The organism is Leisingera thetidis, from assembly GCF_025857195.1.
In the GTDB taxonomy this organism is placed as follows: Bacteria; Pseudomonadota; Alphaproteobacteria; order Rhodobacterales; family Rhodobacteraceae; genus Leisingera; species Leisingera thetidis.
The window spans coordinates 1-57,061 of sequence record NZ_CP109791.1 but is presented as its reverse complement, the minus strand read 5'-3'; the positions used below and the strand labels follow the sequence as shown (position 1 = coordinate 57,061).

Genomic DNA, 57,061 nt, shown 5'->3' with positions numbered 1-57,061 from the left:
CGTGAACGGCATGGCTGCCGCTTCCTTGACCCGCGGGCTGCCGTCAATAAGGCGCCTGCACGTCATTCATCGCGACATAGACCGTCTTCTGCTCGCTGTAGTGGCTGATCGCAAGCTTGGAGTTTTCGCGCCCGACGCCGGACATCTTGGTGCCCCCAAAGGGGGCCTCGACCGGAGAGAGATTGTAGGTGTTTATGTAACAGGTCCCTGCCTCAAAGCCCGCGGCAACGCGATGCGCGCGGCTCAGGTCGCGGGTGAAGACGCCCGCAGCCAGGCCGAACCCGGTGGCATTGGCCCGCGTCATCACCTCGTCTTCGCTCTCAAAATCCAGCACCGACATGACAGGGCCGAAGATCTCCTCGCGCGCGATGGTCATCCCGTCCGTCACGTCCGCAAACACCGTCGGCTGCAGATAGTAACCGGGCCGGTCCAACTGGTCCCCGCCGTGAACGAGACGCGCCCCCTCGGCCTTGCCCCTGGCGATGTAGTTCGTGACGATTTCCAGCTGCTGTGCGCTGGCCACGGGGCCGAAGTTCACAAGGGCATCCATCGGATCGCCGATCCTGGCCAGTGCCAGCCGCTCCGAAAGCCGCTGTAAAAATGCGTCTTTGATTCCCTTTTGCACAAAAACCCGGGTGCCATTGGAACAGATCTGGCCGGAGGAATAGAAATTGCCGAGGATCGCGCCCGACACCGCATTCTCAAGGTCTGCGTCGTCAAAGACAATCAGCGGCGACTTGCCCCCAAGCTCCATCGTGACATGTTTCATGCCGTCCGCTGCGGCAGCATAGACCTTGCGGCCGGTGTTTACAGACCCGGTCAGCGAAACCTTGGCAACGCGCGGATCCGTCACCAGCGTCGCGCCCACCCCGCCATAGCCCTGCACCACATTGAAGACGCCTTTTGGCGCTCCGGCCTCGACGAAAATCTCGGCCATCTTCAAGGCTGAGAGCGGCGTCGTCTCGGAAGGTTTGAAGATCATCACATTGCCGCAGGCGAGTGCCGGTGCCGCTTTCCAGCAGGCGATCTGGGTCGGGTAGTTCCAGGCCCCGATCCCGACGCAGACACCAAGCGCCTCGCGAATCGTGTACACAAAATCGCCGCCCGCGAGCTGGATATGCTCACCGGTCAGGCTGCCCGCCAGCCCGCCGAAATATTCCAGCGCATCTGCGCCGGAGCTCGCGTCCGCGACGGTGGTCTCCTGGATCGGCTTGCCGGTGTCATGCGTCTCGATCACCGAAAGTTCGAAGTTCCGCGCGCGTATGATGTCCGCGGCCCGGCGCAGAACGCGGCCGCGCTCCGTGCCGGTCCTTGCGGCCCAGTCCCTTTGCGCCGCCCGGGCCGAGGACAAGGCCTTTTCAATGACCGCCGGCGTGGCCGAATGAAGCCGCGCAATCACCTCGCCGGTGGCCGGATAGAGGACCTCGATCGGTGCCCCGGCGGCATCCTCGGCATATTCGCCGTCAATGAAATGGCTGGCATTCGGTTGGAATTTCACGTCACTCCTCCTTCACGGCGCTTACTCCGCTGTCTCAGATCGTTTCTGCAAGAGCCCCGTCAGCCAGTCCGGATCCATTTCCGGCACCGAAGACAGAAGAAGCCCGGTATAGGGGGCGTGCGGCGGCTGGAACATCTTGTCCTTCGGGCCCTGCTCGACCACCCCGCCGCTTTGCATCACCACCACGTCGTCAGCGATGGCGCGCACGGTGGCGAGGTCATGAGTAATGAACAAATAGGCCAGGCCGAACTCGGACTGCAGCCGGTCGAGCAGGTTCAGGATGCCCTCGGCCACCAGCTGATCGAGCGCCGAGGTCACCTCATCGCAGATGATAAACTTCGGCTCGGCAGCCAGCGCCCGTGCAATGCCGACGCGCTGTTTCTGCCCGCCAGAAAGCTCCGGCGGCACCCGGTCGATGAACGTGTCCGGATCAAGCTCGATCAGGTTGAGAAGGTCCCGGACCCGTTCGGTCAGCGCCTTGCCCCTGAGCCCGAGATACATCTGGGCCGGCCTGCCGATCAGTTCCCTGAGCCGCAGCTTCGGGTTCAGTGCGGTATCGGCCATCTGATAGATCATCTGCATCTGCCGCAGCTGTTCGCGCGAACGGTTGCGGTAGCCGGGCGGCAGCGGCTTGCCTTCAAACACCACTTCTCCCTGCCGCGCGGGCAGAAGCCCGGTGATCACCCGTGCCGCCGTTGATTTGCCTGAACCGCTTTCGCCAACCACGGCGACCGTGCGCCCCTTGTGGATGTCAAAGCTGATGTCCTTCAGCACATCAACCGCACCGTAGCCCGCCGTCACCGACTTGACCGAGAGGAGCGGCGTGGCGCCTTTCCCGACCGGCGGCTGTGCGGCCCGCGGATGGTTCCGCACCGCCCAGAGCGATTTTGTATACTCCTCTTTCGGCTGCGCCAGCATGGTGCGCGTATCGGCCTCTTCGACCTCCTCGCCCTTGAGCAGGACCTTGATCCTGTCAGCCATCTGCGCCACCACTGCGAGGTCATGGGTGATGTAGATCGCCGCCGTGCCGAACTGCGCGACGATGTCCCTGATCGCCGACAGGACGTCGATCTGGGTCGTTACATCCAGGGCGGTGGTTGGCTCGTCAAAGATGATCAGATCGGGCCGGCAGGACATCGCCATGGCGGTCATCGCCCGCTGCAGCTGTCCGCCCGACACCTGATGCGGATACCGGAAACCGATCTCATTCGGGTTCGGAAGCCGCATGCGGCAATAAAGCTCCATGGCGTCGCTTTCAGCGCGGGCCCGCTCCATGACCCCATGCTGCACCGGCGCCTCGCTGTGCTGATCAATGAGCCGGTGTGCCGGGTTGAAGCTCGCGGCGGCTGACTGGGCGACATACGCAATCTTTTTGCCCCGCAGCTTCCGGCGCTCCCGCTCGGTGGCTGTTCTGAGGTCGATGCCGTCGAAATCAATCGTGCCGCCCGAGATCCGGCAGCCGTCGCGGGTGAACCCCATCGCCGCCAGTCCGAGGGTCGACTTGCCGGCCCCGCTTTCGCCAATCAGACCCAGCACTTCGCCCCTGTGCAGCGTGAGGCCGGCCCCCTTGATGATCGGTGACCAGGTCTCGTCCGAACGGCCCTCGATCCGGACGTCCCGCATGGACAGAAGTACGGGCTTGCCGGTTGCGTCGTTCATCACGGTCACTCCTTCAATCCGCTGGCCCGGTGCAGCATCCAGTCGACGACAAAATTCACCGCCACGGTCAAAAGCGCGATCGCGCCCGCCGGCAGCAAGGGTGTGATATCGCCAAAGGTGATGAGCGCCGCAGTCTCGCGCACCATCGACCCCCAGTCCGCCGTCGGTGGCTGGATGCCGACGCCGAGGAACGACAGCGCCGAGATCATCAGGAAGACAAAGCAGAACCGGAGCCCGAATTCAGCGACCAGCGGCGCCATCGCGTTGGGGAGGATTTCCCGGGTGACCAGCCGCCACAGCCCCTCTCCACGCAGCCGCGCCGCTTCGATATAGTCCATGGCCACGATGTTCTGCGCCACCGAGCGGGCAAGCCGGAACACCCGTGTAGAGTCGATGGTTGCGATCACCAGAACCAGGGTGGTGACCGAGGTTCCAAAGATCGTCAGCAGCAACAGCGAGAAGATCAGCGAGGGTATCGCCATCAGGATGTCGGCGGTACGGCTCAGCACCTGGTCGGTCCAGCCGCCGACAGCCGCCGCCGACAGCCCGAGGACGGCGCCGCCGAGAAACGCCAGTGCCGTGGTGGCAAAAGCGATGCCGACGGTATTGCGCGCGCCGTAAACCAGCCGCGAGAACACATCGCGGCCGAGATTGTCGGTCCCGAAGAAATGTGCCGCGCCCCAGGGCAGAAACTGCGCACCGACGATCTCCCGCTCGGCAAAGGGGGCAATCAGCGGCGCGAAGGCCGCCACAACAATGTAGATCAGGATCACGAACATGCCGAAGCCCGCCGAAACCGAGGCGCTGCGCAGCGCGCGCGCGGCAGGCCCGCGCGCCATCCCGGTGGCCATTGCCCGAAAGATCCAGCCTGCTCCCGCCGCAAGGGCAACGGCGGCGGTGATCCAGCAGAGGGTGATCAGAAGTGACATAGGGCGCCCTCCTCAATGGTTACTTGCGATGGATCAGACGCGGGTTCGAGCGTGTCGAGAGCATGTCCGCGGCAAGGTTCAGGAGCACATAGGCAGCGGCAAAGATCAGGGCCGTGGCCTGCGCCACCGGAAAATCCCGCTTGGCCACCGAGTCGACCATCAGCTGGCCGAGGCCGGGATAGACAAAGACCACCTCGACAATGACGACGCCGGTGATCAGATAGGCAAGGTTCAACGCCACGACGGTGATGATCGGCGCCAGCGCATTGGGCAGCGCGTGGCGCAGGATCACCCGCATAGGATGGATGCCCTTCAGCCGCGCCATCTCGATATAGGGCGAAGCCAGGAGGTTGATGATCGCAGCCCGCGTCATCCGCATCATATGCGCAGTCACAACAAGCGTCAGCGTGAGTGCTGGCAGGAAAGCGCGGTAGATCATTTCCCCGAAAGCCGTATTGGCATCGATCTGCGTCATCGAGGGGAAGACGCCGGACTGGGCAAGAAAATAGATCAGAATGTAGGCGGCAAAAAACTCCGGGAAGGAGATAAAGGTCAGCGCCAGCGCATTTGTGCCGCGGTCAAAGAATGAGTTGCGCATCAGGGCCGCAAGAATGCCAAGCGCCAGGGACAGCGGCACCGCAATCGCGGCGGCATAGAGCGCAAGAAAGAGCGTATTGCCAAGCCGCGTGGCGATGAGGTCCGCAACCGGCCGTCTGCTTGCCAGCGAGGTGCCGAAATCGCCCTGGACAGCCCCCGCCAGCCAGCTCGCATAGCGCTCATGCGCGGGCCGGTCGAGGCCCAGCTCCCGTCTGAGCGCCTCCACCGCCTCATCCGTTGCAGACTGCCCGAGTACCGCCTGCGCCACGTCGCCCGGCAGCATCTCGGTGGCCGAGAAGACGATGACCGAAATGACAAAAAGCGTCAGAAGCCCAAGCCCGGCCCGCTGGAGAAATATCCTGTTCATTGCATACATGCCGCCCGCACCGCGTAGAAGGAATTAATCGGCCAGAAACATCATGAAGGACTTCTTCATGTGCCCGGGCTGCCGCCAGACCCCGCGAAAGCCCATCGGCATGAAAAAGATGTCTCCCTCGCTGAAGACTTCCTCATGGCCGGCCGCGTCGGTGATGACGCAGCTGCCTTCCAGCACCACCATGAGCTCGTCAGCCGAATAGCCGTCGATTTCCTCGACACAGGCACTCCCTTCCCAAATGCCCGCACGTGTCCTGCCCTTCAGCTCCCGGGGCGCATCGTACAGATTCAGGAAACGCTCCTTTGACTTGCCTGATGCGGCGTCTTGCCAGGGGCCGAATGCAGCCCCATTGCCATCAGGCGTCAGGCGGATGACAGGTATGTTCTCGGTGTTCATGTCGGTTCCTTGGTCAGTTGGACCGGGCTGTTCGCCGGCGCTTCAGGTTCGGACAATCCCCGCAGTCATTCGGGGCGGGTGACAGATGACCAGATCGAGTCCTGGCGCAGGAACGGTGTCTCCGCCACGTCCTCATCCAGTTCCCGCGCATAGCGGTGCCCGCTGTAGACTGCGGCGGCGATCAGATGCGGTGCCAGGCAGTCGCCAATACGGTCGACCGATTTGATGCCCGCACGGCTCAGGGCCTCCGGGTCCGCAACCAAATCCCGATAGAGCCCGTCATTTGGAACCCGCGAAGCAACCAGCACGAGGGTGCCGCAGGGCAGCGCCTGCTTCGCACCGGACCAGGCATGCTGGACGGTCACTTCGCCAGAAGCGATCGACAGGATTTTGCGGTCGGTCAGAACGCCGCTGCAGACCTCATGCATTCGGGCAGTGATCCGCGCCTGCTCCATGGTCAATGCCGTCCAGGCGGCAATTTCCGACCCGGGCGAGACCAGCGTGACGGCATGGCCGTCGCCTGCAAGCTTCTCGGCAATGACGCTGCCGATATAGGCGCTTTCGCTGTCATAGACGACAACCGGCCCTTTGACCTCAGCCCCCCGCATAATGTCGTCCGGGGTAAGCACGCCGTCACAGCCGCTGCCGGGGATCGGTGCCGAGTGATGGCGGCCGATGCCTTCGCGATGCCACCGTGCGCCGGTGGCGACAGCGACCCGGTCGAAGCCGAATTCAAGCACCTGCTCGGCATCCAGAGCGCTGTCCAGGTAGATGTCGACATTCGGCATCTGCTGGAGCTGGAAGACGCGGTAGTCCCGCACCCTTGCCCATTCCGACAGCCCCGGCATCGCGCTTTCCAGCGTCACCCTGCCCCCCAGTCCGGTGCCGGCCTCAGCCAGCGTCACCGCATAGCCGCGCCGTCCTGCCGCCAGCGCGCATTCAAGTCCCGCCGGACCGCCGCCGACAATCAGCAGCGAATTCTCGGACGTCTTGCGGGCAATCCGTTCAGGGTGCCAATCCCGCCGCCACTCTTCCAGGATCGTCGGGTTCTGCGTGCAGCGCATGGGTGAATAGCTCCACTCGCCAGAGACGCACACATTGCATCCGATGCATTCGCGGATGTCCTCGACCCGCCCCTCGTCGATCTTGCGGGGCAGCCACGGATCGGCGATCGAGGGGCGCGCGGCACCGATGAAATCCGTGACCCCGCGCTTGATCTGGCTGACCATCGTATCGGGCGAGGTGAACCGCCCGACCGAAACAACCGGTTTGTCCGTGACCTGTTTGACGAAGGAGACAAAATCCTCCTGAAACCCCTCCTTGCTGAAGCGGGACGTTGCCGAGTCATGCGACCAGTCACTGACATTGACGTCCCACAGATCGGGGAGATCGGCGAGCATCTCGACCAGCTCACGGCCTTCGCCGTCGAACTGCGGCCCGCCTTCAAAGGTCGAGTCATGCACCGCAAAGCGCAGCGCGACGGCGCAGCTGCCGCCCACAGCTTCCTTTGTATCCTCAAGCACCTCGCGCAGCAGCCGGGCGCGGTTCTCCAGGCTGCCGCCGTATTCATCCGTGCGCGTATTGATGCTGGTGTAGAGAAACTGCGCCAGCAAGGTCAGCGCGTGCGAGGCGTAGACATAGATGATGTCATAGCCTGCTTTCTGTGCCCGGATGGCAGCGTTCCGGTGCCAGCGGCGGAATTCGCGAATGTCTGCCTTGTCCATCGCCTTGGCGTGAAAGGGTTCAATCGATTCAAAGGCCGGCACAGCCGAGGGGCCCAGCAGCGGCGCCCGTGTCCACCGGTTGCCCGCGGCAATCCCGAAATGGCCAAGCTCGATGCCGGCCAGTGCCCCATGCCGGTGCACCGCCTCGGGCATCAACGCCATTTCGGCGATGTCGCTGTCATCCCAGAGCAAAAGCGACGGGAAAGGATGCAGCTCGGTCGAGTGATGAATTTCAACCGTTTCGGTGCAGACCACCCCCCAGCCGCCCTCGGCCTTGGCCTCGCGCATCGCGGCGACGGTGCGGGGCGCCCACCGGCCAGTGCCGTTGCAATGCGGCACTTGAAAGAAGCGGTTGGGCGCTGTCACCGGACCGATCTTCACCGGCTCAAACAGGATGTCGTATCTGGGGTCTCGCTGGTTTGGCATTGTGTCACTCAGTCCTGCACCTATTTGAGCGTGGCTTTCTCTTCGGTCAGCTGCCAGGGTTCCTTGAAGCTGCGCTGGTAGAAGCGCCAGGGATCGTTGTTGATGGCGTAATCCCAGACCGGCGCATTGCCCTGCTCATAGGTTTCGTAAACGAGAATCCGCTGCTTGCGGCTCTTCTCGACCTCCTTCTGCCAGTGCGCCATGTCCCATTTCCGCGCGGCTTCCTCCTCAAAGGCGCGAAGCAAGCTCGCGTATTCCAGGTCCGTGGCGAGATTGACCAGTTCCTCGGGATCGCTGGCCAGGTCGAACAGAAGGGGCGGATCGGACAGGCTGTGAATGAACTTGTGGGTGCCGCGCTTTATCATGGCGCAGGGCGATCTGCTGCCCTCGGCGGAGAGCTCGGCATAAACCGCGTCCCCGCGGTCCGTCTCGGTCCCATCGGCAAGCGGCACCAGGCTCTTGCCGTCAACCGGGGTTGCCAGCTCAGGCGGCTGCCCGTCCGACGCAAGGTCAAGCAGCGTCGGAAGAAGATCGACCAGCGAGACATTGGCATCGACCCGGCGCGGCGCAAACCGTTCCTGTGCGTGCATGATGAAGGGAACCCGCATCGACCATTCAAAGAAGTTCAGAATGCCCCACAGCCCGCGCTCGCCCATCATCGAGCCGTGATCCGCGGTGACGATGACAACCGTGTCGTCGGCAAGCCCAGCCGCCTCAAGCGCCGACAGTACCTCGCCGATCTTGTCGTCCACGAAGCTCAGCATGGAGTAATAGCCGTGCCGGGCGCGGATGATCTGCGCCTCGGTCAATGAGTCCGCCTTGAGCCCCATGGCGTCATACAGCCGGCGGCTGTGGGCATCCCACTGGCTTTCGTCCGGGAGCAGCACCGACGGCAGCGGGATCTCGTCGTCCCTGTAGCGGTCCCAGCGCTCCTGCGTGGTCCGGTAGGGCTCGTGCGGCTCGATATAGGAAACGGTGAGCAGAAACGGCTGCTGGTCCGGATCCCGCGCGAAATCATAGATCCGCCGCACTGCGCGCTGGGTCACTTCCTCGTCAAAGTCTATGCCCAGCGTGCGTGTCACCACACCGGCCTCGCGTATCGGTTCAAGACTCGGCCATTCCACAAGGTCGCTTTCCCGCCAGGGCGGCATCCAGCCGAAATCGGCCGGGACCAGATCGCAGGTCAGCCGTTCGTCGAACCCATGCAACTGGTCCGGCCCGACAAAATGCATCTTCCCCGACAGTTCGCAGCGATAGCCGAGACGGCGCAAATAATGTGCAAATGTCGGGACGCTGGCGGCAAACTCGGCGCCGTTGTCAAAGACGCCGATCTCTGAGGGCAGCACGCCTGACATCAGCGACGCCCGCGAGGGTGCGCAGAGCGGAAAGTTGCAATACGCATTCTCGAAGACCACGCCCTCCTCGCCCAAACGGTCGAGATGCGGCGTCTTGGCAATCCGGTTGCCGTAGGCGGGCAGCGATAGCGCCCCCATGAAATCCGCCATCAAGATCAGAAAGTTCGGCCCCTTGTCCTGCATGCAATTTCTCCCGGTTGGCACGCCTGCATGGCCGTGCCCTGATCAATGTGGTTACTGTGCTTGTTTCCGGTCAGAAGAGGCGTGGATGCGCCGTCATTCTAGCCAAACCACCACCGTTCCGGCGCCTTGAAGCCATCGAGATCCCAGTTGGCTGCAAGGGTCTCTTCGTGTTGCAGCTTCTCCGACGACGCAAAGACGTAGTTGGCAAAAACCGGAACGACATAGCCGCCTTCATCGCGGACAATAAGCTGCATTTCCCGGTACAGTTCGCGCCGCCTTGCCTCGTCGAGCTCGACCCTTGCCTCCTGAAGCAGGGCATTGAAGCGCTCGTGGTTCCACTGCGTGTCATTCCATGGCGCCCCGCCTGCAAGCGACGTGGAGAACATCCAGTCGGCCGTCGCGCGGCCGCTCGAATACGAGGCGATGAAGGGTTTCCTGAGCCAGATATTGGACCAGTAGCCGTCGGTCGGCACGCGGGCGACATCGATATCGATCCCGGCCTTCGAGGCGTGTTCGCTGAACAGGGTTGCGGAGTCCACGGCCCCGTCGAAAATCTCGCCTGCGTGAAGCTGGACCTTCAGGCGATCCATCCCCGCCTGCTTCAAATGCCACTTCGCCTTCTCGGGATCGTACAGCCGCTGGGGAATATCCGCGGCGTAGAACCGGTTCGCAGCACCGATCGGATGGTCGTTGCCAATGGCGCCATGGCCCCGCAGCAGCAGCTTCAGCATGGCCTCGCGGTCGACCGCAAGCTTCAGCGCCATGCGGATGTGATTGCTGGTGAAGGGATCGGTTTGCGTCAGCAGCGGATAATAGAAGTGCCTGGTGCCGGTGGCCTCCTTGATCGCGACGCCCTCCCTGCGCTCAAGCAGGTTGAGCGTCTTCAGATCACACCGGTTGATCAGATCGACCGCCTCGGTGATAAGAGCGTTGGTGCGGGCGGTGGTGTCATTGATGCCGATGATCTCGACCTCGTCGAAATGCGCCCGGCCTGCCTTCCAATAGTTCGGATTTCGCGCCGTCAGCATCCTGATGCCCGGCTCGAACTCGGCAACCCTGTATCCACCGGTTCCGATCCCTGCGCGCGGGTCAGCCAGCCGGTCGCCATCGGCCGGCAGGATTGCCAGGTGATAATCGGACAGCAGGTAGGGAAAATCCGCACTGCCTTCCGATAATTCGAAGACGACAGTGTGATTGCCGTCGGCGCTGATGGTCTTGATTGGCGCAACCAGCGGCCGGGCGGCGGATTTCGAGTCATCAGCGCGGTGATGGTTGATCGACGCGATCACGTCATTGGCATCAAGCGTCTTGCCGTTGTGGAACTCGACATCCTGACGCAGCCGGAAGACCCAGGTCCTGGCATCCCCCGCGCTTTCCCAGCTCTCCGCGAGTTCCGGGACGAGGCTGCCGCTACCGTCGATCTCAGTCAGGCAATTGTAAATGCAGCCAAGCCCTGCAAGCTGGGTGAACGCGTCCTCGAATGTGGCCGGATCGAGCGTATCGGTGGTGTGCGCACCAGTAACGCCCACCCGCAGCCGGCCGCCGCTTTTCGGCGTTCCCGCGTATGCTCTGCTGCCCGCCGCCAGCGGACCCATGGCAAGGCCAAGTGCCGATGCACCTGCGACAAATGTCCGCCGGTTCATCTTTCCGGTGACCTGCGCATGCCAACTTTCCCGCCCATCACGTTCCAGCATCCCGATCTCCTCCGCTGTGTGAATTTGGTCATCGGCCAGTGCCCCGGTCGAGTCCGTGAACGCAGGTTCCCCTGCCGCTTCCACTGGCCTTCAGATTGCCAGGTCAGCTGTCTGCATTTGAGGGTAGATAGACTCTAGTACGTTGACAAATACAAAGAATTCGCACATGCATGAATCACATTCATCTTAGAGAACCGGCCAATGACCAACCCGCACCCGTTGCTCCACGGGCTGAGCGCGTTCCATTCTGCCGCAAGGCAGATGAGCTTCACCAAAGCCGCCGAGGACCTCGGCGTCTCGCAATCTGCCATCAGCCACCAGATCCGGCAGCTGGAGCAGCGCCTCAAGGTCCAGCTGTTTGTCAGAAAACACCGGCAGCTTGCGCTTACCGAGGTCGGCTGGGTCCTGTTCCATGAAGTTGAGAAAGGTTTCACGCACTTCTCCAGGGGGCTCGAAGAGATCGACGCGCTGAAGTCCAGCGGCAGCGTGCGTGTTGACGTGACGCCTCGCTTTGCCCTCAAATGGCTTTCGCCGCGCCTCAGCGGTTTTTCCCATGCCTTTCCTGCGATCAAGCTGGTCTACCACCAGTCCACGAAATCCGCCGATTTCGCAGCATCCGACACAGATGCCTCGCTCGAATGGCACCTCACCGAACCGCCTGATCGCATCAGCCATCTGCTGCTGCCGACACGCTTTTCACCGATCTGCGCGCCGGAACTGATGGACGGGCCCAACCCGCTGCGGCAGCCGTCGGACATCCGCAACCACACCGTTCTGTACGAGCGGAACGGGAAAACCTGGTCCAAATGGTTTGAGGCGGCAGGATGCCCCGGCCTCACTCCCGCCGAAGGTGTTGCGATCGATGACGGCAACTTCCGCGTTCAGGCGGCGATGAACGGGCAGGGGATTGATCTCGGCTCGCTCGAGCTGCTGACCGACGAGTTCGCGAGCGGGCGGTTGGTCCAGCCCTTCGACACCGTCCTGGAGGCCGGCGGCTATTACCTCACCTATTCGGAAGAGGCGCTGAAACGTCCGAGGCCAAGGCTGTTCATCGAGTGGATCCTCCGTGAAAGCGGCGCCGGCTGAAACATGCGCGAAGGTCCGGTGACGGTGCCCGGTCCGGCCCGCCGGGCACGCATCCGGCCTCAGGAGGCGCCCCGGGTGAACTGCACGCCGGTTGCGGTCAGGATGGCATCGAGCGGAATGTCGTGCGGCAGGGGATGGATTGTCTGAAGCTGCGCGCTGTCGAGCCCGATGCCGATGGCAAAGGGGCGCGGCGACAGCGCCGCCAGGGTGCGGTCGAAATAGCCGCCGCCATAGCCCAGCCGGTAGCCGCCGGGCGCCCAGCCCACCAGCGGCGCAAGCACGATGCCGGGGGTCAGCTGCGGCGCATCGGGCGGCGGAACCGGGATATTCCAGTCGCCGCGCACCAGCCGGGTTTCCGGTGTCCACAGCCGGAACACCAGCGGCGCCGCCTTGGTCTCGACAATGGGCAGGGCAATGACGGCGCCCTCCGCGTGCAGGTCCGCCATCAGCGGGCGCAGGTCGGGCTCGCCCTTGATCGGCCAGTAGAAGGAGATGACCTGCCCGTCCGCGCCGCCGGAGCGGGACTTGAGCAGCTGCCGCAGGTGCCCGGACAGCGCATCCCCTGCCGCCTGCCGTTCGGCAACCGTCATGGCGAGCCGTTCCGCCCGCAGCCGGCTGCGTTCGGCCTTACGCCAGCGGGCAACGTCCGCGGCGTGCCGGGAGGCGGCAGCCTGAGGGTCGTAATGGCCGGTTTCCTCCGCCATGCAGGGCGAGGAGGCGTAGCCTTTGCCGCCGGGCGGGGTGCTGGGGGTCTTGCTCATGCGGTGGCTCCTCTGCGGGGCGACAGCGGCCGGCCGAGGATTTGCTCTGCTGCGCTGACCATGTCCGCGATGCGCTCGGCTGCCGGCACGATGCGGCGGATGGCGCCCGCGCCCTGGCCTGCAAACAGGGCCATTGCCTCAAGATCGCCGGTGGTGGTGCGCAGCGGGGAATCGGTGCTGTAGCGCAGCCGCGGCTGGCTGCCGTCCCAGGCGATTTCCTCACGCGGGAGGGCGTCCGGATCGTGGCCCATATAGACGCCGCCGAGCGCTTTGGTGATACTGTTTTCCAGCACCCGCACCGCCGCGCCGGCGGGCCAGTTCAGCACGAAGACATCGGTGAGGACGGTGTCGGCGCCGGTGGCGGCGGCCACGCGGTCCTTATGGTAGCGGTGGGCAAAGGATTCATCGGTGGCCAAAAAGGCGGTGCCGCACTGGATCCCGGCCGCCCCCATGGCCAGGTAAGCGGCCAGATCCGCGCCGCTGGAGAGGCCGCCGGAAGCGGCGACCGGAACCTGCACGGCTTTCAGGATCTCTTCCGTCAGGCCGCGGAGCGGCTGGCGGCCGTGGACATGGCCGCCGGCCTCAAGCCCCTGGGCGATGATCACATCGGCGCCGGCGGCTTCGGCGGCGCGGGCGGCCTCGACGGTGCCAACCTGATGCAGAACCAGGCGGCCCGCCGCTTTAACCCGCGCCACGGCCTCGGGCACAACATCCCAGAAGAAGGTGAAGGCGGGAACGCCGAGATCGAGGCAGCAGCCGATCTGCGCGTCGAGCAGGCCGGGCTCGGTTGCCGCAGGGATCACATTCACCGCGAAGGGCCGGTCCGTGACGGCCCGCAGACGGGTGACCTCTTCGGTGATCAGCGCCGGGCTTTCGCGCACCATGCCCAGCATGCCGAAGCCGCCGGCATTGGCGACGGCAGCAGCCAGTTCCCAGCGGGATACCCCGCCCATGCCTGCCAGAAGGACAGGGAAATCGCAGCCCAGCAGGCCGCAGAGGGGATTTGCTCCGGCGGACGTCGTCATCAAGCGGGTCTCCTGTGCCGTGAAAGCGGCTCTGCCGCGGGCGGTCCGTGCCACAGGTTGGTCCGCGCCTCCGCCCGCGTCAAGCAGAAGGACGCGCCGCATATTGCCGCTGTCCCGCGGGCAGGATTTCCACCATTCCGGTTCCGCAATCCCGAAAGCGGCCGGAACGGCCCGTGCACTGGCGGCAGGCAGGGTTCGGACACAGGGCCGCCCGGTGTTTCGGCCGGCCCCGCAAGCCGCCTTACAGCCAGCCCATCTTGTAGTGGTGGTGATCAAAGGTCAGGTGCTGGCCGCAGCCGGACAGGCCGGGGCGGTGGTGGCGGTACAGGGCCCGCCAGTACGGCTGGATGGCCACGCCCTCGTCCTGAATGAGCTTCTGGATCTTTGCCATCACCGCACGCCGCTTGTCCGCATCGGCAATCGACAGGGCCTCATCCAGCAGGGCGTCGAACTCGGGGTTCTCCCAGCCGGATTCGTTCCAGGCCTCGCCGGACCGGTAGGCGACGTTCAGGATCTGCACCGCCAGCGCCCTGTGGTTCCAGTTGGTGGCGGAGAACGGGTATTTGGTCCAGTCGTTCCAGAAGGTCGACCCGGGCAGCACGGTGCGCTTCACCTTGATCCCCGCATCGCGCAGCTGGGCGGCCACCGCGTCGCAGGTGTTGCGCCGCCAGTCGTCGTCGATCGAGATCAGCTCATGTTCGAAATCCGCCATGCCGGCCTCCTCCATCAGCGCCTTGGCCCCGGCCGGATCGAACACCGGCGGCGGCAGTTCGGCATAGGCCGGGTGGACCGGGGAGACGTGATGGTTTTCAGCCGGGGCGCCGAGATTGTTGTAGCCCAGCTCCAGGCAGACCGCGTTGTCCACCGCCATCGCCAGGGCGCGGCGGACGCGGACGTCGGCATAGGGTGTCACCCCGTCAACCACTGCCTTCTGGTTGGGCCGGACCACCAGAGTGGAGGCGGTGATGACCTCCGATTTCTCCAGCCCCAGATCATCGAGAATGGTGATGTATTCGCCGATGGATTCATGCAGCATGTCGACTTCCTCGGACTCCAGTGCCGCCAGCCAGGAGGAGGGATCGGTGCCGAAGTCGAGGTATTCGATGCGGTCCAGATAGGGGCCGCCGTAGACTTCGGTGCCCCACCAGGTGTAATCCGCCTTGCGCTCCAGAACGCAGTTCACCCCGACCTGATGCTCGGCGATCACATACGGCCCGGTGCCGATATTGTTCAGCAGGTCCGCGCTGTCAAAAGACGCGTGGATGATCTGCGCCGGGTAGTCGGCCATTGCCGGGATCAGCGAAATATCGGGCCTCGGCAGGCTGAGCCTGACCGTCAGCTCATCCACCACGGTGATGGCGCCGGGAATGGCCTTGCCGGTGTCCTTGTCCACCAGCGAGGCCATGCGGCCGGCCATGGAGTTGCCCTCGACCGATTTGTCGCACCAGGCTTCGATATTGCGGGCAACATCGGCGGCGGTGAAGGGGTCGCCATTGTGCCAGGTGACGCCGGGACGGATGCGGAGCATGTATTCAGTGGCGCTGCCGTTCACGTCCCAGCTCTCCAGCAGCATGCCGCGGAAGGACCCGTCGTTGTTGTACTCCACCAGGTATTCAAAGGTGCCGCGGGTGATGTTGCCGATCTGCGACCAGTCGTAGACGCGCGGCTCCTTCAGGCCTCTCACATCCATCTGGATGCGCAGGGTGCCGCCCTGCTGCGGGGAGGTCCCGGCGCGGGCCGGGGCTGCGGCGCCGATCAGCCCGTAGGCGGCGGCAGTGCTGACGCCAAGTGCCGTGGCGCGGGACAGGAACTCGCGGCGGCTGAGGCTGCCGTTCCGGACTTCCTGGGCATGCATCCGGGCTGCCGGGTGGAGTGGCGGGGTCTGGTGCTGGGGATGGGTCATCCTGGTCTCCCTGGTGTGGACTGGGCTGCGCATATCAGTATGTCGCAAGCGATGGGCCGCCGGCCTGCGGGGCAGGCGGGAATTCGCAGGTCATCTGCTCGGCAAGGCGCTGTTTTTCGTTTGCGTGATCCGGGCTGAAGAAGAGGTTGATGTGTTCGCCGGGATCGCTGGCGAGGTGGAACATTTCACCCCAGTCCGGGTTCTCCGGATAGATCGTGATCCGCCAGTCCTCGGTCAGCAGGGTCTGGTTGTAGGTATCCATGCGGGTGCGCGGGTGGTACTCGGCATAGAGTTTGCCGCGGCCTTCGGCATCCGGTGCGGCGAGCATGGCCTGGAAGGACACGCCGTCGGTGTCCTGGGCCGCCAGGCCCAGGTGCTCCAGCAGGGTGGCGCGCAGGTCCAGGTGGCTGGTGAGGCCGCGGCGCGGCCCCGGCGCCACGCCGGGGCCGGCCATGACCAGCGGCACATGCAGCAGCGGGCGGTAGGGGCTGGGTCCCTTGCGGATCAGCCCGTGATCGCCCAGCAGCTCGCCATGGTCCGAGGTGAAGAGGATCAGCGTGTCCTGTGCCAGGCCCTGCGCCTGCAGCTGCGCCAGCAGGCGGCCGATGCAATCATCGATCATCGACACCATGCCATAGGTGTGGGCAATGGCCTGCCGCAGCGAGGCTTCGGAAAACCTCCGGGTGGTTTGCATGAAGCCCTGCTCGCGCGGCGGGCCGGGGTTGCGCAGGAAATCCACATAGCTGCCGGCGGCCTCCTCGCGGTCGCCGTCCAGGATGTAGGAGGGCATCGCCGCCAGCTCATCCGCCGCCAGCGCGGGGGCGGGCACCTGCTGCGGATCGTACATGTCGCACCAGGGGGCGGGCGGCGAAAACGGGTGATGCGGATCGGGGTAGGAGACAAACAGAAAGAAGGGCTGTTTGCCGTCCTGCTCCTGCAGGAAGCGGCAGGCACGGCCGGTGATCCAAGTGTTGTAGTGCAGGTCTGCCGGGATCGCGGATTTCCAGACCTCGTCCAGATCCGCCGGCCCCGGCTCCAGCGCGTGTTCCGGCAGGTACAGCGCTGCCGCGCCCGGCGCAGTGTCCCGGAGCCAGTTGGCGTAATGGCCGCCTTCGGTGGCGCTCACCGACTCGCCGATCAGGATATCCACGGTGTCAAAGCCGTAAAACGGCCCGGTCCACCCTTCGCTTTGCGGCAGGTCCCAGAACGCGTTGCTGTCCGGCATTGCGTGCTCGGGCCCCGCCAGGATGGGCTGGAAATGGAACTTGCCCGCGCCATGGGTGCGGTAGCCGGCCGTCTTCAGGTCGTGGGTGATCAGCGGCAGCTCCTCGGGCAGGGCAACCCCGTTGCGGGTCAGCCCGTGGTGGCGGGCATAGAGGCCGGAGAACAGTGTGGAGCGGCTGGGCGAGCAGATCTGATGCGGGGTGAAATGATTGCGGAACACTGCGCCGCGGGCGGCAAGAGCGTCGAGCTGCGGGCTCTGGACCACCGGGTTGCCAGTGCAGCCAAGGCTGTCGGCGCGCTGCTGGTCGGTCATGATCAGAATGACATTGGGCGGCATGGGGTCCCCTGCGGTTTGCGGCGGGTAAACCGTAGCGGCTGCCTGTAATCTGGAAAAATACTTTGTTTTCTCCATGATATCCGTAAAATGAATATCATGTTCACTCAGAAACAGCTCGACGTGTTCCGCGCGGTGATGTCCACCGGCTCTGTCTCCGCTGCGGGGCGGCGGATGAATCTGTCACAGCCGAGCGTCAGCCGGATTCTCGGCGATCTGGAGCGGCAGTTCGGGGTGCCGCTGTTTCAGCGCAAGAGCAAGGGCGTGCTGCCGACGCCGGAAGCGGAAGCGTTTCTGGAGGAGGTGGAACGGAACTATCTGGTGCTGTCGAACCTGGAAGAAGCGGCCGCGCAGATTGCCCGCCGGGAGCGCGGCACGCTGTCGGTTGCCACCATCACCGCTGCTTCGCTGGAAATTGTGCCGCAGGCGCTGCAGCGGCTGGGGGTGCGGGAAAAACAGATCAAAGTGTCCTGGCAGGTGAAATCCTCCAAATGGGTGCTGGACTTCGCCCGGTCGGGCACCCTGAAAACCGGGTTTGCCAATGTTCTGCACATGCCGTCGGGGATGCGGCTGCTGTATGAAGGCGCGGTGCCGCATATGGTGTTTGCGCCCGAGGGCCACAGCCTGGCCGCGGAGCCGGGACCGCTGCCGCTGCGGCGCCTGCGCCATGAGACGGTGATCGGGCTGCTGGGCCAGGTCGCGGATGAGCTGGCGCTGCGCAACATAGGCCGCAACGCAGGCGCGCCGGTGACGGCGGAGACCTCGCTGGCTGCCCTCACCCTGTCGCAGCATTGCGGCGGCCTGGCCATCGTCGACGCCTTCACCGCGCATTACTGGCAGCGGCACCACGGCGGCCGGCCGCGCAGCCTGCCGGACCTGCCCGCCTACCGTTTTGCGGTGTTCGAACCGCACGGCAGCCGGGCGTCGATGATCGACCGGGAATTCCAGGCCTGCCTGATAGACGAAATCAGGGCGGTCATCGGCTGGGCAGAGACCCTGGCGCAGTGACCGCCCGCCGACCTGCCGCGGCGCCGCAGCCTAGCAGGACACGTGGGGCAGGCTTTCCGGGGTTTGCGTCAGCATGGCTGAAACCAGCTCCAGCCCTTTGCGCAAACGGGTTTCATCCGGGATCGCCCCCAGTGATATCCGGACGCCGCCCGGCGGGCGCGTCCGGGGCGCGAGAAACGGCGTATCGGGGGCAACGGTTATCTTCAGCTGGCGCGCATACTGGAAAAAGCTGCCGGCCTGCCATCCTTCGGGCAGCGGCAGCCAAAGGTGCAATGCGGACGGGTGGCCCGTCCACGGGGTTCCGCGCAAGGCCGTGCAGGCGATACGGTGCCGCGCTCTCAGCGCATCCCGCTGCCAGGCTGCCAGCTCCAGCGCGGTGCCGTCCGCCACCCAACGGCTGGCCAAGTCGCATATCAGGGGCGCAGCCGTCGCGCCGAACCCCAGCACCCGGCTTGCCAAAGCCGGCAGCAGGTGGCCCGGTGCAGCCATGTAGCCGGCCTGCAGCCCCGGCACCGTGCATTTGGCGAGAGTGGTCAGATAGACCGACCGGTCCGCAGCCAGGGCGGACACCGGCAGCGGGCGGTCTTCCGCCACCGGGCCGCATGCATCGTTTTCAATGATGAACAGCTCATGCCGCCGCGCAATCCCGGCCAGCTCCCGGCGCCGCTCTTCCGGCATCATCACCGGGACAGGACCCGCCAGGGAGGGCAGCAGCAGCAGCGCCTTGGGATCAGAGTCCCGGCAGGCCCTCTCCAGCGCATCCGGCAGAATGCCGTCCGCATCCATCTCCAGGCCGGCAAGAGCCAGCCCCAGGTAAGAGCATCCGGACACAATCAGGTGATGGGTGATACTGCCGGATAGCACCGTGTCTCCCGGGCGGGTCAAAGCGGACAGCGCAGCGCACATCGCGTGGCTGGCACCGTTGGTCATGACGATCTGTTCGGGGGCGGCCGCAAGACCGCAGCGGGCCAGCCACTGCGCCCCGGCGGCGCGATGCACGTCATGCACGGCGGCGGCCCGGCCGGACAGGAAGGCAGAGGACTCCGGATGCACGGCAAGATCCTGCAGGGCCTTTTGAAGCCGCTCTGCATGCTCCCGGCCATGCACCGGCCGGGAAATCGAGAAATCGAACCCTGCCGCGCTTGCGGGCTTCAGCTGAACCGCCGGGCGGCCGGGGGCGTCCGGACGGCGGACATAGCTGCCGCGGCCGACCTGCCCGTCAATCAGGTTCTGCTTCCGCAGGCTTTCATAGGCTTTGCTCACCGTGTGAACACTCAGCCCGAGCCGGTCCGCCATCTTGCGATGCGGCGGCAGCCGCGCCCCCGCCGGAAGCTTCTGCTGCAGGATCGCCTGTTCGATCGCGGCAGCAAGGCTGCTGTGCAGCGGCGGCTGCAGCGTTGCAGGATCAGGATACCACATTGCCGGCCCTCAGCATCTGCGCCGCCGCCCGGCCAATGGCCCCGGCCGCGCCGAAGGACCGCCGCCGGGCGGGCCGGACCGCTGCTTGCGGCATCAGCCCAAGGCGCGCGCAGGACCGACTCACGCCGCCTTGGCTTCGCTGGCCTGGCCGTGGTCCTCAAGCAGGGCACCGTGCAAAACGGCGACCGCAGCTTCAGCCGACTTTCTGGGCACCGCAAACTGGATATCAACATTGCGCGGCGTCTGATGGGCGGCAATGACGTCAATCCCCGCCTGGTCAAATGCCGACAGCCCGCGGCCGAGCGCCTGAAGCCCGGTCAGATCGCGCCCGATCGCCGAGACGATGGCAAGCGCCCGCACGCTGACCTGCGCGGACGGATAGGCCTGCTCCAGCTCATTCACCACCCGGCGGGCCGTTTTCAGCGAGGTTTCGAGGTAGTGGGTTATGGTATTGGCGTTCGAGCTTTTGGACACGATGCGGACATTGTGCCTGCGCAGCACCTCAAGCGTGGTGGCATCATAGCCCTTCACGCCGACCATATCCTGTTCGAACAGCTCCAGGGCAACAACGTCGAGGCTGGTCACGATTTCAACGGCGGGAACAGCGGCCGGCTGGTCATCGATCAGCGTGCCCGGGTCGTCCGGCTCGAAGGCGTTGGTCACCCGCAGCGGAATATCGGCCTGGCGCAAGGTCTTGGCCGCGTTCGGATGGATTGCCTCCATTCCCATGTTGGACAGCTGGTCGGCCACATCGTAATTTGTGTGCCCCAGCTTCCTGACGTGGGCCCCGCCGACCAGCGCCGGGTCCGCCGACGACAGGTGGAATTCCTTGTGAATGATCGCCTCTGCCGCGCCGGTGTAGGCGGCGATCTTGGAGAATGTGACCTCGGAATACCCCCGGTCGTACTCCTGCATCAGCCCTTCGCTGCATTGCGCATAGCCGGTCACGATCGGCAGCTCGGTGGCCAGATCGACACTGTCCAGCCCGCGGGCAATGCGCTCTTGCAGCGTGCACTCCCGATCGTCCCGCCAGCCGCTGAGATCAACGAACCGCGCATTGACCCCGGCGCGCTGAAGCAGAAGCGTCGCGACAAAGGCCGAATGGGCCTCGCCCAGGCCCGACAGCAGCTCCCGGGTCACGCCCATATGGTCGGACAGGCGGAAATGGCCGTAGGAGCACAGGCGCTGCAGATCAAACAGGCAGGACCGTGCGCCCTCGATCCTTTCGCGGACGAATTCATCCGCCATCAGCCGGTCGGCAGCATTGCCGAGCACCCCGTTGTGAACATCCGCCATGCCGGCCGCGACCATGCTCAGCGCGTCCAGCCAGCCGTGATCGTTGTCGTCATTGGCGAACAGGGCATAAACCCCGGGCTGCCCGGATTTCTTGTGCTCCAGCAGCAGATTGGTGATGCCGCCAAAGGCGGAAACAACAAAAATGCGGTGGTAGAGCGCCGCGTCCTGGCGGCCGCCGATCAGCAGGGTATCGCGCAGCTCGCGCAGGCGGCTCATCGATGTACCGCCGATTTTCTCAACAGTATGCTTCTGATGTGTCACGTGTTTCCCTCCGGACCAGGCCCGGATCCCTTTGTTCAGGCGTCTGCCAGCGCATAGGAGCCGTCGTCCTGATGCACCTCGTGGCCGGTCACCGGCGGATTGAAGACGCAGGCCATGATCAGTTCCTCCTCGGCACGCAGGATGTGGCGGTCATGCTTGTCGAGCGCATACATCACGCCGGGCGCGATCACATGGGTCTGCCCGGTGGCCAGATCGGTGATCGAACCGGTGCCCTGGACGCAGTAGACGCTTTCGAAATGGTTCTTGTACTCGAACTCGTGCTCGGATCCCGCTTCCAGGAAGGTGATGTGGAAGGAAAACCCCATCCCGTCCTCGGCCAGCAGCATCCGCACCGAGGTCCATTTCGCATCCGAAACAACCCGGTTGCGTTCGGTTTCGATGATCTTGTTGAAATCTCTGACAATCATGGCTTACTCCGCGGCTTGTCTGGTGGCGTCCATGGCGCGGCGCGCCGAGTCGGTCAGGATGGATAGCCCCTTGTTGAAAATCTCTTCCGGCGTGGTCAGCGGCGCCAGCACCTTGACGACCTGGTCCTCGGACCCTGACGTTTCAATGATCAGCCCCTGGTCCACGGCGCGGCCGCAGATTTGCGATGCCAGCTCGCCCGAGCCCACATCGACCCCCTGCATCAGCCCCCGGCCCTTCAGGCGGGCGCCCGGGATCAGGGCCGCCACATCCGCCAGCGCCGCCGACAGGACATCGGCCTTCACCGCAAGCGCCTTCTGGAACGCATCGTCCGCCCAGAATTTTTCGATCGCCACGCGGGCGGTCACAAACGCATGGGTGTTGCCGCGGAAGGTGCCGTTGTGTTCGGCCGGGCCGAACACGTCGTGCCGTTCCCGCACCAGCATCAGCGCCATCGGCAGGCCAAAACCGGAAACCGACTTGGCCATGGTCACGATATCCGGCACCACGCCCATCTCCTCGAAGGAGAAGAAGGTGCCGCAGCGGCCGCAGCCGGCCTGAATGTCGTCGATGATCAGCAGCGCGCCATGCGCCTTGGCCAGCTCCGCAATGCGCCGGACCCATTCCGGCCGCGCGGCATTCAGCCCGCCCTCGCCCTGAACGGTTTCCAGCAGGATGGCCGCCGGCGCGTCGATGCCGCCGGACTTGTCGGCCAGCATGGCCGCCAGGTACTCCGCGGTATCCGTGCCGTCGCCGAAGTAGCCGTCGAACGGCATCCGGGTCACGCCGTTCAGCGTCACCCCTGCGGCGCCGCGGTGGTAGCCGTTGCCGGTTGCGGACAGCGCGCCGAGGGTCATGCCGTGAAAACCGTTGGTGAAGGCGATCACATTGGTCCGCCCGGTCACCTTGCGGGCCAGCTTCAGCGCCGCCTCAACCGCATTGGCGCCGGTCGGGCCGGTGAACATCACCCGGTGGTCCATGCTGCGCGGCTTCAGGATGTGGCGCTCGAACGCCTCCAGGAAGCCCGCCTTGGCGCCGGTGTGCAGGTCCAGCCCGTGCGCCAGCCCGTCGCCGGCAATATGCGCAATCAGCGCTGCCTTCATGTCCGGATCGTTGTGCCCGTAGTTGAGCGATGAGCAACCGGACAGAAAATCGATGTAGCTGTTCCCGTCCTCGTCGCACAGCTGGGCGCCGGCGGCGGATTTGAAAACGGCGTTGAAGCTGCGGCAATAGCTGCGCACTTCGGACTCCCGGCGCTTGAAAATCGCAACAGGACTGGGTTCTGACGTGTCAGAGGGCATAAAGATACCTTTGATTGGGGGAAGAAGAAGACTGCTCAGCAGAGGCGGGCGCCACATGGGGGTCACGCGGCGCGCTTGGCCTCTTCCAGCAGCTTGATCGAGACCAGGTTCTCGGTCTCGTGATGCCCGCGGAAATGCAGCGCCTGGGTGTAATAGGCTTGCACCTCCAGCTTGGTGCGCTGCCAGCTGGCGAACCGGCGGAACAACGACCAGGAGGCCTCGTTGCCGCTGGTGATGGTGGTCTGCAGGCGCCTGACGCCGTCACAGGCATCGCGCCGGATCAGTTCGCGCAGCATCAGCGAGCCAAGCCCGGTGCCGCGGGCGTCCTCCGAGACGGCCACCTGCCACACGAACAGCGTTTCAGGGTCATAGGGCAGCATATAGCCGGACACCCAGCCGGCCGTCTTGCCGTCCAGTTCCGCCAGCACGCAGGTATCGCGGAAATGATCGCACTGGATCATGTTGCAATACATCGAATTCTCGTCGAGCGGCGCGCAGCTCCGCACCAGCTCCCAGATCTCTGCGCCATCCTTGGCTTCGGGTTTGCGAAGCTCCGGGAAGGGTTGTTCGAAAAGCTCAAGCGCATGCCGCATCTGCCGAGTACCTCCAATTTACTTTGGATGACTAAGTAACACCGGGGCCGATTCACTTCAACAGGCGAAGCAAAATGTCGCATTTTTCACATAGAGCGCTGATTTACCGCCACATTTTCTGAAGCCGAGACGAAACATTACTTTTGCAAGGCAAAATAATTTTATTTCATTCGACTGATTGAAACCTGACACAACCCCTGTCAGACTCCGCCAGCCTTAGCCGTTGGGAGCATTCATGGACCGCATCGACAGCAGCCTCATCGCCCTGCGCAAGATCCTGCGCGCCACGGAAATGTTCGGACGCCAGCTGGCGCAATCCGCGGGCCTGACCGCCGTGCAGTTCCGGGTGCTGCAGGTGGTTGCTGAAAACGGCCAGACCACGGCCAAGGAAATCTCGCAGCGGATGCGGGTCTCGCAGGCGACGGTGACGGCGCTGGTGGACAAGCTGGTGAACCGCGGCATGGCCGTGCGGGAGAAATCGCAGACCGACCGGCGGCAGACCAATATCGTGGTCACCGGGCTGGGCCGCAGCACAATCGAAGGCGCGCCGGACCCGCTGCAGCAGCGCTACGTGCGCAAGTTCCAGGCATTGGAGGACTGGGAGCAGGCGCTGCTTGTGGCCTCGCTGGAACGTGTCGCCGCCATGCTGGACGCCGAGGACCTGGATGCGGCCCCGGTGCTGGATTCCGGTGACTTCCGGCAGCCGGGATAGCGCGCGCAGACCGGGCAGCGCGGGTCTTCCTGCGGCGCAAGGGGCAGCCGCAGCGCAGCGGCAGGCAAGGCAAAGCCCCGGCGGAACCGCCGGGGCTTTGGCAGGCCGGGCAGGGGCCAGGTCAGGCCGCGGCCAGTTCCCGGGTCTCCGCCCGGCGGAAGAAGATCAGGTAGAAAACCGGCGCCGCCACCAGCGTCAGCACCGTGGCAAAGGCCAGCCCGCCCATGATGGTGACCGCCATCGACACAAAGAAGGCATCGGTCAGCAATGGCGCCATGCCGAGGATCGTGGTCACCGCCGCCAGCATGACAGGGCGCAGACGCGAGACCGAGGCTTCGACGATCGCCTCGCGCAGCGGCCTGCCGGCCCCGCGCACCAGATCGATCTCCTCGACCAGCACGATGCCGTTCTTGATCAGCATCCCCGACAGGCTCAGCAGCCCCAATAGCGCCGTGAAGGTAAAGGGCAGGCCGGTGCCCAGAAGCCCGATCACCACGCCATTGACCGACATCGGCACCAAGAGCCAGATGATCACCGGCTGGCGCAGCGCGTTGAACAGCAGCACCGAGATCAGCACCATGATCAGCAGGGTGACCGGCAGCTGCCTGCCCAGGGACTCGTTGGCATCGCCGGAATCCTCATGCTCGCCGCCCCATTCCATCATGTAGCCGGGCGGGATCTCCATCGCCTCGATGGTCTCTCGCACCTCGGCAAAGACGGAGGCGGCGGTCATCTCCGGCGGGATGTCGGCGCCGACGGTCAGCGTCGGCACCCGGTCGCGCCGGTGCACCAGGGTGTTCTCGACCACCACGTCAACGCCGTCGACCATCTGCTCCAGCGGCACGAATTTGCCCGACGCGCCGGAGAACACCACCTGGTCGTAAAAGTTGTAGGGCTCCTGCGGCGCCCGGCGCACGATGATCGGGATCTGCCGGTCGCGCTCCCGGAACACGCCCATCTGCAGGCCGTCGGTGGAGAACTGCAGCGCATCGGCGATGTTCTCCCGCGTCACGCCCGCGGTTTGCGCCCGGTCGGTGGCATAGACCGGTTTCAGCACCGCTTCCTGCTCGCGCCAGTCGTGGCGGGCGGTCAGGATGTCGGGCGAGGCCGCTTCCAGCCGCCGGATCGCGTCCTCGCCCAGCCGGCGCAGGACGCGCGGGTCGGGGCCCGAGAAGCGCACCTGGATCGGGTCGCCGCCGCCGGGTCCGAACACCAGCCGCTTGGTGCGGAACTCGCCCTCGGGAAACTGCGCCTGGCCGAAGGCCTCCAGATCCGCCTGCAGCGGCGGGATCGCATCCAGGGTTTCGGTGCGGATGATCAGATGCCCGTAGCTGGGGTTCGGCTTCTCGGCCGAGTAGGTCAGCATGAACCGGGTGGCGCCCTGGCCGGCGAAGGAGGCAACCGAGACCACGTCCTCACGCGCGGCCAGCCAGTCCTCGAACACCTTCAGATGCGCGGAGGTGGTCTGGATCGCGGTGCCCTGTGGCAGCTTGTAGTGGACAAAGAACAGCGGCGTGTTGGAATTCGGGAAGAACTGCTGCTTCACCTGCCCGAAGCCGATGAAGCAGACCACGGTGATGGCCGCCAGCCCGGCCACCACCAGCCAGCGCAGCTTCAGCGCCCATCCCAGGATGGTGCCATAGGTGCGGAACAGCAGGCCGCCATAGGCCTCGCTGCCGCCTGCCTTGCCCTGCTTGAAGAAGTAATGCCCCAGCAGCGGCGTTGCGGTCAGCGCCAGCAGCCAGCTCAGCAGCAGCGAGATCGCGATCACCGCAAACAGCGAGAACAGGAACTCGCCCGCGGAATCGGGGCTGAGGCCGATGCCGGCAAAGGCCATGATGCCGATCACCGTGGCGCCCAGCAGCGGGATCTGGGTCTTCGAGGCCGCATCATGCGCCGCCTCGCGCGAGGTCTTGCCGCGCAGCATGGCGATCTGCATCCCCTCGGCGACGACGATGGCATTGTCCACCAGCATCCCCATCGCGATGATCAGCGCGCCCAGCGAAATCCGCTCCATCTCGATCGAGAACAGGTTCATGAAGAACAGCGTGCCGACCACCGTCAGCAGCAGGGTGGAGCCGACCACAATGGCAGCGCGCCAGCCCATGAACAGCGCCAGCACCACCACCACGATGCTGACCGACATCGCCAGGTTGACCAGGAAATCGTTGGAGGCCTGCTCCACCACCACATGCTGCTGATAGATCGGCTTCAGCGCCACCCCATAGGGGATCCGGCTGTCCAGCGCCGCCAGCTTGGCGTCGACGTTCTTGCCCACTTCGACGATGTTCTCGGTGGCCAGCCCGGCAATGCCCAGGGTAAAGGCCTCGACCCCGTCAAAACGGATCAGCAGGTCCGGATCGCTGATCCGGCCGCGGTGGACGTCGGCCATGTCGATCACATTGACCACCTCGCCCTGCGAGCCGATGGTAAGGCCCGCAATCTCGCTCACCGAGTCCGACCCTTCCGGCGGGCGCAGCCGGGTCTCGGCGGGGCCCGCATCCAGGCTGCCCGCCGGGCGGACCGAGTTCGCCGTGGCCAGAGCGTTGCTGATTGCTTCGATCGGTATGTTCTGATTGACCGCAACCGCCATCTTCGGCTCGACAAACACCGCCTCGTCCGGCAGCGCGGCAATCTCCACATCGGCCACCCCGTCCACCGTCAGCAGCTCGCGCCGCAGGAAGGTCGCCAGCTCGTGTTTCTCGGCATCGCTGAAACCTTCGGCAGTCACCGCATAGAACAGGCCGAACACATCGCCGAAGCCGTCATTCACATAAGGCTCGCTGACCCCGTCGGGCAGGGACCGGGCGGCATCGCGGATTTCCGCGCGCAGCTTGGTCCAGATCCCGGGCAGTTCGCTGCCGTCATAGATGTCCTGCATCTCCACCTCGATCAGCGACTGGCCGGGGCGGTTGACCGAGGTGATCAGCTTCACCTCGCCCATCTTCTGGATTGCGGACTCCAGCGGCTCGGACACTTCCAGCGCCACCTGGGCGCTGCTGGCGCCGGGGTACTGGGTCGCGATGACCGCGGATTTGATGGTGAAGGCCGGATCTTCCAGGCGGCCCAGGTTCAAAAAGCCCCAGATGCCGCCGAACAGGGCGGCCAGCATGATGAGCCAGGTGTAAAGCGGCCGGTTGATCGACCCGCGTGCAATGTCCATCCGCCCGTCCTCAGTTGCCGAAACCGGTGAAGCGGCGGACCTGCTGGCCGTCCTTCAGCGCGGCGCCGCCGGTCAGCACGATCTCCTCGCCGCCGCTGAGGCCGCCGGCAATCCGGAAATCGCCGTTCTGGGTGGCCTCGGCCTTGACTTCGGTCCAGGTGACGGTGCCCTCATCGGCTCCGGCAGGCGCAAACACCATCACCCCGGTCCGGCCGTCGGGCGACGCGGCCAGCGCGGTGCCGGGCACCCGGATCGCGGCATCGCCGGTGTCGACGCTGACATTCACCGTGGCCGAGGCGCCCGGCAGGATCTGCCGGTCCCGGGGCGGCGACAGCCGGAAGGTCACCCGGTAGGTCTGCCCCACGCTGCTGGCCTCGGCATCGAACTCCAGGACTTCCATCGGATATTCGGTATCCAGCCCGGGAAAGATTGCGGCAATTGTCAGCGCGTCGCTCCGATCCGCCTGCTGGAACAGAACCTCCGGCACATCGACCTCGATATGCAGCTCGGACATGTCGTGCAGCCGCACGATCGGCGTGCCGGCGCTGACCGTGGTGAACTGCTCCACCTCGCGGCTGGACACCAGCGCCTCGAACGGCGCCGCCAGCGTCGCGTGCTCCAGCTCGTACTCGGCATCGCGCAGGGCGACCCGGGCCAGCCCGGCCTCGGTTTCGGCATCATCGATCGACACCTGGCTGACGGTGCCGCTCAGCTTTTCCAGCCGCACCACCGTGCGGTCGGCCTGTGCCTTGCGCAGCCGGGCCTGCTCCAGCTGCAGCTCGAACCGCTCCAGGTCCAGTTCGGCAATCAGCCCGCCCTTGGCAACGGTGCCGCCTTCGGTGACCGGGAATTTCAGGATCTGGCCGCCGACCTGGAACGCCAGGTCAACGGTCTGCTTGGCCGCGACCTGGCCGAAGAACTGCCGCTTCAGCAGCAGCGTCTGCGACGACGTCTGCAGCAGCTTGACGGGTTTCAGCACCTCCCCGGCGGCGGCGGCCAGCGGCAGGGCGCACAGCCCCCAGACCAGGGCAAGAGTTCTGTTCCAGCGCATCAATGTCACTCCTTCCGGACGGATTCCCGCCATCCCGCTCGATAGCCTGCTGCCCGGCGCTGCAGCCCCCGCAAGGGGGGCCGCGCTGCAGGCCGCACCGCCGGGCAGTGTTAGCGGCCAGTTTCCCCGTGCCAAGGGCGGCCGCCGGGAATTTGCCGCATATAGGGCACTAATCCGGGTTTTCCTGTGAACAAGATCACAATCCGTGCGTTTCCGCAGCGTCAGGCCCCCGGAGGCCGCAAAGCAGCCCGGGACAGCGGAAGCCTCGCAAAGAAGGCGGCACCGCTCAGGCCCCCGGGTCCCTGGGGTCCGGGGGCCTGAGCGGTGTGTGCCCTCGGGCGTCTAGATCAGGTCGTCAAAGGCCACCGTCCGGTCGGCAAACACAACCAGATCGATATCCAGCAGCTGGTCGCGGCCTTCATAATAACCGTCGGCGCCGCCGCTGGCGGCATCCGTCACCGTCAGCCGGGTGATGTCCGCGCCGCGGTTGGAATCGAAATAGGTGTAGCTTTCAAAGCTGTAGTCCTCGAAATTGCCGTCAAAGACCGCGCGGTCCTTGCTGCCGGTGCCGGAGCTGTTCCAGCTGTGTCCCTGCAGCCGGTCATCTCCAAGGCCGCCATACAGCCAATCCTTGCCGCCTTCGCCGTAAATCGTGTCATTCCCGTCACCGCCGAACAGGTAGTCCAGGCCGCTGCCGCCGGCGAGCACGTCGTGATCGTTCTGGCCGGACAGCGTGTCGGATCCTTCGCCGCCATAAAGGCTGTCCTTGCCGTTGCCGCCGCGCAGCAGGTCATCGTTGCCATAGCCCAGCAACCGGTCATCGCCGCTTTTGCCGATCAGAACATCCGCCCCGTCGGCGCCGCGCAGTTCATCCTCGTCCTTGGATCCGAACTGCATGTCCATGGCCCGCACGGTGACATCGCGGAACGCGGCAAACGTGTCCTCCGCGCCCAGCGTGACCGTGGTTCCGTCCTTCCTGACGTCGATGGCGCCGCCGCTTCTGCTGAATTCGAAGCTGTCGATCCGGCCACCGAAATAGGCGTGGTCGCTGCGGGGTCCGCTGCCGAAAACCTCTTCCCCCGTCAGCACCTCGCGGTAAACCGCAAGATCGCTGATGGTGCCATCGAAATAGCTGTGGATCCTGTCCGTGCTGCCGGGCGTGCTGCTCCACCCCGACGCACCGGCGATCAGCGCCTCGCGGTTGCTGGTCCAGTCGAAATCCAGTCCGGTCTCATAGGCAATCCTGGCCCCGTTGAGGTAGATCTCGACGCCGCCGCTGCCGAAATTCAGGCTGAAATCATACGCCTTGCCGGCTTCCACCGCGTTTGCGGCGGTGAAGTAATGCGAGGCTTCGCTGTCCTGCAGGCGCACGATCAGCTTGCCGGTCTCATCCAGATAGACCGACAGATGCCCGCCGCTGCCATAGTCCGAGGCGTCCTTGGACAGCAGGCTCTGGTAGCTGGACAGGCTGTCGGCCGCAAAGCGGAAGGCAATGGTGCCGCTGGACAGCTTCAGCGCCTTGCCGTGATCGAACACATAGGCCGAGCGGTCCTCAGCCCTGAAGTCATGGCTGCCGGTCACCGCAAAAACCGGGCTCTCCGCCGCCGCAAGGGTCAGGCTGCCGGCCTTGTGCAGCGCAGAGCCCGGGATTTTGATCTTGCCGGAGTTCTCGGCGGCATGCGCAGGGGCCAGGGCCTCGTCCAAATCGCCGATGCTCTTGATGATGCCATAGGCCGGCGCCGAGGTGTGCTCGATGTCGGACCGCTTCACCAGATCGCCGTAGACGGTGATCCTGCCCAGCAGATCATCATTGTGGGCGCCGCCGTTTGCGCCCTGGTCGGAATAGAGCGCAATCACCGAATGGTCCATCACCCCGTCGCCGTTGCGGTCGCCATAGGTGATCGAGGCGATCTCCGTGGTGTGGCCCTCGATGACGATGCGGTCGCCCTCGGCGCGGCTGAAATCCTGCACCACGTCGCGGCCCATGACGTCGACCCAATGATCGTGCAGCTTGTCGTTTTCGCCCGCAACCCCGTGCCAGTTGATGGTGCCGTCGTCGCGGGTGTGCTTCTCGATATAGCGCTCCTTGGCATTGATAAGCGTCTGGAAATAAAAGATATCCGCACCCTTGCCGCCAATCAGAAGATCATCGCCCGGCACCGGCTGGTCCGGGTAGAGCTTGCCGTCGGTCAGCTCGTTCCCGGGGTCGCCCTCGTCGCGGCCGGGGTCATAGGCGATGGCGCCCTCGCGCCCGTCCGCCCGGCTGATCAGCAGGTCGTTGCCGTTGCCGCCCTTCAGCGTGTCCTCGCCGTGGCCGCCGTCCAGCACATCGTTCCCTTTGCCGCCCAGCAGCGTGTCGTTGCCGTAATTGCCCTGCAGCACGTCGGCGCCGCCGACGCCGCTGATCCTGTCGTTGCCGCCGCCCGCATCGATGCCGTCATCGCCGCCGGTGCCGGTAATCTCATGGTCGCGGCCGTTGCGGGAGATCATGTTGAGGCTGCGGTCCAGGTGGCCGTGCTGGCTGACGCCGTAGTCCGCAAGAATATCCAGGAAGGTCTCGCTGGCACCATGCAGCTGGCCGAATGCCGGCGCCAGATCCTCCATCGCCGCCGCCATCCCGGCCGCCGCCGCCGGGCCTGCCGCCGACTCCGCCGCCAGCGCCAGCTGCGCCTTTTCGCCCAGCTGGCGGTCGAACACGCGGACATCGCCGATGGTGCCCTTGAACAGCGAATGCGCGTCGTCGTCCTGATCGCCGCGCCAGGCCCGGCTGCCGCCGACCACCAGCGCATTGCCGTTCTGCGCCAGGCCCTGCTTGAACTCCGGCGCGGCCGCCGCCAGCGCGCCGTCCAGCCAGATCATCAGCCCGTCTTTGCCGAAGCTGACCGAGATGTGATAGGTCTGCTGCGCCGACAACACCAGATCCGGAACCTTGAGATATTCCGTTTCGCCGCCGCCGGACTGGGTCAGCACCAGGGTGCCATCCTTGACCCAAAGCGTGAAATCGCCATTGCCGGCGCCGCTGCCGTCCTTGGAGACCAGCGCACTCTCGCCCGGCAGCCGGTCCAGCGAGAAACTCAGCGACACCGTCGCCGCTTTCTGCGCCAGGCTGTTCTTGTGATCGATGCTGATCAGATCGTCCTGGCTGCCTGTATACTGCCGGGTTTTGAGTTTCGAAAAGACCGGGTCCGGAAACGCATTGCCTGCCACGCTCAGGGTTCTCCTTGCTATAGCTATTGCTGGTTGAAAGGTACTGCTCAACCACGAGTCTATCGTGGCCGGATTTGGGCAATCCAAATCTTTTGCCGGCATGAGCAAGATCTTGCGCGTTTGCTGCAGGAAGCTGAAAACAAGGTTAATGACCGGACCCGGCCGGCCCGGCGCCGGGGGAAATGCGGCAGGAATGCGGCGGAAACCGGGCGCGAAACCCTGGAATGTGGCGTTTCACACTGCCGCCGCGCCGCCTGCGGCAGAATTGCGGCCAGCCGACCGGCCCGGGCGGCAACTGCGGGGCTTCGGCAGCCCGTTCACCGGAAATCCGGCAATATTTAACATAACCACTATTACGATGAATTTTATTGACGCAAAGCCGGTATGCCCCGGCACCGCCACGCCAATCGGCGGACCGCCGGGCCAGTGTGTTCCTGGGCCGCCGCCTCCCGGGCCGCTGCTCAAACGGAACTCCAACCGGAACTGAAAACGGCCCCGGCTTTCCAGCCTCTGGCGCCATTCGGGAGCCAACAGGCTGGAATCAAATGGAAACAATATCATTTCCGCCAGGCCTGAAACGGATTATAAAACGGAACTCGAACAGGCACGCAAACACGCGTTCAGCGCCAGGAAACCAAAGCGGAGCAGACCATATGGCACCACAGCTGCCGGACGATGGCGAAGCACTCACCCTGATCGAACCGCTGATCCCCGAGGAAGCCTCCAGACACCGCCCCGCGCTCAATGATCTGGCGGTGGAGCTGGCAATGGCCTCCGCCGGGCTGCGCGCCGCCCTGCCCGAAGCCCTGCGCCAGCCGCTGGCCGCGCTGGTGCGGTCGATGAACTGCTATTATTCGAACCTGATCGAAGGCCACAACACCCACCCTGTCGACATCGAACGGGCGCTGAACCAGGACTTCAGCACCGACCGGCAGAAACGCGACCTGCAGCTGGAAGCGGTGGCCCACATTGCCGTGCAGCAATGGATCGACGAGGACGGGCTGCCCGGCCACCCGCTGGAGCCGGAGGTTCTGCAGGACATCCACCGGCGGTTCTGCGAAAACCTGCCTGCCAGCCTGCTCTGCCTGCAGCAGCCGGACGGCAGCCGGACAGAAATCACGCCCGGCGCCTTCCGCAGCGGCTATGTGAAAGTCGGCGCACATGTCGCCCCCAGTCCCGGCGCGGTGCCCCGGCTGCTGGCCCATATGCGCAGGATGTACGGGCTGCAGGGCCGTCACGGCACCATCATCGCCACCGCCTGCGCCCATCACCGGCTGGTCTGGGTCCACCCCTTCCCCGATCTGAACGGCCGCGTCTCGCGCATGGTCGCTCATGCCATGCTGCGCGGCTGCGTCGCCTCCGAGGGCCTGTGGTCGGCCTCCCGCGGCCTGGCCCGCCAGGAAGCCGCCTACAAGCAGCGCCTGATGGCCGCCGACCAGCCCCGCCACGGCGGCGCCGACGGCCGCGGCAGCCTGTCGGAGCAGCGGCTGGCGGAATTTGCCGCCTTCTTTCTCGGCACCTGCATCGACCAGGTGCGTTTCATGGAGACGCTGATGCAGCCGCAGACCCTGCGCGGCCGCATAACCGCCTGGTGCCGGCAGGAAACCAGCGCGGGCCGCCTGCCGGCCGGCGCCGATACCGTGATGCGCGAAGCGCTCAGCCTCGGCAGCCTGGAACGCGGCCAGGTCCACGGGCTGCTCGGCGTCAGCGACCGCCAGGCGCGCAAGGTGACCGCCGGGCTTCTGGCCGCCGGCGCGCTGAAATCGGCCACCCAGCGGGCGCCGTTGCAGCTGCACTTCCCCGCCGCCCTGGCCGGCGCCTGGATGCCCGGGCTGTTTCCGGAAAAATAGCGTCAGGTCCCGGGGCCGGATCCTGCAGGCCGCCGGTAGACAAACTCCGCATCCGCCCCGGCACCGGCCTGCGCCAGCAGGTCCAGCACGGCCTGATGACCGGGCGCCTTGCGGCACACCGGATCGGCGGCGCCCGCATCGCCCGCCAGCGCCAGCGCCTGGCAGCGGCAGCCTCCGAAATCACTGTTCTTGCGCTCGCAGCTCCGGCACGGCTGCGGCAGCCACTCCGTGCCGCGGTAGGCGTTGAAGGCCGCGCTGCTGTACCAGATATCCGCCAGCGGCCTGCCGCGCACGCTGTCAAAGGTCAGATGCGGAATGGTCTGCGCGGCGTGGCAGGGCAGCACGGTGCCGTCCGGCGTCACGTTCAAACCGGCGCTGCCCCAGCCGCCCATGCAGGCCTTGGGATAGTCGGCGTGATAGTCCGGCGGCACGAAATCAATGGCCAGCACCCCGCGCAGCCGCTGCGCGGCCTCTGCGACGATGCGCTTGGCAGCCCCGGCCTGCGCCCGTGTCGGCATAAGTTGCGCCCGGTTCCGCGCCGCCCAGCCGTGAAACTGCACGCAGGCCACTTCCAGCCGCCGCGCGCCCATCTCCACCGCCATCTCGATTGTGCGTTCCAGGTCATCCAGATTGTGCCGGTGCATCACTGCGTTCAGCGTCAGGGGAATGCCGCGCGCCCTGATCTCTGCCGCGACCTGCATCTTGCGGGCAAACCCGCCCTTGTAGCCGCCGATCCGGTCGGCCAGCTCTGCGGTGGTGCCCTGCAGCGACAGCTGGATATGGTCAAGCCCCGCCGCCTCCAGCGCGTCCAGCCGCCTCGCAGCCAGCCCGATGCCGCTGGTGATCAGGTTGGTGTAGAGGCCGCAGTCCCGCGCCGACGCGGCGATTTCCGCCAGATCTGGGCGCGACGCGGGCTCGCCGCCGGACAGATGCAGCTGCAGCACCCCCAGTTCCGCGGCCTGCCGGAACACATCCGCCCATTCGGCGGCGCTCATCTCCGCCTCGCGGCCCAGCAGGTCGGTGGGGTTGGAGCAATAGGGGCAGGCCAGCGGGCAGCGGTGGGTCAGCTCGGCCAGCAGGGCGATGGGCGGCGGCACGGTCATGCGCGCACCTCCAGATACATCCGCGCCCGCAGAGCGGTCAGAAAGGTCTGCACATCGCCCGCGATCTGCCCGGCAGGCGCCTGATAGGAGGCGGCCAGATCCGCGACGATCGCATCGAACGTCGCCTCGCCGTCGATCCGCGACAGGATCGCCGCGCCGATGGCATCCAGCGCGACCGCCTTCTCCGGGCACAGCAGCACCTTGCCGCCGCGCACCCGGTCCGCCGCCAGCCGCACGCCGCGCGGCAGGCAGGGGCGGTCCCCGGGGGCCAGCGCCAGCGCGGTCATGCCAGCCCCTCCCCCGGCTGCCAGGCGCCCGGCGGTATCCGCCCCGGCTCCACATAGGCGCCCCACAACGCATCCAGCTGCGCCCACAGCACGTCGGTCTTGAACGCCAGCGCCGCGCAGGCGGCGTCCTGGTCCTGCGGCGCCGCCGCATGCTCCAGCACCCAGGCAAGCCCCGCCTTCACATCCTTGGGCGCCTCGGTCAGCCGGTTGCGGAAATAGGACAGGCTGGCGGCATCGGCAAAATCATAGTGCCGCAGCAGCCCCTCGATCCGCTGCTCATGGATCGCCGGGGCAAACAGCTCGGTCAGCGAGGCCGCAACCGCCTGCAGCAGCGGCCTGTCGCGCACATAGCGCACATAGGCCTCCACCGCAAAGCGGGTGGCCGGCAGCACGCCGCGCCCCGAGGCCACATAGTCCGGGTCCAGCCCCACCGCCTCCGCCAGCCGCAGCCAGCGGCGCAGACCGCCGCCCTCGGCGATGCCGCCGTCATGATCCTCGATCCGGCTGCGCCACAGGCGGCGCAGGTCCGGGTCGCTGCAGCGCGACAGAAAGGCCGCATCCTTCATCGGGATCGCCGCCTGATAGGCCCAGCGGTTGATCACCCAGGCCCGCACCTGATCGGGCGAGCACTGCCCCCCGTGCAGCCGGTGATGAAACGGGTGCTTGTCATGATAGCGCGCCGCGCCGATGGCGCGCAGCCGCGCCTCCAGCGGATGGGCGGCAGGCAGGGCGCGTGCAGGGGCGGTCATAGCGTGATCTCCATTCCGTCGGCGGCAACGCTCCAGCCGCTGGCCAGCACATGCGCGCGCTCCGGGCTGTCCGGCTGCCAGACCGGGTTGGTGTTGTTCAGATGCACAAAGGTCTTGGCCGCATCCACCGCCTGCAGCCGGGCAATCGCGCCCTCTGGCCCGCTGATCGGCACATGGCCCATCCGCTGCCCGGTCTTGGCCCCGGTGCCGGAGCGGATCATCTCGTCGTCCTGCCACAGGGTGCCGTCGAAAAACAGCTGATTGGCGTCCTGCAGCATCTCCAGAAGTTCCGGCGTGACACCAGAGCAGCCGGGAATGTAATAGGCGGTCTTGCCGCAGCCGCGCAGCCGCACGCCCACCGTCTGCTCGCCGCTGAGATCGGTCTGCACTGTCCCGCTTTCCATGAACAGCGGCACCTTGCCCGGCACCGCGAAAGCCTGCGCCTGCAGCCCCGGCAGCAGCTCGAAACCCGCCCCCAGCGCCACCGCGCGGCGCGCGACCTTGGCGGCCGACAGCGCATCGAACACCCGGCTGGCGGCCAGCAGATCCAGAATCTCCGCCGTGGCGAACAGGGTGAACGCGGTCTGCTCGCGCAGGCTCAGCAGCCCCGCGATATGATCGATGTCGCCGTTTGTCAGCAGCACCGCCCGCAGCGGGCTGTGGCGCAGCGACTGCGGGTGCATGGCCGGGCAGTTCTGCAGCTGAATGCGGATGTCGGGAGAGGCATTCAGAACAGCCCAGGACTGCCCGTCCAGCGAAACGGCCAGCGAGGACTGGGTGGCGGGGGCGATCCGGCCGAGACGTGCATCCCGGCAGTTCGCGCATCCGCAATTCCACTGCGGCAGGCCACCGCCCGCCGCCGCGCCCAGAACCAGAAACCGCATGGCCGTTTTCCTTTGCGCCGGATCAGAACAGATCGGGTTCGTATTCGCGGCCCTCGTCCTCGGACGGGGAGTACATGTTGATCTCCATGCCGCAGTTGATTTCCTTCAGTTTCGGGGCAGACCAGGCCATTTCATCCTCCTCAGCTGGCTGTGATCCTTTCAGCCTAGCCGCGCCGCGCCGGCCCCGGTATTGGCCTTTGGTCGTATTGGGCAGCGTCAGACTTTGGTCCAATGGCGGGTGGCCCCGTCGGCGGCCAGACTGCGGCCCATGCGCCTGCGCTTTATCATCCCCCTGCTCATGGCCTGGCTGGTCCAGACCGCGGCGGCCGCCGCCGCCCCGATGCCGCGCGCGGAGCTGGCGGCGCTGATCGTGCCACCCTACTCGCTGGGCGAACCGGTGAACGAAAACGGCGTCTACACACTCCTCAATTCCGGCGGCGCCGCCGCGGGCTACGTCTTTGAGACCGAACCGCTCGCCCCCCTGCCCGGCTTTTCCGGCGCGCCGGTCAACGCGCTGGTGATGCTGGATCCGGAGGGCACCTTTCTCGACGTCCGGCTGATCAGCCACAATGAGCCGATCTTCGTCTCCGGCCTCGGCCCCGCCCCGTTCCACCAGTTCTTTGAGCAGTACCCCGGCCTCTCGGTGTTCTCGTCCATCGCCATCGGCACCCCCTACGGCGCCGCCGGGCCGGGATCCTCGCTGGTCTATCTCGACGGGGTGACCAAGGCGACCGCCTCGGTCCGCATCGCCCATGATTCCGTGATGGCGGCAACACTGGCCGTCGCCCGCGAAAAGATGCACGGCGTCGTCACCGCGCCCCCGGCCCGGCCCGACCCGGACCATGCCGAGCCGCTGGACTGGGCGGCACTGGCTGCGCAAGGGCTGGTGAGCCGCGCCACCGTCACCAATGCCGAGGCGGACGCCGCCTTTGCCGGCACCCTCTGGGCCGATGACGACCCGGAAGCGAAACAGCATCCGGACTCCGCCTATCTGGACCTGTGGATCGCCGACCTCGGCCCGCCCGCGATTGCCCGCGCGCTGCTGTCGCCCGCCGGCCACGCCGAGCTGCAGGAGTTTCTGGCGATCTCCCCCGATGACGAGCCGCTGCTGCTGATCGAGACCGGCCGCCACGGGCTGGTCAGCCCCGAGTTCATCCGCAACACCGCGCCCGACCGGCTGTCGGCCTCGCAGAACGGCCTGCCGGTGGCGCTGCGCGACAGCGATCTGCTGGTGGAACTGTTGCCGGACCTGCCCGATGCCCTGCATCAGGGCACCGCGATGATCCTGCGGGCCGACCGCCGCCTCGGCTTTGACCCCGCGCAGGACTGGACCCTGCACGTCCAGGCGGTGCGCAAGCACGGCATGTTCCAGCCAGAGACCGGCACCGCCGACTTCCCGGTGACCCACAGCACCCCCGAACGCTTCTTTCTGCGCGCCAGCGCCCCGGCGCCGGTGCCGCCCTGGCAGGAGGCGCTGCGCAGCCGCCGGACGGACATGTCCGTGCTGGCGCTGTTTCTGACCGCGCTGACCGCCGCCCTGCTGCTGGGCCAGCGGCACATCGCCGCCCGCAAAACCCTCACCCCCGTGCGGCTGGCGGTGCTGGCCTTTGTCACCCTGTTCATCGGCTGGCGGGGCCAGGGCCAGCTCTCCGTCGTCACCGTGCTGGGCGTCCTGCGCACCGCGTCCGAGGGCGGCAGCTATGCCTTTCTCGCCTATGATCCGTTTTCCCTGCTGGTCTGGGGCTTTGCCCTCTTTGGGCTGATCCTGTGGGGCCGCGCCCTGTTCTGCGGCTGGCTCTGTCCTTTCGGCGCGCTGCAGGAGTTCGCCCACCACCTCGGCCGCAGGCTGCGGCTGCCGCAGGCCGCCCTGTCGCCGGCCTGGGACACGCGGCTGAAAAAGCTGAAATACGCGGTGCTGGCCGGTCTGGCGGCGCTGATCCTGCTGGCGCCGGAGCATGCCGGCACCGCAGCCGAGGTCGAACCCTTCAAGACCGCGATCACCACCGGCTTCGCGCGCGAGTGGTATTTCACCGCCTATGCCGCCTTCTGGCTGGCGGCGGCGCTGGTGCTGTTCAAGCCGTTCTGCCGCTACCTCTGCCCGCTCGGCGCCTTCATGGCGCTTGGCGGGCTGCTGCGGCGGCGCAACTGGATCGCCCGCCGTGCCGCCTGCGGCACGCCCTGCCAGCTGTGCAAGGTGAAATGCGCCTATGGCGCCATCAGCCGCGCCGGCGCGGTCCGCTATGACGAATGCTTCGGCTGCCTCGACTGCGTGTCGATCCACGACGACCCCGCCCGCTGCGTGCCGCTGATCGTGGCGGCGCGCCGCCAGCAGCCCAAGGAGGCCGCGGAATGAGCATAAATCCGACCCGCCGCCGGTTCCTGGCCATCACCGCCGCCGCCGCCGTCACGGCCCCGGCCGCCGCAGATCGCGCGGCACCGGTCACGTGGCAGGGCTTCGCGCTCGGCGCCGAGGTCCGCCTGACCCTCCATGCGCCGCCGCCGCTGGCGCAGCAGGCCATTGCCGCCGCGCTGGCAGAGCTGCGCCGCACCGAACGGCTGTTCAGCCTTTACGATCCGGCCTCTGCCCTGTCGCGGCTGAACCGGTCCGGCGTTCTGCTGCGCCCGCCCCGGCAGTTTCTGCAGCTGGCCCGCCTCTGCACCCGGATGCATGAGGCAACCAAGGGCGTGTTCGACCCCGCCGTCCAGCCGCTCTGGCAGGCCATGTCCCGCGGCGAAGATCCCGCCGCCGCCGCCCGCCTGGCCGGCTGGCACAAGGTTACGGTCCGCAAGCAGGCGATCCGGCTGGCACCGGGCCAGGCGCTGACCTTCAACGGCATCGCCCAGGGCTTCGCCGCCGATCTGGTCCGCACTGCGCTGACCGGGCTGGGGCTAGGCCCTGTGCTGATAGACACCGGCGAGTTTGCCGCGCTTGGCGGCCCCTTCCGCCTCGGGCTTGCAGATCCGGACCGCGGCCTCTTTGCCGCCCGCAGCCTGACCGGCGGCGCCATTGCCACCTCCAGCCCCGCTGCGCTGCGGCTGGCGGGCGGCACCCACATCCTGCACCCCGATCCGCAGCGGCGGCCGCTATGGGCCACCGTCAGCACCGAGGCCGCCGGCGCCGCGCTGGCCGATGCGGCCTCCACCGCCTTCTGCCTGATGAGCAAAGCCGAGATCACCGCCGCGCTGGCGCGCCTGCCGCGCGGCACCCGCGCCACCCTGCTGGGACTGGACGGGTCTGTAACAACGCTGGAAGGATGAGACGGCAATCAACCGCCGCAGGCCTGCGGCTCAGCGCAGCTCCGGCGGCCGGTGGCTCAGCCCGTGGGCGGCAAAGATAGCGGCAATCCGGCCGTCCTGCAGCCCGGCGGCAATGGCGTCCTCCACCGCATAGGCCAGCGGCCGGTAGGAAAAATGCACCGCCACCCCGGCGGTCCAGCGGCCCGCGGCAAAGCCCGGCAGCGGCGGCACATGCACCGCGGTCTGCGCGGTCAGCCCCGCCTCCAGCTGCGCCAGCGGCCCCATCGCCGCCTTGGTCTCGCCCCGCGCCAGCCCCGCCATCGCCGCCGCCGCCGAGGGGTAGCGGCGGATATTGCCGCTCAGCTGGCCGCCGGGAAAGGCCGACAGGTAGAAATCGGCGATCGAGTCATTCTCCACCGCCACGCTGTCGAACCGGAAATAGGCCGGCACCGGCGGCGCCTCGGGATAGGCCGCCCTGCGGTAGGCGATGGCCACCTCCTCGACATGGTACTGGCCGGTGAACACCACCTGCTCGACCCGGCAGGCAAACTCGCTGTCATAGGGCACATGCAGCATGACATTGGCGACGCTGCCGCCCACGATGGGGCCTTTCCAGACCCAGTTGCGCAGATCCGCGTCCAGGGTCTCGCCCGCCGCCACCAGGGTGAAGCGCGCCTCCACCCCGAGTTCCGCGGCAATCATCCGGCCCAGGTCGATGTCCGCGCCCTGGATCCGCCCCCCGGCCTCATAGGACCAGGGCGCGAAATCCTCATAGGCGGCAAAGGTGATGAAACCGCGCTCGACTATGGTGTCGAGATCCCGCCCGACGATATCGCGCGCAGTGTTCTGCGGTTTGGGCTGGGGCACATGATCGGCGCAGCGCGCCGCGCCGGGCTGGGCCCAGAGACCGCCCAGAATGGCAACCGCCAGGGCTCCAGCAAGCTGTTTCATCACGCACCCCTCCCCCGTACCGGTCAGTTGGCCGCCGACAGCCCGACGGTCAGCGTCTTGGCCGCCGCGGCATAATCCGGCGCTTCGCCCGCGATCAGGCTGGCGGCGCGGTAGGCCACGCTGTCGGCCACCGGCGCGCCGGAGCCGGTCTCCACCGCCTCGGCAATCCCGGTCAGCTCCGCCTCCAGCGCCGCCGCATCGCCGCCGCCGCCGCCGGCCATCGCCGCCAGCTCGTCGCGGATTTCCAGCAGCCGCCCGGTGGCCTCGTCCAGCGCGCCGTCATCGGGCCGGGTTTCCAGATAGGTGCGGATCGCCCAGGCCGCCTTCTGGCCCAGCAGCTCCCCGAAGGCCGGCATCTTGGTGATGCCGTTCTGGGTATAGCCGGTGCGGAACCGCTCCACATACCATTCGTCGCCGAATTCCTCGGCCTCCAGATAGCGCAGGTCCGGCGCCAGCCCGCCCGACACGCCGCCCAGCCCGTGGCAGCGGGCGCAGTTCTGGTTGTAGCCGCTGTCGCCGATATCGATCGCCGCCTGCCACACCTCCGGCCCCTGGCCGCGATAGGGGTTCTCGGTCAGCCATTCCTCGCCCGTGTCGGGCAGGGCATCGGTATTCATCGGCTGCGGCGCGACGTCTCCGTGGGCGTGGGCGGCGGCGGCAAAAGCGGCAAGGGCGGCAAGGCTGCGGGCCGCAAGGGGCAATCTGAACATGGTTTCCTCCCATGGGTTGGTGCTTGCCCCGACCATAGCCAACCGCCTGGCCGCCCCGATACGCGACTTAGGTTTTAGACCGGCCCGCTCCCCTACGACCTTGGTCCAATGGCCGCGGGCCCGGCGGCGGCAGTAGCCTTGCTGCATGCAACCACCAGCGGGCTTCCGATGCGCTTTCTGTTCACATTCCTCATCGCCCTCTGCCCCGCGGTTCCCGCCGCGGCCGCCGGCATCGAGGTGCCCGTCGTCTACCTGAAACAGCAGCAGCCGCAGCCGCCCACCCTGTCCAATCTCGACCCGCAGCCCAAGGATCTGGGCGAGGCCGGCGCCCGGCTGGGGCTGGCCGGCAACCTCACCACCGGCAGCTTCCTCGGCCACCGCTACAGCCTCGAGGTGGTCACGGTGCCGGAAGGCGGCGACTTTGCCGCGGCGGCCCGCGCCGCGCTGGCGCAGGCCGCGCTGCTCATACTCGACGCGCCGAAGCCGGCGCTGCTGGCCGCCGCCGACCTGCCCGAGGCGCAGGCGGCGCTGCTGTTCAATGCCGCCAGCTCCGACACCGGCCTGCGCAGCGCCGACTGCCGCGGCAACCTGCTGCACACGCTGCCCTCGGACCTGATGCGCAGCGACGCGCTGATGCAGTTCGCGCTGATGAAACGCTGGAGCGGCCTTGCGATGATCTCCGGCAGCCACCCGCAGGATCAGGCCTTTGCCGCCGCCCTGCGCCAGAGCGCGGCCAAGTTCGGGCTGAAGATCGGCGCGGAAACAACCTGGGCCTACGGCGCCGACATGCGCCGCAACGCCGCCCAGGAGATGCCGCTGCTGACCCAGGAGCTGGGCCGCCACGACCTGCTGCTGGTGGCGGATGAGCTGCAGGATTTCGCCCGCTACCTGCCCTACAACACCTGGCTGCCGCGCCCGGTGGCCGGCTCCGAGGGGCTGGTGCCGACGGCCTGGGCGCCGGTGGTGGAGCAATGGGGCGCGGCCCAGCTGCAATTGCGGTTCCAGGACCTTGCAGGCCGCAGGATGCAGGCGCGCGACTACGCCGCCTGGGCGGCCATGCGCAGCATCGGCGAGGCGGTGACCCGCACCAACTCCGCCGACGCCGCCGTCCTGCGCCGCTTCATGCTGTCGGAGGATTTCGAGCTGGCCGGCTTCAAGGGCCGCCCGCTCAGCTACCGCCGCTGGAACGGCCAGCTGCGCCAGCCGGTCCCGCTCGCCACCCCCCGCGCGCTGGCCGCGCAGGCGCCGCTGCCCGGCTTCCTGCACCAGCACAGCGAGCTTGACACCCTCGGCCTCGACGCCCCCGAAAGCAACTGCGGAGCCTTCCAATGACCCGTCCCGCCGGAACCCTGCCCGCCCTGGCGCTTGCCGCGCTGCTCGCCCCCGCGGCACCGCTCGCGGCCGCCGAAATCTGGGTCACCAACGAAAAGGACGACACCATCAGCGTGATCGACATCGCCACGCTGGAGGTGGTGCGCACCATCGAAACCGGCGAACGACCGCGCGGCATCACCTTTTCCAGGGATTATTCGCGGGTCTACGTCTGCGCCTCCGACAGCGACACGGTGCAGGTGCTGGATGCCGCCACCGGCGCCGTCCTGCACGAGCTGCCCTCGGGCGAGGACCCCGAGCAGTTCGTGCTGCACCCCAACGACCGCCACCTCTACATCGCCAACGAGGACGACGCCGTGACCACCGTGGTCGACACCGAAACCCGCAAGGTGATCGCCCAGATCAACGTCGGGATCGAGCCCGAGGGCATGGCCGTCTCGCCCGACGGCAGGATCGCCATCACCACGTCTGAGACCACCAACATGGCGCATTGGATCGACACCCAGACGCAGGAGCTGTTCGCCAACACGCTGGTCGATTCCCGCCCCCGCCACGCCGAGTTCACGGCCGGCGGCAGCGCGCTCTGGGTCTCCTCCGAGATCGGCGGCACCATCACCGTCTTCGACACCGCCACCCAGGCCGAAACCGGCAAGATCCGGTTCGAGGTCAAGGGCGTGCATCCCGACCGGGTGCAGCCGGTGGGGTTTGAATTCACCGCCGACGAAAAGACCGCCTTTGTCGCGCTGGGGCCGTCCAACCACGTCGCCGTGGTCAATGCCGAAACGCTGGAGGTGGAGGATTACATCCTGGTCGGCCGCCGGGTCTGGCACATGGCGTTTTCCCCCGACAAGTCGCTGCTGTTCACCACCAACGGCGTCTCCGGCGATGTCACCGTGATCGATGCCGCCCGGCGCAAGGCGCTGAAATCGATCAAGGTCGGCCGCTTCCCCTGGGGCGCGGCGCTGCGGCCCTGATCCCGGCCGCGCCCCGTATGCGCGGCGCATCATGACAGGAGGATCCCTGATGCTGAAATCCCGCCTACTCTCCGCGGCCCTGTGCCTGGCCCTGCCCGCCGCCGCCTTTGCCGATGGCGATGATGATCCGGGCAAGACCGGCCTCGGCCTCGCCGGGCTCCTGTCGGCTTCCAACAAGCAGGACCTGCCGCCGATCACCCTCTCGGCCGGAATGCCGCTGGCCGCGGCCCCCTGGGTGCTGCAATCCGGCACCTATTACGAGGTCGAAATCCACGGCGACGGCAGCCAGGAGCTGGCGCTGGCCGGCGCGGATTTCTTCCGCGCGGTCTGGATCGACGAAATCGTGGTCGAAGGGCTGGAAATCCGCCCGCTGGGCCTCGACAGCGTCGAATTCGACGAGGCGGGCGAGATGGAGATCGGCTTCATCGCGCTGAAACCCGGCAGCTACCACCTCAAGGTGCCCGGCTCCACCGGCACCACCCAGCTGCTGGAGATCACCATCCAATGACCGGCCTGCGCGTGGACAGCCTCAGCTATGCCTACGGCGCCCGAGAGGCACTGCGGGAGGTCAGCTTCCGCGTCGAGCCCGGCACCTTCTGCGCCCTGCTCGGCCCCAACGGGGCGGGCAAATCGACCCTGTTCGCGCTGCTCACCGGGCTGTTCACCGCGCCGCAGGGCCGCATCACGATTGCCGGCCACGACATGGCCCGCAGCCCGCGCAAGGCGCTGCGCCAGATGGGGGTGGTGTTCCAGCAGCCGACGCTGGACCTGGACCTGACGGTGCAGCGCAACCTCAGCTATTTTGCCGCCCTGCACGGGCTGCGCGGCGCCGCGGCCCAGCTGCGGATCGAGGCGGCGCTGGACCGGCTGGACATGCGCGAGCGGCTGGGCGAGCGGGTGCGCAGCCTCAACGGCGGCCACCGCCGCCGGCTGGAGATCGCCCGCAGCCTGATCCACCGCCCCAGGGTGCTGCTGCTGGACGAGCCGACGGCGGGGCTGGACGCGGCAACCCGGCAGGCGGTCACCGGCCATCTGCACGACCTGTCGCGCCGCCGCGGGCTGACGGTCCTGTGGGCCACCCATCTCACGGATGAGATCGAGGACGCCGACCAGCTGCTGATCCTGCACCGCGGGCGGCTGGCCGGGGACGGCACCGCCCGCCAGCTGCGCGGCGGGCTGGGGCTGGCCGATCACTACCTGACGCTGACGGGCGCGGCCGCGTGATGGCCTGGCTGCTGGCCCTGGCGGCGATCACCCGGCGCGAGGCGCTGCGCTTCACCGGCCAGCGCGGCCGCTTCATCGCGGCACTGGTGCGGCCGATGCTGTGGCTGGTGGTGTTTGCCGCGGGCTTCCGCGCCGCGCTCGGCCTGTCGATCACCCCGCCCTATGCCACCTACACCACCTACGAGGTCTATATCGTGCCCGGCCTCTGCGGCATGATCCTTCTGTTCAACGGCATGCAAAGCTCGCTGTCGATGGTTTATGACCGCGAGATGGGCTCGATGCGGCTCTTGCTGACCTGCCCGCTGCCGCGCTGGTGGCTGCTGGTCTGCCGCCTGCTGGCCGGCACCGGGATCTCGATCCTGCAGGTCTATGTGTTCCTGGCGCTGGCGGCGCTGTCCGGGATCCGCTTTGCCTGGTCCGGCTATGCCGCCGCGCTGCCCGCGCTGGTGCTGGCCGGGCTGATGCTGGGGGCGCTGGGGCTGGCGCTGTCCTCGGTGATCCGCCAGCTGGAGAATTTCGCCGGGGTGATGAACTTCGTGATCTTCCCAATGTTTTTCCTCTCCACCGCGCTCTACCCGCTGTGGAAGATGGCCGAAAGCTCGGCGCTGCTGCACCATATCTGCGCCTTCAACCCCTTCACCCACGCGGTCGAGCTGATCCGCTTCGCCCTTTATTCGCAGCTGAACCCCGCTGCCTTCCTGTGGGTGCTGCTGTCCGGGCTGGTCTGGCTGGGGCTGGCGGTCTGGGGCTATGACCCGGCCCGCGGTCTGCTCCGCAAGGCCGCAAAACCGGGCTGACCGCAGCCCCCCCTGCCCCGTGCCGTCGGTCCCAATTCTGGCGCAAGGCCCGGCTCGCAAGGCGCCGGGTCCGGCCGCGTGCCGCCTGCCCGTCCGGCCCCCGGCCCCGCCCCCGCTTACGACCATTGTGCAATACCGCCCGGCCGCCGCGGCTTGGATACTGTGGCAGGCCGGCAGCCCGCACCGGGCGGTGGCTGTTGCATATCCATTGAAAGGGAGGAGCCCAATGAACCGCTTCATCACGGCGGTCGCCACGGCGACCATGATGGCGGGCGTCAGCCACGCCGGGGTCACTGAGGACGATCTCAGGAACGATCAGGCCAACACGACCCAGGTGGTCACCAACGGGATGGGGAGGCACCTGCAGCGCTACAGCCCGCTGGACACCCTGAACAAGGACAACATCGCCAATCTGGTGCCCGCCTGGGCCTTCAGCCTCGGCGGCGAGAAACAGCGCGGCCAGGAAACCCAGCCGCTGATCTACGACGGCATCATGTACATCACCGGCTCCTACAGCCGGGTCTACGCCATCGACGTCAAGACCGGCCAGGAGATCTGGCAGTACGACGCCCGCCTGCCCGAGGGCATCCTGCCCTGCTGCGACGTGGTGAACCGCGGCGGCGCGATCTACGGCGACAGCTTCTATTTCGGCACCCTGGACGCCCGCATCGTGGCGCTGGATCTCAAGACCGGCGACGTCAAATGGCGCAAGAAGGTGGCCGACTACAAGGCCGGCTATTCGCTGACCGCCGCGCCGCTGATCGTCAACGGGCTGGTGATCACCGGCAACTCCGGCGGCGAATTCGGCATCGTCGGCGAGGTGCAGGCGCGTGACGCCGAAACCGGCGAGCTGGTCTGGACCCGGCCGGTGATCGAGGGCCACATGGGCACCTTCAAGGGCGAGGAAAGCACCATGACCGGCACCCTCAACGCGACCTGGCCCGGCGACATGTGGAAGACCGGCGGCGGCGCCACCTGGCTTGGCGGCTCCTATGACGCCGACACCGGCACGCTGATCTTCGGCGCGGGCAACCCGGCACCCTGGAACAGCCACCTGCGCAACGCCGGCACCCCGGTCGAGGGCAACGCCGGCGACAACCTCTATGCCGCCAGCCGCATCGGCATCGACCCCGCCACCGGCGAGATCAAATGGCACTTCCAGACCACCCCGCGCGAAGGCTGGGACTATGACGGCGTCAACGAGGTGGTGCCCTACACCGACCGCAGCGGCAACAAGCGCTACGGCACCGCCGACCGCAACGGCTTCTTCTACGTGCTGAACCGCGAGGACGGCAAATTCGTCAGCGCCGCCCCCTTCGTCAAGGACATCACCTGGGCCGAGGGCATCGACGAGACCGGCCGCCCGGTCTTCAACGAGGCCAACCGCCCCGGCAACCCCGCGGATGCGGCCAACGGCAACAAGGGCGAGGTGATCTTTGCCTCGCCGTCCTTCCTCGGCGGCAAGAACTGGATGCCGATGGCGTTTTCGCAGAACACCGGCAACTTCTATGTGCCCTCCAATGAATGGGGCATGGACATCTGGAACGAGCCGATCAGCTACAAGAAGGGCGCCGCCTACCTCGGCGCGGGCTTCACCATCAAGCCCAACTACGAGGACCACATCGGCAGTCTCAAGGCGATCGACCCCGACACCGGCGAGATCAAGTGGGAGTTCAAGAACGACGCGCCGCTGTGGGCCGGGGTGATGACCACCGCGGGCGGGCTGGTGTTCACCGGCACCCCCGAGGGCCGTTTCATCGCCTTTGACGACGAGACCGGCGAGGAGCTGTGGTCGTTCCAGACCGGCTCCGGCATCGTCGGCCAGCCGGTCACCTGGGAACAGGACGGCGAGCAGTATGTCTCGGTGATCTCCGGCTGGGGCGGCGCGGTGCCGCTGTGGGGCGGCGAGGTCGCCAAGAAGGTGAACTACCTGAACCAGGGCGGCATGGTCTGGACCTTCCGCCTGCCCCGCCAGCTGGCGCAGGCAGACTGATCCGGCCCGGCCCCGCGAAACAGGATCAGGCGCGCCTCCAACGGGGGCGCGCCTGTCCTATGCGACTTTAGGCGTATACCGCAGCGGCCGCCCGCTTGCTAAGCTGGCAGGCAAACAACAGCTTTGGTGCCGATATGCCGACACAGCCGGACACGCCGAAAACACCAGGGTTCCACGCGGCGCTGCTGGTGGATGACCACCCGCTGTTCTGCGATGCCCTGTCGATGACCCTGCAGGCGGTGGCCGCGATCAGCAGCATGCACACCGCGCCCGCGCTGCAGGCCGCACTCGACATGATCGCGGACGGCGTCCGCGCCGACCTGGTGGTGCTGGACCTGAACCTGCCCGACGTCAACGGGCTGGACGGGCTGCTGCGGCTGCGCAAGGTGACGGACTGCCCGATCCTGGTGGTCTCCTCGATGGCCGACAACCGCATCGTCAGCTCGGTGATCCACGCCGGCGCCAGCGGCTTCATTCCCAAGCACAGTCAGCGCGACGTGTTCCAGAAGGCGGTGGAGGCGATCAGCCAGGGCAAGGTGTTCCTGCCCGACGGCTATGTGCTGCTGGAGGACGGGGCGGAAAACACCGACGACGTGCTGCAGCGGCTGTCGCTGCTCACCAACCAGCAGGCGCGGATCCTGCAGCTGATCTGCGAAGGCAAGCTGAACAAGCAGATCGCCTATGAGCTGTCGATCGCCGAAACCACGGTCAAGGCCCATATCACCGCCATCATGCGCAAGCTGGGGGTGCAAAGCCGCACCCAGGCGGTTCTGGCCGCCAAGCAGGCGAGCTTTGCAAACGTCTTGCAAGACACGCCGCCGCCCGCCTAGTCTGGCGGGCAGCACTCGGGGAGGAGAAAACAGGATGGACCCTGCCACTGGTCCGTCGGGGAGGAACAGTGCCGCGTCTCAGGCCGTCCGCTCCGGCTCGGTCGATTGCCGGGCCGATGACGCGGTGGAACAGCTGGCGCAGGCGCTGCAGGCCGACGGCCTGGCGCTGGTGGTGCTGTTCCTGTCCCCCGGCACCGATGTTTCGCGGCTGATCGGCGAGGCGCAGCGCCGCTTCGCGCCCGCCCAGGTGGTCGGCTGCACCACCGCCGGAGAGATCTCCGCAGCCGGCTATGTCGAGGGCGAGATCGTCGCGGTCGGCTTTGCCCAGTCGCATTTCCAGACCCGCACCATCCTGATCGACGATCTCGGCAGCTTCAACCCGCACGAGGTGATCGAGCGGATGATCCGCAACCGCAGCCATATGGCGCAGGAGGCCGCGAAATGGACCTCCGAGTTCACCTTCCTGCTGGTCGACGGCCTCTCCACCAAGGAGGACGCGCTGACCTCGCAGCTGGCGGTCGGGCTGGGGCCGGTGGCCTTCTTCGGCGGCTCGGCCGGCGACGGCACGGATTTCGGCAAGACCTATGTGCTGCACGGCGGCCGCGCCCATTCCAATGCCGCCATCCTGATCCAGGTCCGCAGCCGCTGCCCGATCAAGGTGTTCAAGACCGACCACCTGATCCCCTCGCAGAAACGCATGGTGGTGACCGGCGCCGACCCGGCCCGGCGGGTGGTGCATGAAATAAACGCCGAACCCGCCGCCCGCGAATACGCCCGGGTGCTGGGCAAGGACCCCGAGCAGCTTACCGCCTTCACCTTTGCCGCCCACCCGGTCGCGGTGCAGTTCGGCGACCAGCACCATGTGCGCGCCATCCAGCGGGTCGCCGACAATGACGAGCTGGTGTTCTTCTCCGCCATCGACGAGGGCGTGGTGCTGACCCTGGCCGAGCCCGAGGACATGGTGGTCCACCTGAAGCGCGAGATGGCCGCTCTCAGCGCCTCCAGCCGCCCCGAGATCATCCTGGCCTGCGACTGCATCCTGCGGCGGCTGGAAGCGCAGCAGAAACAGGTCTCGCAGGAGATTTCATGCATCCTGCGCGATAACCGAGTGGTCGGATTTTCAACCTATGGGGAGCAGATCAACTCGATGCACGTCAACCAGACCCTGACCGGGGTGGCGATCTACCCTCCCGACGAGGGCTAGGCGATGGTGCATGAGCTGATCGACCCCCGCGACCCGCCGGAGCGGCAGAACCAGAAGCTGCTGAAGATCGTCGAGACCCTGATGCGCCGGGCCGAGCAAAGCTCGGAAGCCTCGGGCGAGGCCTATGCCCAGTTCCAGCGCGCGGTGATGCTGGAAGAGGAGGTGCGCCTGCGCACCCGCGAGCTGGAGCACGCGCTCGACCTGCTCAACGAGTCCAACGCGCGGCTGGCCCAGGCCAACGCCGAAACCGAGGCCGCCCGCGCCAACCTGGCCAATGCGATCGAGACGGTGCAGGAGGGCTTTGCCCTGTTCGACGCCCAGGACGCGCTGGTGATGTGCAACACCCGCTTCGGCAAGCACTTGGCCGATATCTATCATCTGCTGCGGCCGGGGCTGCAGTTTGCCGACTACGTCAACCTGGTGGCCACCAGCGCCCATCTGGCGCTGCCCGAGGGCGAGACCGCGGCCGGCTGGGAGGCCTACCGCCTCGCCCGCCACAAGGACGACCACGCGGTGTTCAACGTGATGATGGCCGGCAGCAGCTGGCTGCAGGTCAGCGAGCACCGCACCCCGGACGGCGGCACCGTGATCCTGCAGACCGACATCACCGACATGATGCGGCTGGAGCGGCAGGAGCGCGACCGGCTGCTGGACGACCAGTCGCGGGTCATCAAGGCGACGCTCGAGCATCTCGATCAGGGCGTCTGCATCTTTGACGCCAAAAACCGGCTGGTCGGCTGGAACCGCCGCGCCGGTGTGCTGCTGTCGGTGCCCGCGGGCCGGTTCCAGCTCGGCATGTCTTTCGCCTCCCTCTACCGCCACGTCGAGGACAGCATCCGCATCCTCGGCGGCACCGGGCCGGAGCAGATCGGCGAATGGGTCGCCAGCACCGCCAAGCGCGCACCGCTGTCGTTCGAGATCGGCCTTGGCCGCGACCGCGTCCTGGCGGTCTTTGCCCAGCAGATGCCGGACAAGGGCTTTGTCATCAGCTTCACCGATGTCACCGCCGAACGCGCCGCGGTGCGCACCATCTCGCAGGTCAACGAAACGCTGGAGCAGCGGGTGGCCGAGCGGACGCTGGAACTGGAGGACGCGCTGTCCGAGGCCGAGCGCGCCAATGCCTCCAAGTCCCGCTTTGTCGCCGCCGCCAGCCACGACCTGCTGCAGCCGCTCTCTGCCGCCAAGCTTTATGTCGGATCTCTGGAGAACGACCTGCGGGACGCGGGGCTGCGGGACCGGGCGGGCAAGGCCGGCAACGCGCTGGTCGCGGTGGAGCGCATCCTCGGCGCCCTGCTCGACATTTCCAAGCTCGATTCCGGTCTCGCCGCCATCGACCTCACCCCGATCAGCCTCGGCGCCCTGCTGGACCAGCTGAAGGACGAGCTGGAGCCGGTGGCCCGGCTCAAGGGGCTCGATTTCCGGGTGGTGCGCAGCAGCGCGGTAGTGGAAAGCGACGCCGCTTACCTGCGCCGGATCCTGCAGAACCTCGCCTCCAACGCGGTGCGCTACACCACCTGCGGCAAGGTGCTGATCGGGGTGCGGCGGCGGCGCGGCCGGGTGCTGCTGGAGGTCCGCGACACCGGCCCCGGCATCGCGCCGGAACATCAGGACAGCGTGTTCCAGGAATTCCAGCGCCTGAACGCCAAGGCCAGCCCCGCCGACGGCATGGGGCTGGGGCTCGCCATCGTCGAACGCGCCTGCCGCCTGCTGAAACACCCGCTGGACCTCGCCTCCGAGGTCGGGCGCGGCACCTGCTTCTCTGTCGAGCTGCCGCTGAGCACCGCCGCCCGCGCCCCTGCCCCGCTGCCCGAACCGCGCTCCGGCGCCGAGGTCTCTTTCGAGCACCGGATCGCGGTGCTGATCGAAAACGACGCCGACCTGCGCGCGGCGCTGGAGATCACCCTGGACAGCTGGGGCCTGAACGTGCTGCCCTGCGCCGGCTGCGCCGAGGCGCAGGCCCTGCTGGAGGAAATCGACATCGCCCCGGATGTCATCATCGCCGACTACCAGCTCGACGACGGCGCGCTGGGGACCGATGCCATTGCCGCGCTCAGGGCGCGGCACGGCCCGGTGCCCGCCTGTCTGGTCACCGCCAACCGCTCGCCCGATCTGGCGGCGGCCTGCGCCGGGCTGAACGCCGCCCTGCTGCACAAGCCGATCGACACCTGCGAGCTGCGCAGCTTCCTGCTGCGCGCCCTGACCTGAGCGCCGGGCGGCAGACTAGCGCAGGCAGACGTCCGAGCGGGTCAGGAACCTGCGGCCGCTGCCGTTCTCCAGCGAGAACATGCCGCCGATGCCGTCAATCGCGTCGATCACCAGATCGGTGTGCTGCCAGCGCGCGTACTGATCGCCGTTCATGTAGAACGGCACGCCGCCGATCTCGCCCACCAGCACATCGCTGCCGCCGGTGATGTAATCGCCCTGCTGAAAGCACATCGGCGCCGACCCGTCGCAGCAGCCGCCGGACTGGTGGAACAGCAGATCCGGCCCGAACCGCGCCTTCAGCTCCCCGATCAGGCGCAGCGCCGCTGCCGTCGCCGTCACCTGCATTTTCTGTGCGTCTGTCATCGCGCCCTCCTGCGGCTTTGCATAAAAGACGGCCCCGGAAGATCCGGGGCCAGTCGCGGGGAGAGGGCTGCTCAGAAGAAGCCCAGGGCATCGGGGCTGTAGCTGACCAGCAGGTTCTTGGTCTGGCGGTAATGGTCCAGCATCATCTTGTGGTTTTCCCGGCCGATGCCCGACTGCTTGTAGCCGCCAAAGGCCGCATGCGCCGGATAGGCGTGGTAGCAGTTGGTCCAGACCCGGCCCGCCTGAATGTCGCGGCCGAACCGGAAGGCGCGGTTGGTGTCGCGGGTCCACACCCCGGCGCCGAGGCCATAGAGCGTGTCATTGGCGATCTCCAGCGCCTCGGCGTCGTCCTTGAAGGTGGTCACCGACAGCACCGGCCCGAAGATCTCCTCCTGGAAGATGCGCATCTTGTTGTGGCCCCGGAACACCGTCGGCTCGATGTAGTTGCCGCCCTCCAGCCCGGCCAAGGCCGAGACATGGCCGCCGGTCAGCAACTCCGCCCCCTCGTCCTTGCCCAGTTGCAGGTAGGAGGCGATCTTCTCCTTCTGCTCGGCCGAGGCCTGGGCGCCGATCATCGTGTCCATCGACAACGGGTTGCCCTGCTTCACCGCCTTCACCCGCTCAATCGCGCGGGCCATGAAATCGTCATAGATCGACTCCTGGATCAGGGCGCGGCTGGGGCAGGTGCAGACCTCGCCCTGGTTCAGGGCAAACATGGTGAAGCCTTCAAGGCATTTGTCGAAATAGGCGTCATCGGCCCGCATCACGTCCTCGAAGAAGATGTTGGGCGACTTGCCGCCCAGCTCCAGCGTGACCGGGATCAGGTTCTGGCTGGCATATTGCATGATCAGCCGCCCGGTGGTGGTCTCGCCGGTAAAGGCGATCTTGGCGATCCGGTTCGAGGACGCCAGCGGCTTGCCCGCCTCCAGCCCGAAGCCGTTGACGATGTTGAGCACCCCCGCAGGCAGCACATCGGCAATCAGCTCCGCCAGCACCAGGATCGAGGCCGGGGTCTGCTCCGCCGGTTTCAGCACCACGCAATTGCCCGCCGCCAGCGCCGGCGCCAGCTTCCACACCGCCATCAGCAGCGGGAAGTTCCACGGGATGATCTGCCCGACCACGCCCAGCGGTTCCGGGATGTGATAGGCATAGGTATTGGCGTCGATTTCCGAGACATGGCCCTCCTCGGCGCGGATGCAGCCGGCGAAATAGCGCCAGTGATCGACGCACAGCGCGAGGTCCGCAGCGATCGACTCGCGGATCGGCTTGCCGTTGTCGAGCGTCTCGGCGGCGGCCAGCAGCTGGGTGTTCGCCTCCATGATATCGGCGATCTTCAGCAGCATGTTGGCGCGTTCGGTGGTCGAGGTCCTGCCCCAGGCCGGGAAGGCCGCATGGGCGGCATCCAGCGCCGCCTCGACGTCCTCGGCGTTTGAGCGCGCAACCTCGCAGATCACGTCGCCGGTGATCGGGGTGGTGTTCTCGAAATACTGGCCCGAGCGCGGCTCGGTGAATGCACCGTTGATGAAGTTGCCGTAGCGCGGCCTGAACGGAAATTCGACGCCCAGATGGGCCGTGTCCAATGCGGCATTTGCCAGCCCGTTTGTGTGGATGTTCATGCCATTCCTCCCAAGAATTTTTCCAAGAACTGCAGCGATTCCCAAGGTCCATGCTCCTGATTTTGCAGGCACCCGGTCCGGTGCTGCCTTCAGGCTTAGAGCATCGGCGGAACTGGCGGTATTCGACCAAAGTCCCTGCCGCATCGGGGCGGTTTTGCCGGGGATGGGACGGGATTTGACATCTGCTGCAAGAGGTTAGGGCGGAGAACGCGGAAGAGAGGCTGGGGGTTTCTCTGCGAAACCTGCCATTTCCGGCTGCCGGGCGGCGCAGTCGCCGCAGGGTTTCGCTGCGAAACCGGCGGCTCGGCGCATGTCCCGGCGGCTGTTTTTCAGGGCAGGTTCTCAGTGCCGGACCGGGCCGTCCCGGCAACGCGCACCCTGCCCCTCCCGCCGTGCGGCTGCGGCGCGCCTCCATCCGGCTGGCGCCCGGGTTTCGCAGCGAAACCTGCAGGCTTGGACCCGTCTCTGCGCAGCAGTCTTGCGGGTTCCGGCTCTGCTGCCCCTGCCCTTCGCCGCCCGGCTGCTGCCTCTGCCTTTGCGCGGTTTCGCAGCGAAACCTGCGCCGCCCATTGGCCGCTAGGGCATAGAAAAACCCCCGGCCCTTCAGACCGGGGGTTTCGCTGCGAAACCTCTGCCGGGCGGCGTTGCGGTTCAGCGCGGCTCCAGCAGATGCCGCACGTTGTCCATCACCGCGTCCACCAGCTCGGAGGTGACATTGGCGCCGTGGAAGCGGATGGCATAGCCGCCGGGGCCGTATTCGCGCTCGATCGAGATGCCGTTGGCCACCCGGGTGCGGCGGCTCTTCTCGAGTTTCTGCACGGTCCTGGGACGGCCGCCGCGGCTGGGATCCTGCGGCGCGCCTTCGGACTGCTCGATGAACTGCAGCATCGCGTCCCATTCCTCGGCCGCCGAGCGCGCGCCGGCCTGCTCCAGCGCGGCGCGGATCGGCTCGCCCGCGCCCGCCCGCAGCGCCGCCGCCAGCCGCAGGCACTGGCGCTCGTTGAGGCCGGTGGCATAGGCCAGCATGTCGCCCAGCTCCTCGTGGATCAGCGCAAAGGAGCGGATCTTGGACCGTTTCGCCTTGGAGGCATTCTGGAACAGCTCCGCCACCGCCTCGTCAACGGTCTGGAACACGCCGTCATGCACCGCCGAGGCCGCCGCCCGGCCGCGCTCGTACTGGCTGAGGCCGGAGCGGATCTCGTTCTCCTCGATCATCGCCACCAGCGCGTTGGCGATGCTGCCCGGTTCGCGGACAAAGGCCGGGATGGTCTGGAACCGCTCGCCGCCGCTGATCGCGTTGAGGCGGCGCACCGCGGTCAGGCGGCGGTAGCCGGAAACCAGCGCAAACCGGCCGGCATCATCGGGGTTCAGCGGCCGGAACACCTCGATCGGCAGCCGCAGGCCGTTGGCCGAGATCGAGGCCATCAGCTCCTGCATTTCCTCTTCGTCCATCACGATGCGGTCGCGGTTCAGCGCATCGGCGGTGATGTCCTCGACCGGCAGCTCGAGTGCCACCAGGCCCTTGTCCTCGGCGGCGCGCAGGCGGGCGGCGTCGGCGCGGTCGCGGGCGGTTGCCTCGCGGTCGGCCTGGGGCAGGGGATCGGCGTGGCGGGCGGCATCGGCCACCACATCGGCAATCGGCGGGCGCAGGCCCGGGCTGCGGGCGAGGTCGCGGTCAATGCCGGCCTCGATTTCCTTCAGGGCCTCGGCCGAAGGGGTTTCAAGCTGTCTGCGCCTGGCCATCTGCTGTCTCCTCTTGCTGGGATTGCGGCTGCTGCTGCATCTGCTGATCGCGCCACCAGCTGCCGATCAGAAGCTCCTTGAATTCCGCATAGGTGCGGTCGAACACCTCGCGGCCGCGGGTGTAGGTCTCGCGGTTGAAGTTGCGGTAGTCCGCCTCGTAGATGCCGGAAACGCTCTCGCCGGCCTGGCCGACCAGGGCGGTGTAATCCTGCCGGTAGGCGTTCATCATGTCGCCGAAATAGGCCTGGATCACATTGGCCAGATCGGTCTGCTGGCTGGCGTCGAAGCGGGTGATCAGGGCCCGCACCACGTCCCATTCGAACTTCATCTCCGGCAGGCCGGCGCGGCGGCGGCCGGCGTTCTCGCCGTCCTCGATCGAGGCGAAGGTGGAATAGAGCATGTCGAAAAACCGCCCCGTCGAGTCGAACTCGAGGAAGGAGGCCCCCAAGGGCACCATCAGGATGTCGGCGGCGGCCAGCGCGTTGATGGTGAGGTAGCCAAGCGCTGGGGGGGTATCGAGCATGATGATGTCGTAATCATCCAGCGCGCCGCCCTGGTCCAGCGCGTTGGTCAGCGCGTCCCACAACGCCCAATTGCGCAGCCCCATGCGCCAGACCGGGATCTGGAATTCCGCCCAGTAGAGATTCAGCTGGGCGCCAATGAGGTCGATGTTGGGCCAGTGGGTCTTCTGCACCACGTTTCGCAGCGAAACCTGCCGCGCCTCGGTCAGGGTCTCATCCAGCGGAATAGAGTCTGATCCGGAGGCGGCGCGGACCTTGTTCTCGGCCTCCACCGCCTCGGCGTAGTCGCGGGCGAGCAGGGGGAAGACGGTCTGCCATTCATCCGCCACCTGGCCGCCCAGGATCGAGGTCATCGAGCCCTGGCTGTCCAGATCGATTACCAGCACCTTATAGCCGTCGAGCGCTGCCGACATCGCCAGATGCGCGGCGGTGGAGGTCTTGCCGACGCCGCCCTTGAAGTTGGCCACGGCGACCACCTTGGCCGGCAGGCTCTCGGGGCGGTAGGGGCGGTATTCCTTGGTGCTGATGCCTTCGGAGGCGAAATGATCGCGCAGCTTCAGCACTTCCTCCAGGGTGAACCAGCGCGAGCCGCTGGCGCCTTCGCCCTGGGGCAGGTCCGGGTGCTTGTTCAGCACCCGGCGCAGATGCGCGGGCGCGACCGGGATCAGGTAGCGGCAGACCTCCCAGGTGGAGAATTTGCGCAGCCGTTTGCGCCCGTCCGGCGCGTAGCCCCGCTTGGCCAGATCATCGCGGCCCCGGCCTGCAAACGCCGCGGCCTTGGCGAATCTGGCGGTATCCACCAGCGGGCCGAGTTTGGCTGCTGCCGCTTCCGGGTCGAGGTTGAAATAAGGGGGCAGGGGAGTGTCAGGTTTTTTTGCCAT

At 66.7% G+C, this 57,061-nt stretch carries 46 protein-coding genes; 15 read left to right on the top strand and 31 right to left on the bottom strand.

The annotated features are described in order from the left end of the window. Positions 1 to 43: 43 nt before the first annotated feature. The 8 genes from betB to OKQ63_RS24600 all read right to left on the bottom strand — a co-directional run bounded on the left by betB (position 44) and on the right by OKQ63_RS24600 (position 10,837). A complete protein-coding gene (gene betB, locus OKQ63_RS24635) occupies positions 44 to 1,498 on the bottom strand; it encodes a betaine-aldehyde dehydrogenase (RefSeq protein ID WP_264214628.1) in 1,455 nt (484 codons plus the stop codon). Between the two features lie 21 nt (positions 1,499 to 1,519). Next, entirely contained in the window at positions 1,520 to 3,157 is a 1,638-nt protein-coding gene (locus OKQ63_RS24630) for an ABC transporter ATP-binding protein (protein WP_264214627.1), read from the bottom strand. A 5-nt stretch (positions 3,158 to 3,162) separates the two neighbouring features. Beyond that, positions 3,163 to 3,996, bottom strand: coding sequence for an ABC transporter permease (locus tag OKQ63_RS24625; protein WP_264214632.1), 834 nt, complete (start codon positions 3,994 to 3,996; stop codon positions 3,163 to 3,165). A gap of 109 nt (positions 3,997 to 4,105) precedes the next feature. After that, a complete protein-coding gene (locus OKQ63_RS24620) occupies positions 4,106 to 5,059 on the bottom strand; it encodes an ABC transporter permease (RefSeq protein ID WP_264214626.1) in 954 nt (317 codons plus the stop codon). Positions 5,060 to 5,083: 24 nt separating this feature from the next. Next, a complete protein-coding gene (locus OKQ63_RS24615; protein ID WP_264214625.1) occupies positions 5,084 to 5,455 on the bottom strand; it encodes a cupin domain-containing protein in 372 nt (123 codons plus the stop codon). A 65-nt stretch (positions 5,456 to 5,520) separates the two neighbouring features. After that, entirely contained in the window at positions 5,521 to 7,605 is a 2,085-nt protein-coding gene (locus OKQ63_RS24610; RefSeq protein ID WP_264214624.1) for an oxidoreductase, read from the bottom strand. Positions 7,606 to 7,625: 20 nt separating this feature from the next. Next, entirely contained in the window at positions 7,626 to 9,143 is a 1,518-nt protein-coding gene (betC, locus tag OKQ63_RS24605; protein ID WP_264214623.1) for a choline-sulfatase, read from the bottom strand. Between the two features lie 98 nt (positions 9,144 to 9,241). Then, positions 9,242 to 10,837: an ABC transporter substrate-binding protein gene (locus OKQ63_RS24600; RefSeq protein ID WP_264214622.1), complete on the bottom strand. Its 1,596-nt coding sequence runs from the start codon at positions 10,835 to 10,837 to the stop codon at positions 9,242 to 9,244. Between the two features lie 201 nt (positions 10,838 to 11,038). Between OKQ63_RS24600 and OKQ63_RS24595 the strand changes: the two genes are divergently transcribed. After that, positions 11,039 to 11,923: a LysR substrate-binding domain-containing protein gene (locus OKQ63_RS24595; RefSeq protein ID WP_264214621.1), complete on the top strand. Its 885-nt coding sequence runs from the start codon at positions 11,039 to 11,041 to the stop codon at positions 11,921 to 11,923. Positions 11,924 to 11,982: 59 nt separating this feature from the next. On the opposite strand, the gene OKQ63_RS24590 is transcribed toward OKQ63_RS24595, so the two are convergent. The 4 genes from OKQ63_RS24590 to OKQ63_RS24575 all read right to left on the bottom strand — a co-directional run bounded on the left by OKQ63_RS24590 (position 11,983) and on the right by OKQ63_RS24575 (position 17,173). Then, a complete protein-coding gene (locus OKQ63_RS24590; RefSeq protein ID WP_264214620.1) occupies positions 11,983 to 12,684 on the bottom strand; it encodes a 5-formyltetrahydrofolate cyclo-ligase in 702 nt (233 codons plus the stop codon). Beyond that, on the bottom strand, positions 12,681 to 13,709 hold the full coding sequence (locus OKQ63_RS24585; RefSeq protein ID WP_264214619.1) for an NAD(P)H-dependent flavin oxidoreductase: 1,029 nt from the start codon (positions 13,707 to 13,709) through the stop codon (positions 12,681 to 12,683). Before OKQ63_RS24585 ends, OKQ63_RS24590 begins: the two co-directional genes overlap by 4 nt. A gap of 241 nt (positions 13,710 to 13,950) precedes the next feature. Continuing rightward, a complete protein-coding gene (locus tag OKQ63_RS24580; protein WP_264214618.1) occupies positions 13,951 to 15,612 on the bottom strand; it encodes an ABC transporter substrate-binding protein in 1,662 nt (553 codons plus the stop codon). A gap of 34 nt (positions 15,613 to 15,646) precedes the next feature. Further along, a complete protein-coding gene (locus OKQ63_RS24575; protein WP_264214617.1) occupies positions 15,647 to 17,173 on the bottom strand; it encodes a sulfatase family protein in 1,527 nt (508 codons plus the stop codon). A gap of 87 nt (positions 17,174 to 17,260) precedes the next feature. Between OKQ63_RS24575 and OKQ63_RS24570 the strand changes: the two genes are divergently transcribed. Further along, entirely contained in the window at positions 17,261 to 18,178 is a 918-nt protein-coding gene (locus tag OKQ63_RS24570; protein WP_264214616.1) for a LysR family transcriptional regulator, read from the top strand. A 30-nt stretch (positions 18,179 to 18,208) separates the two neighbouring features. Here the strand turns inward: OKQ63_RS24570 and ehuR are convergent, their stop codons facing one another. From ehuR to ectA, 5 genes are all read right to left on the bottom strand, one after another. Beyond that, complete coding sequence (ehuR, locus tag OKQ63_RS24565) at positions 18,209 to 19,597, bottom strand: MocR-like ectoine utilization transcription factor EhuR (RefSeq protein WP_264214615.1); 1,389 nt, start codon at positions 19,595 to 19,597, stop codon at positions 18,209 to 18,211. Between the two features lie 120 nt (positions 19,598 to 19,717). Beyond that, positions 19,718 to 21,154 carry an aspartate kinase gene (locus OKQ63_RS24560; RefSeq protein ID WP_264214614.1) on the bottom strand — a complete coding sequence of 479 codons (1,437 nt, stop codon included), beginning with the start codon at positions 21,152 to 21,154 and terminating at the stop codon, positions 19,718 to 19,720. 35 nt (positions 21,155 to 21,189) lie between these two features. Further along, positions 21,190 to 21,582: an ectoine synthase gene (locus OKQ63_RS24555; protein ID WP_264214613.1), complete on the bottom strand. Its 393-nt coding sequence runs from the start codon at positions 21,580 to 21,582 to the stop codon at positions 21,190 to 21,192. A 3-nt stretch (positions 21,583 to 21,585) separates the two neighbouring features. Further along, on the bottom strand, positions 21,586 to 22,881 hold the full coding sequence (gene ectB / locus OKQ63_RS24550; protein ID WP_264214612.1) for a diaminobutyrate--2-oxoglutarate transaminase: 1,296 nt from the start codon (positions 22,879 to 22,881) through the stop codon (positions 21,586 to 21,588). A 62-nt stretch (positions 22,882 to 22,943) separates the two neighbouring features. Next, positions 22,944 to 23,474, bottom strand: a complete 531-nt coding sequence (gene ectA / locus OKQ63_RS24545; RefSeq protein ID WP_264214611.1) for a diaminobutyrate acetyltransferase — start codon at positions 23,472 to 23,474, stop codon at positions 22,944 to 22,946. A gap of 235 nt (positions 23,475 to 23,709) precedes the next feature. On the opposite strand from ectA, the gene OKQ63_RS24540 reads away from it, so the two are divergent. Beyond that, positions 23,710 to 24,186, top strand: coding sequence for a MarR family winged helix-turn-helix transcriptional regulator (locus tag OKQ63_RS24540; RefSeq protein ID WP_264214610.1), 477 nt, complete (start codon positions 23,710 to 23,712; stop codon positions 24,184 to 24,186). Positions 24,187 to 24,307: 121 nt separating this feature from the next. Here the strand turns inward: OKQ63_RS24540 and OKQ63_RS24535 are convergent, their stop codons facing one another. From OKQ63_RS24535 to OKQ63_RS24525, 3 genes are all read right to left on the bottom strand, one after another. Continuing rightward, a complete protein-coding gene (locus OKQ63_RS24535) occupies positions 24,308 to 27,349 on the bottom strand; it encodes an efflux RND transporter permease subunit (RefSeq protein WP_264214609.1) in 3,042 nt (1,013 codons plus the stop codon). Between the two features lie 10 nt (positions 27,350 to 27,359). Beyond that, on the bottom strand, positions 27,360 to 28,400 hold the full coding sequence (locus OKQ63_RS24530; RefSeq protein WP_264214608.1) for an efflux RND transporter periplasmic adaptor subunit: 1,041 nt from the start codon (positions 28,398 to 28,400) through the stop codon (positions 27,360 to 27,362). Positions 28,401 to 28,742: 342 nt separating this feature from the next. Continuing rightward, positions 28,743 to 31,607, bottom strand: a complete 2,865-nt coding sequence (locus OKQ63_RS24525) for a LamG-like jellyroll fold domain-containing protein (protein ID WP_264214607.1) — start codon at positions 31,605 to 31,607, stop codon at positions 28,743 to 28,745. 653 nt (positions 31,608 to 32,260) lie between these two features. Here OKQ63_RS24525 and OKQ63_RS24520 point away from each other — a divergent pair. Beyond that, entirely contained in the window at positions 32,261 to 33,457 is a 1,197-nt protein-coding gene (locus tag OKQ63_RS24520) for a Fic family protein (RefSeq protein WP_264214606.1), read from the top strand. A 2-nt stretch (positions 33,458 to 33,459) separates the two neighbouring features. On the opposite strand, the gene pqqE is transcribed toward OKQ63_RS24520, so the two are convergent. Genes pqqE through pqqA form a run of 5 tightly spaced genes read right to left on the bottom strand, consistent with a single transcriptional unit; the run spans position 33,460 to position 36,610 of the window. Further along, entirely contained in the window at positions 33,460 to 34,560 is a 1,101-nt protein-coding gene (gene pqqE, locus OKQ63_RS24515; RefSeq protein WP_264214605.1) for a pyrroloquinoline quinone biosynthesis protein PqqE, read from the bottom strand. Continuing rightward, on the bottom strand, positions 34,557 to 34,847 hold the full coding sequence (pqqD, locus tag OKQ63_RS24510; RefSeq protein WP_264214604.1) for a pyrroloquinoline quinone biosynthesis peptide chaperone PqqD: 291 nt from the start codon (positions 34,845 to 34,847) through the stop codon (positions 34,557 to 34,559). Before pqqD ends, pqqE begins: the two co-directional genes overlap by 4 nt. Further along, positions 34,844 to 35,596 carry a pyrroloquinoline-quinone synthase PqqC gene (pqqC, locus tag OKQ63_RS24505; RefSeq protein WP_264214603.1) on the bottom strand — a complete coding sequence of 251 codons (753 nt, stop codon included), beginning with the start codon at positions 35,594 to 35,596 and terminating at the stop codon, positions 34,844 to 34,846. The genes pqqD and pqqC overlap by 4 nt, the downstream gene beginning before the upstream one ends. Continuing rightward, entirely contained in the window at positions 35,593 to 36,480 is an 888-nt protein-coding gene (pqqB, locus tag OKQ63_RS24500) for a pyrroloquinoline quinone biosynthesis protein PqqB (protein ID WP_264214602.1), read from the bottom strand. Before pqqB ends, pqqC begins: the two co-directional genes overlap by 4 nt. 22 nt (positions 36,481 to 36,502) lie before the next feature. After that, the gene (gene pqqA / locus OKQ63_RS24495) at positions 36,503 to 36,610 is read right to left on the bottom strand and encodes a pyrroloquinoline quinone precursor peptide PqqA (RefSeq protein ID WP_027236494.1); all 108 of its coding nucleotides are present in this window, start codon (positions 36,608 to 36,610) and stop codon (positions 36,503 to 36,505) included. A 138-nt stretch (positions 36,611 to 36,748) separates the two neighbouring features. On the opposite strand from pqqA, the gene OKQ63_RS24490 reads away from it, so the two are divergent. Both OKQ63_RS24490 and OKQ63_RS24485 read left to right on the top strand, forming a co-directional pair. Further along, entirely contained in the window at positions 36,749 to 38,833 is a 2,085-nt protein-coding gene (locus OKQ63_RS24490; protein WP_264214601.1) for a 4Fe-4S binding protein, read from the top strand. Continuing rightward, positions 38,830 to 39,738 carry an FAD:protein FMN transferase gene (locus tag OKQ63_RS24485; protein ID WP_264214600.1) on the top strand — a complete coding sequence of 303 codons (909 nt, stop codon included), beginning with the start codon at positions 38,830 to 38,832 and terminating at the stop codon, positions 39,736 to 39,738. Before OKQ63_RS24490 ends, OKQ63_RS24485 begins: the two co-directional genes overlap by 4 nt. 30 nt (positions 39,739 to 39,768) lie before the next feature. Here the strand turns inward: OKQ63_RS24485 and OKQ63_RS24480 are convergent, their stop codons facing one another. Both OKQ63_RS24480 and pedF read right to left on the bottom strand, forming a co-directional pair. After that, a complete protein-coding gene (locus OKQ63_RS24480) occupies positions 39,769 to 40,668 on the bottom strand; it encodes a substrate-binding periplasmic protein (RefSeq protein WP_264214599.1) in 900 nt (299 codons plus the stop codon). A gap of 23 nt (positions 40,669 to 40,691) precedes the next feature. Beyond that, entirely contained in the window at positions 40,692 to 41,378 is a 687-nt protein-coding gene (gene pedF, locus OKQ63_RS24475) for a cytochrome c-550 PedF (RefSeq protein ID WP_264214598.1), read from the bottom strand. Positions 41,379 to 41,546: 168 nt separating this feature from the next. Here pedF and OKQ63_RS24470 point away from each other — a divergent pair, with 168 nt between their 5' ends. From OKQ63_RS24470 to OKQ63_RS24430, 9 genes are all read left to right on the top strand, one after another. Then, positions 41,547 to 42,710, top strand: coding sequence for an ABC transporter substrate-binding protein (locus OKQ63_RS24470; RefSeq protein ID WP_264214597.1), 1,164 nt, complete (start codon positions 41,547 to 41,549; stop codon positions 42,708 to 42,710). Further along, positions 42,707 to 43,684, top strand: a complete 978-nt coding sequence (locus OKQ63_RS24465) for a YVTN family beta-propeller repeat protein (protein WP_264214596.1) — start codon at positions 42,707 to 42,709, stop codon at positions 43,682 to 43,684. Before OKQ63_RS24470 ends, OKQ63_RS24465 begins: the two co-directional genes overlap by 4 nt. 49 nt (positions 43,685 to 43,733) lie before the next feature. After that, complete coding sequence (locus OKQ63_RS24460; RefSeq protein WP_264214595.1) at positions 43,734 to 44,192, top strand: cupredoxin domain-containing protein; 459 nt, start codon at positions 43,734 to 43,736, stop codon at positions 44,190 to 44,192. Next, positions 44,189 to 44,908 (top strand): ABC transporter ATP-binding protein, encoded by a 720-nt coding sequence (locus tag OKQ63_RS24455; protein ID WP_264214594.1) that lies wholly within the window; start codon positions 44,189 to 44,191, stop codon positions 44,906 to 44,908. Before OKQ63_RS24460 ends, OKQ63_RS24455 begins: the two co-directional genes overlap by 4 nt. Continuing rightward, positions 44,908 to 45,705 carry an ABC transporter permease gene (locus tag OKQ63_RS24450; RefSeq protein ID WP_264214593.1) on the top strand — a complete coding sequence of 266 codons (798 nt, stop codon included), beginning with the start codon at positions 44,908 to 44,910 and terminating at the stop codon, positions 45,703 to 45,705. Before OKQ63_RS24455 ends, OKQ63_RS24450 begins: the two co-directional genes overlap by 1 nt. A gap of 226 nt (positions 45,706 to 45,931) precedes the next feature. Beyond that, the gene (locus OKQ63_RS24445; RefSeq protein WP_264214592.1) at positions 45,932 to 47,698 is read left to right on the top strand and encodes a PQQ-dependent methanol/ethanol family dehydrogenase; all 1,767 of its coding nucleotides are present in this window, start codon (positions 45,932 to 45,934) and stop codon (positions 47,696 to 47,698) included. Positions 47,699 to 47,832: 134 nt separating this feature from the next. Beyond that, positions 47,833 to 48,528, top strand: coding sequence for a LuxR C-terminal-related transcriptional regulator (locus tag OKQ63_RS24440; protein WP_264214591.1), 696 nt, complete (start codon positions 47,833 to 47,835; stop codon positions 48,526 to 48,528). Positions 48,529 to 48,562: 34 nt separating this feature from the next. After that, entirely contained in the window at positions 48,563 to 49,732 is a 1,170-nt protein-coding gene (locus tag OKQ63_RS24435; protein ID WP_264214590.1) for an FIST N-terminal domain-containing protein, read from the top strand. A gap of 3 nt (positions 49,733 to 49,735) precedes the next feature. Further along, on the top strand, positions 49,736 to 51,937 hold the full coding sequence (locus OKQ63_RS24430; RefSeq protein ID WP_264214589.1) for a hybrid sensor histidine kinase/response regulator: 2,202 nt from the start codon (positions 49,736 to 49,738) through the stop codon (positions 51,935 to 51,937). A gap of 15 nt (positions 51,938 to 51,952) precedes the next feature. Here the strand turns inward: OKQ63_RS24430 and OKQ63_RS24425 are convergent, their stop codons facing one another. The 4 genes from OKQ63_RS24425 to OKQ63_RS24410 form a co-directional block, all read right to left on the bottom strand. Beyond that, a complete protein-coding gene (locus OKQ63_RS24425; RefSeq protein ID WP_264214588.1) occupies positions 51,953 to 52,300 on the bottom strand; it encodes a DUF779 domain-containing protein in 348 nt (115 codons plus the stop codon). A gap of 71 nt (positions 52,301 to 52,371) precedes the next feature. Further along, positions 52,372 to 53,916 (bottom strand): aldehyde dehydrogenase, encoded by a 1,545-nt coding sequence (gene adh / locus OKQ63_RS24420; RefSeq protein ID WP_264214587.1) that lies wholly within the window; start codon positions 53,914 to 53,916, stop codon positions 52,372 to 52,374. Positions 53,917 to 54,567: 651 nt separating this feature from the next. Beyond that, positions 54,568 to 55,659 (bottom strand): ParB/RepB/Spo0J family partition protein, encoded by a 1,092-nt coding sequence (locus OKQ63_RS24415; protein WP_264214586.1) that lies wholly within the window; start codon positions 55,657 to 55,659, stop codon positions 54,568 to 54,570. Beyond that, positions 55,637 to 57,061, bottom strand: a complete 1,425-nt coding sequence (locus tag OKQ63_RS24410) for an AAA family ATPase (RefSeq protein WP_264214585.1) — start codon at positions 57,059 to 57,061, stop codon at positions 55,637 to 55,639. Before OKQ63_RS24410 ends, OKQ63_RS24415 begins: the two co-directional genes overlap by 23 nt.

Bases quoted from the DNA above. Each gene is read 5' to 3' on its own strand.
- OKQ63_RS24470 (WP_264214597.1), top strand. From the start codon at position 41,547: ATGCGCTTTCTGTTCACATTCCTCATCGCCCTCTGCCCCGCGGTTCCC.
- OKQ63_RS24450 (WP_264214593.1), top strand. From the start codon at position 44,908: ATGGCCTGGCTGCTGGCCCTGGCGGCGATCACCCGGCGCGAGGCGCTG.
- OKQ63_RS24455 (WP_264214594.1), top strand. From the start codon at position 44,189: ATGACCGGCCTGCGCGTGGACAGCCTCAGCTATGCCTACGGCGCCCGA.
- OKQ63_RS24580 (WP_264214618.1), bottom strand. From the start codon at position 15,612: ATGACCCATCCCCAGCACCAGACCCCGCCACTCCACCCGGCAGCCCGG.
- OKQ63_RS24535 (WP_264214609.1), bottom strand. From the start codon at position 27,349: ATGGACATTGCACGCGGGTCGATCAACCGGCCGCTTTACACCTGGCTC.
- OKQ63_RS24465 (WP_264214596.1), top strand. From the start codon at position 42,707: ATGACCCGTCCCGCCGGAACCCTGCCCGCCCTGGCGCTTGCCGCGCTG.
- adh (WP_264214587.1), bottom strand. From the start codon at position 53,916: ATGAACATCCACACAAACGGGCTGGCAAATGCCGCATTGGACACGGCC.
- pqqB (WP_264214602.1), bottom strand. From the start codon at position 36,480: ATGCGGTTTCTGGTTCTGGGCGCGGCGGCGGGCGGTGGCCTGCCGCAG.
- ectB (WP_264214612.1), bottom strand. From the start codon at position 22,881: ATGCCCTCTGACACGTCAGAACCCAGTCCTGTTGCGATTTTCAAGCGC.
- OKQ63_RS24520 (WP_264214606.1), top strand. From the start codon at position 32,261: ATGGCACCACAGCTGCCGGACGATGGCGAAGCACTCACCCTGATCGAA.
- OKQ63_RS24480 (WP_264214599.1), bottom strand. From the start codon at position 40,668: ATGAAACAGCTTGCTGGAGCCCTGGCGGTTGCCATTCTGGGCGGTCTC.
- pqqE (WP_264214605.1), bottom strand. From the start codon at position 34,560: ATGACCGTGCCGCCGCCCATCGCCCTGCTGGCCGAGCTGACCCACCGC.
- OKQ63_RS24595 (WP_264214621.1), top strand. From the start codon at position 11,039: ATGACCAACCCGCACCCGTTGCTCCACGGGCTGAGCGCGTTCCATTCT.
- OKQ63_RS24620 (WP_264214626.1), bottom strand. From the start codon at position 5,059: ATGTATGCAATGAACAGGATATTTCTCCAGCGGGCCGGGCTTGGGCTT.
- OKQ63_RS24630 (WP_264214627.1), bottom strand. From the start codon at position 3,157: ATGAACGACGCAACCGGCAAGCCCGTACTTCTGTCCATGCGGGACGTC.
- OKQ63_RS24615 (WP_264214625.1), bottom strand. From the start codon at position 5,455: ATGAACACCGAGAACATACCTGTCATCCGCCTGACGCCTGATGGCAAT.
- OKQ63_RS24540 (WP_264214610.1), top strand. From the start codon at position 23,710: ATGGACCGCATCGACAGCAGCCTCATCGCCCTGCGCAAGATCCTGCGC.
- OKQ63_RS24485 (WP_264214600.1), top strand. From the start codon at position 38,830: ATGAGCATAAATCCGACCCGCCGCCGGTTCCTGGCCATCACCGCCGCC.
- OKQ63_RS24585 (WP_264214619.1), bottom strand. From the start codon at position 13,709: ATGACGACGTCCGCCGGAGCAAATCCCCTCTGCGGCCTGCTGGGCTGC.
- pqqC (WP_264214603.1), bottom strand. From the start codon at position 35,596: ATGACCGCCCCTGCACGCGCCCTGCCTGCCGCCCATCCGCTGGAGGCG.
- OKQ63_RS24555 (WP_264214613.1), bottom strand. From the start codon at position 21,582: ATGATTGTCAGAGATTTCAACAAGATCATCGAAACCGAACGCAACCGG.
- OKQ63_RS24530 (WP_264214608.1), bottom strand. From the start codon at position 28,400: ATGCGCTGGAACAGAACTCTTGCCCTGGTCTGGGGGCTGTGCGCCCTG.
- ectA (WP_264214611.1), bottom strand. From the start codon at position 23,474: ATGCGGCATGCGCTTGAGCTTTTCGAACAACCCTTCCCGGAGCTTCGC.
- OKQ63_RS24610 (WP_264214624.1), bottom strand. From the start codon at position 7,605: ATGCCAAACCAGCGAGACCCCAGATACGACATCCTGTTTGAGCCGGTG.
- OKQ63_RS24410 (WP_264214585.1), bottom strand. From the start codon at position 57,061: ATGGCAAAAAAACCTGACACTCCCCTGCCCCCTTATTTCAACCTCGAC.
- OKQ63_RS24435 (WP_264214590.1), top strand. From the start codon at position 48,563: ATGGACCCTGCCACTGGTCCGTCGGGGAGGAACAGTGCCGCGTCTCAG.
- ehuR (WP_264214615.1), bottom strand. From the start codon at position 19,597: ATGTGGTATCCTGATCCTGCAACGCTGCAGCCGCCGCTGCACAGCAGC.
- OKQ63_RS24430 (WP_264214589.1), top strand. From the start codon at position 49,736: ATGGTGCATGAGCTGATCGACCCCCGCGACCCGCCGGAGCGGCAGAAC.
- OKQ63_RS24415 (WP_264214586.1), bottom strand. From the start codon at position 55,659: ATGGCCAGGCGCAGACAGCTTGAAACCCCTTCGGCCGAGGCCCTGAAG.
- betC (WP_264214623.1), bottom strand. From the start codon at position 9,143: ATGCAGGACAAGGGGCCGAACTTTCTGATCTTGATGGCGGATTTCATG.
- OKQ63_RS24445 (WP_264214592.1), top strand. From the start codon at position 45,932: ATGAACCGCTTCATCACGGCGGTCGCCACGGCGACCATGATGGCGGGC.
- OKQ63_RS24600 (WP_264214622.1), bottom strand. From the start codon at position 10,837: ATGCTGGAACGTGATGGGCGGGAAAGTTGGCATGCGCAGGTCACCGGA.
- pqqD (WP_264214604.1), bottom strand. From the start codon at position 34,847: ATGACCGCGCTGGCGCTGGCCCCCGGGGACCGCCCCTGCCTGCCGCGC.
- OKQ63_RS24440 (WP_264214591.1), top strand. From the start codon at position 47,833: ATGCCGACACAGCCGGACACGCCGAAAACACCAGGGTTCCACGCGGCG.
- pqqA (WP_027236494.1), bottom strand. From the start codon at position 36,610: ATGGCCTGGTCTGCCCCGAAACTGAAGGAAATCAACTGCGGCATGGAG.
- OKQ63_RS24490 (WP_264214601.1), top strand. From the start codon at position 36,749: ATGCGCCTGCGCTTTATCATCCCCCTGCTCATGGCCTGGCTGGTCCAG.
- OKQ63_RS24460 (WP_264214595.1), top strand. From the start codon at position 43,734: ATGCTGAAATCCCGCCTACTCTCCGCGGCCCTGTGCCTGGCCCTGCCC.
- OKQ63_RS24590 (WP_264214620.1), bottom strand. From the start codon at position 12,684: ATGAGCAAGACCCCCAGCACCCCGCCCGGCGGCAAAGGCTACGCCTCC.
- OKQ63_RS24625 (WP_264214632.1), bottom strand. From the start codon at position 3,996: ATGGCGCGCGGGCCTGCCGCGCGCGCGCTGCGCAGCGCCTCGGTTTCG.
- OKQ63_RS24570 (WP_264214616.1), top strand. From the start codon at position 17,261: ATGAATATCATGTTCACTCAGAAACAGCTCGACGTGTTCCGCGCGGTG.
- OKQ63_RS24575 (WP_264214617.1), bottom strand. From the start codon at position 17,173: ATGCCGCCCAATGTCATTCTGATCATGACCGACCAGCAGCGCGCCGAC.
- OKQ63_RS24425 (WP_264214588.1), bottom strand. From the start codon at position 52,300: ATGACAGACGCACAGAAAATGCAGGTGACGGCGACGGCAGCGGCGCTG.
- pedF (WP_264214598.1), bottom strand. From the start codon at position 41,378: ATGTTCAGATTGCCCCTTGCGGCCCGCAGCCTTGCCGCCCTTGCCGCT.